This is a genomic window from Leisingera sp. ANG-Vp, assembly GCF_000813725.1.
GTDB lineage: Bacteria > Pseudomonadota > Alphaproteobacteria > Rhodobacterales > Rhodobacteraceae > Leisingera.
Window position 1 is genome coordinate 2,757 of record NZ_JWLD01000009.1, and the last position, 56,992, is coordinate 59,748.

53 protein-coding genes (1 of these 53 running past the window's edge) are annotated in these 56,992 nt (G+C 61.4%); 22 read left to right on the forward strand and 31 right to left on the reverse strand.

Annotation, left to right across the window (positions count from 1 at the left end; all coding sequences use genetic code 11):
* Positions 1-154 precede the first annotated feature (154 nt).
* From RA20_RS04405 to RA20_RS04420, 4 genes are all read left to right on the forward strand, one after another.
* The gene (locus RA20_RS04405; protein ID WP_039125048.1) at positions 155-2,380 is read left to right on the forward strand and encodes a TRAP transporter permease; all 2,226 of its coding nucleotides are present in this window, start codon (positions 155-157) and stop codon (positions 2,378-2,380) included.
* A complete protein-coding gene (locus RA20_RS04410) occupies positions 2,377-3,660 on the forward strand; it encodes an NAD(P)/FAD-dependent oxidoreductase (RefSeq protein WP_039125050.1) in 1,284 nt (427 codons plus the stop codon). The genes RA20_RS04405 and RA20_RS04410 overlap by 4 nt, the downstream gene beginning before the upstream one ends.
* Positions 3,657-4,385 (forward strand): aspartate/glutamate racemase family protein, encoded by a 729-nt coding sequence (locus RA20_RS04415; protein WP_039125052.1) that lies wholly within the window; start codon positions 3,657-3,659, stop codon positions 4,383-4,385. The genes RA20_RS04410 and RA20_RS04415 overlap by 4 nt, the downstream gene beginning before the upstream one ends.
* 253 nt (positions 4,386-4,638) lie before the next feature.
* Positions 4,639-5,892 (forward strand): aminotransferase class V-fold PLP-dependent enzyme, encoded by a 1,254-nt coding sequence (locus RA20_RS04420; RefSeq protein ID WP_039125054.1) that lies wholly within the window; start codon positions 4,639-4,641, stop codon positions 5,890-5,892.
* Positions 5,893-6,211: 319 nt separating this feature from the next.
* Here the strand turns inward: RA20_RS04420 and RA20_RS04425 are convergent, their stop codons facing one another.
* The 5 genes from RA20_RS04425 to RA20_RS04440 all read right to left on the reverse strand — a co-directional run bounded on the left by RA20_RS04425 (position 6,212) and on the right by RA20_RS04440 (position 11,434).
* The gene (locus tag RA20_RS04425) at positions 6,212-7,783 is read right to left on the reverse strand and encodes a BCCT family transporter (RefSeq protein ID WP_052248820.1); all 1,572 of its coding nucleotides are present in this window, start codon (positions 7,781-7,783) and stop codon (positions 6,212-6,214) included.
* A 156-nt stretch (positions 7,784-7,939) separates the two neighbouring features.
* Positions 7,940-8,962, reverse strand: a complete 1,023-nt coding sequence (locus tag RA20_RS04430; RefSeq protein WP_039125056.1) for a GlxA family transcriptional regulator — start codon at positions 8,960-8,962, stop codon at positions 7,940-7,942.
* 95 nt (positions 8,963-9,057) lie between these two features.
* Positions 9,058-9,216, reverse strand: a complete 159-nt coding sequence (locus RA20_RS25670; protein WP_193748767.1) for a hypothetical protein — start codon at positions 9,214-9,216, stop codon at positions 9,058-9,060.
* A 1-nt stretch (position 9,217) separates the two neighbouring features.
* Positions 9,218-10,438, reverse strand: a complete 1,221-nt coding sequence (locus tag RA20_RS04435; protein ID WP_039125058.1) for a M24 family metallopeptidase — start codon at positions 10,436-10,438, stop codon at positions 9,218-9,220.
* A gap of 99 nt (positions 10,439-10,537) precedes the next feature.
* Positions 10,538-11,434: a LysR substrate-binding domain-containing protein gene (locus tag RA20_RS04440; protein WP_039125060.1), complete on the reverse strand. Its 897-nt coding sequence runs from the start codon at positions 11,432-11,434 to the stop codon at positions 10,538-10,540.
* 99 nt (positions 11,435-11,533) lie between these two features.
* On the opposite strand from RA20_RS04440, the gene RA20_RS04445 reads away from it, so the two are divergent.
* The 6 genes from RA20_RS04445 (at position 11,534) to RA20_RS04470 (ending at position 17,155) form a co-directional block, all read left to right on the forward strand.
* Positions 11,534-12,349, forward strand: coding sequence for a creatininase (locus RA20_RS04445; protein WP_039125062.1), 816 nt, complete (start codon positions 11,534-11,536; stop codon positions 12,347-12,349).
* A gap of 19 nt (positions 12,350-12,368) precedes the next feature.
* The gene (locus RA20_RS04450) at positions 12,369-13,487 is read left to right on the forward strand and encodes a polyamine ABC transporter substrate-binding protein (RefSeq protein WP_039125064.1); all 1,119 of its coding nucleotides are present in this window, start codon (positions 12,369-12,371) and stop codon (positions 13,485-13,487) included.
* An 83-nt stretch (positions 13,488-13,570) separates the two neighbouring features.
* Positions 13,571-14,416: an ABC transporter permease gene (locus RA20_RS04455; RefSeq protein ID WP_039125066.1), complete on the forward strand. Its 846-nt coding sequence runs from the start codon at positions 13,571-13,573 to the stop codon at positions 14,414-14,416.
* Positions 14,413-15,213, forward strand: coding sequence for an ABC transporter permease (locus RA20_RS04460; protein WP_039125068.1), 801 nt, complete (start codon positions 14,413-14,415; stop codon positions 15,211-15,213). Before RA20_RS04455 ends, RA20_RS04460 begins: the two co-directional genes overlap by 4 nt.
* Positions 15,214-15,229: 16 nt before the next feature.
* Complete coding sequence (locus RA20_RS04465; protein ID WP_039125070.1) at positions 15,230-16,324, forward strand: ABC transporter ATP-binding protein; 1,095 nt, start codon at positions 15,230-15,232, stop codon at positions 16,322-16,324.
* 345 nt (positions 16,325-16,669) lie between these two features.
* Positions 16,670-17,155 carry an acyl-CoA thioesterase gene (locus tag RA20_RS04470; RefSeq protein WP_052248821.1) on the forward strand — a complete coding sequence of 162 codons (486 nt, stop codon included), beginning with the start codon at positions 16,670-16,672 and terminating at the stop codon, positions 17,153-17,155.
* Between the two features lie 273 nt (positions 17,156-17,428).
* On the opposite strand, the gene RA20_RS04475 is transcribed toward RA20_RS04470, so the two are convergent.
* The gene (locus tag RA20_RS04475; protein ID WP_039125071.1) at positions 17,429-18,247 is read right to left on the reverse strand and encodes a helix-turn-helix domain-containing protein; all 819 of its coding nucleotides are present in this window, start codon (positions 18,245-18,247) and stop codon (positions 17,429-17,431) included.
* Between the two features lie 124 nt (positions 18,248-18,371).
* Here RA20_RS04475 and RA20_RS04480 point away from each other — a divergent pair, with 124 nt between their 5' ends.
* From RA20_RS04480 to RA20_RS04500, 5 genes are all read left to right on the forward strand, one after another.
* Positions 18,372-19,907 (forward strand): ABC transporter substrate-binding protein, encoded by a 1,536-nt coding sequence (locus RA20_RS04480; protein ID WP_052248822.1) that lies wholly within the window; start codon positions 18,372-18,374, stop codon positions 19,905-19,907.
* Between the two features lie 64 nt (positions 19,908-19,971).
* A complete protein-coding gene (locus RA20_RS04485; RefSeq protein WP_039125073.1) occupies positions 19,972-20,919 on the forward strand; it encodes an ABC transporter permease in 948 nt (315 codons plus the stop codon).
* Entirely contained in the window at positions 20,916-21,791 is an 876-nt protein-coding gene (locus RA20_RS04490; RefSeq protein ID WP_052248823.1) for an ABC transporter permease, read from the forward strand. Before RA20_RS04485 ends, RA20_RS04490 begins: the two co-directional genes overlap by 4 nt.
* A 3-nt stretch (positions 21,792-21,794) precedes the next feature.
* The gene (locus RA20_RS04495; protein WP_039125074.1) at positions 21,795-23,507 is read left to right on the forward strand and encodes a dipeptide ABC transporter ATP-binding protein; all 1,713 of its coding nucleotides are present in this window, start codon (positions 21,795-21,797) and stop codon (positions 23,505-23,507) included.
* The gene (locus RA20_RS04500; protein ID WP_082017910.1) at positions 23,494-24,945 is read left to right on the forward strand and encodes an amidase; all 1,452 of its coding nucleotides are present in this window, start codon (positions 23,494-23,496) and stop codon (positions 24,943-24,945) included. Before RA20_RS04495 ends, RA20_RS04500 begins: the two co-directional genes overlap by 14 nt.
* 228 nt (positions 24,946-25,173) lie before the next feature.
* Here RA20_RS04500 and RA20_RS04505 read toward each other — a convergent pair whose 3' ends face one another.
* The 22 genes from RA20_RS04505 to RA20_RS04610 all read right to left on the reverse strand — a co-directional run bounded on the left by RA20_RS04505 (position 25,174) and on the right by RA20_RS04610 (position 47,342).
* Complete coding sequence (locus RA20_RS04505; RefSeq protein WP_039125078.1) at positions 25,174-26,547, reverse strand: aspartate aminotransferase family protein; 1,374 nt, start codon at positions 26,545-26,547, stop codon at positions 25,174-25,176.
* Between the two features lie 28 nt (positions 26,548-26,575).
* A complete protein-coding gene (locus tag RA20_RS04510; protein WP_039125080.1) occupies positions 26,576-28,051 on the reverse strand; it encodes an NAD-dependent succinate-semialdehyde dehydrogenase in 1,476 nt (491 codons plus the stop codon).
* Between the two features lie 114 nt (positions 28,052-28,165).
* The gene (locus RA20_RS04515; protein WP_039125081.1) at positions 28,166-28,645 is read right to left on the reverse strand and encodes an Lrp/AsnC family transcriptional regulator; all 480 of its coding nucleotides are present in this window, start codon (positions 28,643-28,645) and stop codon (positions 28,166-28,168) included.
* Positions 28,646-28,653: 8 nt separating this feature from the next.
* A complete protein-coding gene (gene doeB, locus RA20_RS04520; protein ID WP_039125083.1) occupies positions 28,654-29,646 on the reverse strand; it encodes a N(2)-acetyl-L-2,4-diaminobutanoate deacetylase DoeB in 993 nt (330 codons plus the stop codon).
* 3 nt (positions 29,647-29,649) lie between these two features.
* Complete coding sequence (gene doeA / locus RA20_RS04525) at positions 29,650-30,837, reverse strand: ectoine hydrolase DoeA (protein ID WP_039125085.1); 1,188 nt, start codon at positions 30,835-30,837, stop codon at positions 29,650-29,652.
* Between the two features lie 18 nt (positions 30,838-30,855).
* The gene (eutC, locus tag RA20_RS04530; RefSeq protein ID WP_039125087.1) at positions 30,856-31,848 is read right to left on the reverse strand and encodes an ectoine utilization protein EutC; all 993 of its coding nucleotides are present in this window, start codon (positions 31,846-31,848) and stop codon (positions 30,856-30,858) included.
* Positions 31,841-32,848: a hydroxyectoine utilization dehydratase EutB gene (gene eutB / locus RA20_RS04535; RefSeq protein WP_039125089.1), complete on the reverse strand. Its 1,008-nt coding sequence runs from the start codon at positions 32,846-32,848 to the stop codon at positions 31,841-31,843. The genes eutC and eutB overlap by 8 nt, the downstream gene beginning before the upstream one ends.
* An 18-nt stretch (positions 32,849-32,866) precedes the next feature.
* Positions 32,867-33,631 (reverse strand): ectoine utilization protein EutA, encoded by a 765-nt coding sequence (gene eutA / locus RA20_RS04540; protein ID WP_039125090.1) that lies wholly within the window; start codon positions 33,629-33,631, stop codon positions 32,867-32,869.
* Between the two features lie 10 nt (positions 33,632-33,641).
* Positions 33,642-34,079, reverse strand: coding sequence for a universal stress protein (locus RA20_RS04545; RefSeq protein ID WP_039125092.1), 438 nt, complete (start codon positions 34,077-34,079; stop codon positions 33,642-33,644).
* Positions 34,080-34,089: 10 nt separating this feature from the next.
* Positions 34,090-35,376, reverse strand: a complete 1,287-nt coding sequence (locus RA20_RS04550) for a TRAP transporter large permease (protein WP_039125094.1) — start codon at positions 35,374-35,376, stop codon at positions 34,090-34,092.
* 10 nt (positions 35,377-35,386) lie between these two features.
* A complete protein-coding gene (locus RA20_RS04555) occupies positions 35,387-35,953 on the reverse strand; it encodes a TRAP transporter small permease (protein WP_039125096.1) in 567 nt (188 codons plus the stop codon).
* 69 nt (positions 35,954-36,022) lie between these two features.
* A complete protein-coding gene (locus tag RA20_RS04560) occupies positions 36,023-37,039 on the reverse strand; it encodes a TRAP transporter substrate-binding protein (protein ID WP_039125098.1) in 1,017 nt (338 codons plus the stop codon).
* Positions 37,040-37,136: 97 nt separating this feature from the next.
* On the reverse strand, positions 37,137-38,531 hold the full coding sequence (gene ehuR, locus RA20_RS04565; protein WP_039125100.1) for a MocR-like ectoine utilization transcription factor EhuR: 1,395 nt from the start codon (positions 38,529-38,531) through the stop codon (positions 37,137-37,139).
* 184 nt (positions 38,532-38,715) lie between these two features.
* The gene (locus tag RA20_RS04570) at positions 38,716-39,486 is read right to left on the reverse strand and encodes a LamB/YcsF family protein (protein WP_039125103.1); all 771 of its coding nucleotides are present in this window, start codon (positions 39,484-39,486) and stop codon (positions 38,716-38,718) included.
* Positions 39,486-40,511 (reverse strand): 5-oxoprolinase subunit C family protein, encoded by a 1,026-nt coding sequence (locus RA20_RS04575; RefSeq protein WP_039125105.1) that lies wholly within the window; start codon positions 40,509-40,511, stop codon positions 39,486-39,488. The genes RA20_RS04570 and RA20_RS04575 overlap by 1 nt, the downstream gene beginning before the upstream one ends.
* Positions 40,508-41,245, reverse strand: a complete 738-nt coding sequence (locus RA20_RS04580) for a 5-oxoprolinase subunit B family protein (RefSeq protein WP_039125107.1) — start codon at positions 41,243-41,245, stop codon at positions 40,508-40,510. The genes RA20_RS04575 and RA20_RS04580 overlap by 4 nt, the downstream gene beginning before the upstream one ends.
* A 23-nt stretch (positions 41,246-41,268) precedes the next feature.
* Entirely contained in the window at positions 41,269-42,552 is a 1,284-nt protein-coding gene (locus RA20_RS04585) for a TRAP transporter large permease (RefSeq protein WP_039125109.1), read from the reverse strand.
* 3 nt (positions 42,553-42,555) lie between these two features.
* Positions 42,556-43,119 carry a TRAP transporter small permease subunit gene (locus tag RA20_RS04590; protein WP_052248824.1) on the reverse strand — a complete coding sequence of 188 codons (564 nt, stop codon included), beginning with the start codon at positions 43,117-43,119 and terminating at the stop codon, positions 42,556-42,558.
* Positions 43,120-43,183: 64 nt separating this feature from the next.
* Positions 43,184-44,221: a TRAP transporter substrate-binding protein gene (locus RA20_RS04595; RefSeq protein WP_039125112.1), complete on the reverse strand. Its 1,038-nt coding sequence runs from the start codon at positions 44,219-44,221 to the stop codon at positions 43,184-43,186.
* 18 nt (positions 44,222-44,239) lie between these two features.
* The gene (locus RA20_RS04600; RefSeq protein WP_052248825.1) at positions 44,240-45,052 is read right to left on the reverse strand and encodes a putative hydro-lyase; all 813 of its coding nucleotides are present in this window, start codon (positions 45,050-45,052) and stop codon (positions 44,240-44,242) included.
* A gap of 75 nt (positions 45,053-45,127) precedes the next feature.
* Positions 45,128-46,027, reverse strand: coding sequence for a LysR family transcriptional regulator (locus RA20_RS04605; RefSeq protein WP_052248826.1), 900 nt, complete (start codon positions 46,025-46,027; stop codon positions 45,128-45,130).
* 370 nt (positions 46,028-46,397) lie between these two features.
* Positions 46,398-47,342 carry a hydrogen peroxide-inducible genes activator gene (locus RA20_RS04610; protein ID WP_052248827.1) on the reverse strand — a complete coding sequence of 315 codons (945 nt, stop codon included), beginning with the start codon at positions 47,340-47,342 and terminating at the stop codon, positions 46,398-46,400.
* Between the two features lie 97 nt (positions 47,343-47,439).
* On the opposite strand from RA20_RS04610, the gene RA20_RS04615 reads away from it, so the two are divergent.
* Positions 47,440-48,900 carry a catalase gene (locus RA20_RS04615; protein WP_039125114.1) on the forward strand — a complete coding sequence of 487 codons (1,461 nt, stop codon included), beginning with the start codon at positions 47,440-47,442 and terminating at the stop codon, positions 48,898-48,900.
* A gap of 211 nt (positions 48,901-49,111) precedes the next feature.
* Here RA20_RS04615 and RA20_RS04620 read toward each other — a convergent pair whose 3' ends face one another.
* Positions 49,112-49,636, reverse strand: coding sequence for a peroxiredoxin family protein (locus RA20_RS04620; RefSeq protein ID WP_039125116.1), 525 nt, complete (start codon positions 49,634-49,636; stop codon positions 49,112-49,114).
* A gap of 57 nt (positions 49,637-49,693) precedes the next feature.
* A complete protein-coding gene (locus tag RA20_RS04625) occupies positions 49,694-50,443 on the reverse strand; it encodes a hypothetical protein (RefSeq protein WP_039125117.1) in 750 nt (249 codons plus the stop codon).
* On the opposite strand from RA20_RS04625, the gene RA20_RS04630 reads away from it, so the two are divergent.
* From RA20_RS04630 to RA20_RS04655, 6 genes are all read left to right on the forward strand, one after another.
* Positions 50,442-51,089 carry a MarR family winged helix-turn-helix transcriptional regulator gene (locus RA20_RS04630; RefSeq protein WP_241482209.1) on the forward strand — a complete coding sequence of 216 codons (648 nt, stop codon included), beginning with the start codon at positions 50,442-50,444 and terminating at the stop codon, positions 51,087-51,089. The two genes, RA20_RS04625 and RA20_RS04630, sit on opposite strands and share 2 nt — an antisense overlap.
* Positions 51,090-51,782 carry an MOSC domain-containing protein gene (locus RA20_RS04635; RefSeq protein WP_039125121.1) on the forward strand — a complete coding sequence of 231 codons (693 nt, stop codon included), beginning with the start codon at positions 51,090-51,092 and terminating at the stop codon, positions 51,780-51,782.
* Positions 51,783-52,055: 273 nt separating this feature from the next.
* On the forward strand, positions 52,056-53,279 hold the full coding sequence (locus RA20_RS04640) for a YcaO-like family protein (protein WP_241482210.1): 1,224 nt from the start codon (positions 52,056-52,058) through the stop codon (positions 53,277-53,279).
* Positions 53,276-54,622: a TfuA-like protein gene (locus tag RA20_RS04645; protein WP_039125123.1), complete on the forward strand. Its 1,347-nt coding sequence runs from the start codon at positions 53,276-53,278 to the stop codon at positions 54,620-54,622. The genes RA20_RS04640 and RA20_RS04645 overlap by 4 nt, the downstream gene beginning before the upstream one ends.
* A gap of 39 nt (positions 54,623-54,661) precedes the next feature.
* Entirely contained in the window at positions 54,662-55,960 is a 1,299-nt protein-coding gene (locus tag RA20_RS04650) for a hypothetical protein (protein ID WP_052248828.1), read from the forward strand.
* Between the two features lie 147 nt (positions 55,961-56,107).
* A complete protein-coding gene (locus tag RA20_RS04655; RefSeq protein ID WP_152618436.1) occupies positions 56,108-56,650 on the forward strand; it encodes a hypothetical protein in 543 nt (180 codons plus the stop codon).
* A gap of 24 nt (positions 56,651-56,674) precedes the next feature.
* Here RA20_RS04655 and RA20_RS04660 read toward each other — a convergent pair whose 3' ends face one another.
* Positions 56,675-56,992, reverse strand: the final stretch of a protein-coding gene (locus RA20_RS04660; protein WP_039125125.1) for an adenylate/guanylate cyclase domain-containing protein. It continues 1,452 nt past the right edge of the window; the window shows 318 of its 1,770 coding nt (coding positions 1,453-1,770); its start codon lies off the right edge, out of view — the gene reads right to left on this strand; its stop codon occupies positions 56,675-56,677.

A 56,992-nucleotide genomic window follows, 5' to 3' on the forward strand; every position in this document is an offset into this window, starting at 1 on the left:
CCCAGGGTCGGGCGCGGCCCTCAGTGCCACAAATGTACCTGGCCCCTGCTTCAAACTACTGACGGATGGCATAAGCTGCCACTGCGGGCCGAACCTTGCAGCCGTTTTGCTTTCCTCGGCGCCGCCTCTTACGGCCCCCGAATTGGAGACCCCGATGTCCTTGGACACCCATCTCGACAACAAAGCGCTTGAGGAGCTGGAGAAACAGTACGACTCCGCTCTGAACACGCGCGACAACGGACCCAAGCTGACCGGCGTCATCTATTGGGCCTCCATCGCTTTTGCCCTTTACCACCTGTGGACGGCCGGCTTCGGCACGCCGGTGGACCATGTGCATATGGGCATTCACCTGGCAGGGCTGTTCCTGTTCATCTTTGTGGGCTTCCCGCTGATCAAATCGGCGCGCAGCCTGGAATGGCGCGGGCCGAACCCGCTGCGCCCCGGCAATGTGCCCCTTTATGACTGGGCGCTCACAGGCCTCAGCATGGCGGCGGCGCTGTTCCTCTGGGTCAGCTGGCGCGGCTTTGACATGTTCGGCTTTGACATTGCCGAGCAGGCGCTGCGGCAGGGCAATCCTTCAGGCCTCGACGTGTTCTTCGGCTCGGTGCTGATCCTGACAGTGCTGGAGATCGCCCGCCGCACCATCGGCTTTGTGCTGCCGCTGATCATCCTGGTGTTCATGATCTATGCGCTGTTTGGCCCCTACATGCCCGCGCAGATCCTGAAGCATCCAGGCGTCAACTGGCAGCAGTTCGTCAACAACATGTATTTCCCGTCCGAAGGCATTTTCGGCGTGACGCTGTGGGTGGTCTCCACCGTGGTGTTCCACTTTGTGCTGTTCGGCGTGGTGGCGCAGCGGATGGGGCTGGGGCAGTTCTTTGTCGACAACGCCATGCTGCTGGCCGGCCGCTATACTGGCGGCCCGGCAAAGGTGTCGGTTGTGTCCTCAGCCTTCTTCGGCACCATTTCCGGCTCTTCGATTGCCAACACGGTCTCCACCGGCTCGCTGACCATCCCCAACATGAAGAAACTCGGGTATCCCGGCCATTTCGCGGGCGGGGTTGAGGCTGCGGCGTCGGCTGGCGGACAGATCACACCACCGATCATGGGGGCTGCGTCCTTCCTGATGGCCGAGTATCTGGAGGTGCCCTACACCACCATCGTGATTGCGGCGATTGTGCCGGCGATGATGCATTACATCGGGGTGATCTCGATTGTGCATTTCACCGCCAAAAAGCTGGGGCTGACCGCTTATCCCAAGGATCAGCTTCCCAAGTTCCTGCAGGTCTGGAAAGACGGCTGGTATACGATCATTCCGCTGATTGCGCTGCTGCTGGTCTTGTTCTCGGGCTACTCGCCGAACATGGCGGCCTTTATCGGCCTGAGCCTTTGTATTGTCGTCGGCTTCTGCGCCTTCAACAAGCCGGCAACCATGCTGATCCCGCTGGCCTTGCTCGGCTTTATCTTCTGGAAGGCCTCACCCTATTCCGGTGAGGGGTATACACCGGTGATGGCAGGCATGCTGGCCGCACTCACCCTGATCGGCTGCCTGCACCGCAACGAACGGCAGAACTTCCGGGATCTGTTCGACAGCTTCCACGTCGGCGTGCAGTATGCGCTGGCTGTGGGTGCCGCCTCGGCTGCGGTGGGTATCGTGGTGGGTGTGATCAACACCACCGGCGTCGGCTTCCGCCTGGGCTTCATGGTCACCGGCGGCGCGGCGGATATGGCAGCTGCCCTGGCACCGCTCTTGGACTGGACCACCATCGAGGCCTTCAGCCAGCCGTCAATCCAGCAGTTCCTGTCGCTGGTGCTGATTGCCATGGCCTGCATCCTGATGGGCGCCGGCCTGCCAACCACGGCGCTTTACATCATGCTGGTCGCGGTTGCGACGCCGGCGCTGAGCCAGCTGGGCGTGCCGCCGCTCGCTACCCATATGTTCGTGCTCTACTACGGTGTGATTTCCGAAATCACCCCGCCGGTTTGCGCATCGGCTTATGCGGCGGCGGGGATTGCGGGCTCCAACCCGTTCCGCACCGGGCTCAATGCCTTCACCCTTGGTCTGGGCAAGCTGATGGTGCCGATGGTGTTTGTCTATGCGCCGGTGATGCTGATCGTGCTGCCGGAGTATTTCACCTGGGTCGGTTTCATCCAGGTGACCGGGACCTGCGCACTGGGTGTGTTTGCCATCGCCACCGCTGTGTCGGCCTACTTCCTGGCGCCGCTCAGCGGGATCTGGCGGCTGCTGATGGCCATTGGCGGGCTGCTGCTGGTGGCACCGTCCGGCGGCTCGGACCTCGCCGCTCTGGTGATCATGGCGCCGGCCCTGGTCCAGCAGCTGGGCCGGCAGCGCAAACTGCAGGCTGAGGCCGCTCAATGAGCGGCCCAGCCTCCCCCGGTCTGCACACCACCCCGGATGTGACGGTTCTGGGCGCCGGGATTGTCGGCATCTGCTCGGCCTTGTCTTTGGCCGAGCGGGGGCTGAAAGTCCGGCTCATTGACCGGGACGCGCCGGGACAGGCGACCTCTTACGGCAATGCCGGCATCATCTCGCCGTGGTCGGTGGTGCCGCAATCGATGCCGGGCCTGTGGAAGAAAGTGCCGGGCTGGCTGCTGGATCCGCTTGGTCCGGTGACCGTGAAGCCCGGCTATCTGCCCAAGGTTGCGCCCTGGGGGCTGCGGTTCCTGTCCGAGGGGCGCGCGGGGCGGATCCAGCAAATCTCCGACGCAATGGATACGCTCAACCGCAACTGCGTGGAGCTGTACCGTCTGCATCTGGCAGGCACTGGCCACGAGGATCTGGTCCGGGACAGCTATTACGTCCATGCCTTTCGCAATGCAGCGGCTGCGGATCTGAATTCAACGGATTACCGGATGCGCCGGGAGCGCGGTGCGGATCTGGAGCGGATCGGAGCCACTGAACTGCGCGAATTGGAACCGGCGCTGACACCGGAGTTTCAGGCCGCAATCCTGATCAAGGGCCAGGCGCGGGCATTATCTCCAGGCCGCATCTGCACAGTCCTGTCGGAGAAGTTCCTTTCCATGGGCGGCGAGATCCTGGCCCAGACCGTGCGGGCCATCCTGCCTGCCGAGCGCGGCGGCTGGACCTATACCACCGCCGAAGGCCAGGAGTGGACGCCGAAGCTGGTCCTGGCCATGGGTGTCTGGTCCGGAGAGCTGCTGAAACCGCTTGGCATCAGGATCCCGATGGAATCTGAGCGCGGCTACCATGTGTCGTTCCGCAACCCCGGTGTCGCGCTGAACAACTCGATCATGGATATGGACATGAAATTCGTGGCCTCCTCGATGGAGGAAGGGCTGCGGGTCGCTGGTACTGCCGAGTTTGCGGGGCTTGATCAGCCGCTCAATCAAAAACGGCTTGATGGCCTGGTGGAGCTGGCCAAGGCGTTGTTGCCCGGCCTGCAGGCTGACGACATGGACACCTGGTCCGGCCAGCGCCCCAGCCTGCCCGACAGCCTGCCCTGCATTGGCGAGGTCGAGGGCTTCCCGGACCTGATCGCCGCTTTCGGCCACAGCCATTACGGGCTGATGATGGCGCCGAAAACCGGGCGGCTGGTGGCGGATATCGTCAGCCAGACCCCGATGAACGAAGACCTCGCGCCGTTCCGCGCGCGGCGGTATGAAAGGATCAAGACATGACCATCCACCCCGGCGGGCAGAACATCTGCGGCGTCTCTATCGGCGTCCTTGCGTTGGAAAGCTATTTCCCCAAACCGCCCGGCCATATCAAGAACCCCTCCAGCCTGGGGTTCACCACGCTTTATGAGATGCTGGACGGGATCACGGTGCCAAAACTGCTGGCCAACCCGACCGGTGAAATGAAGGATCGGCTGATCGATGCCGCCAAGCGGCTGGAGGCCAAGGGCGTGCGGGCGATCACCGGCTCCTGCGGGTTCCTGGCGATCTTCCAGAAGGAAATCGCGGCGGCGGTGAATGTGCCGGTGTTTGTCTCCTCGCTGATCCAGGTGCCGCTGGCGCATCAGATGACCGGGCGCACCGTGGGGGTGATCACCGCGTCCTCCGGCAGTCTGACCGAGGCGCATCTGAAGGGCGTCGGCGCCGAGCACACGCCGATTGCGGTGCAGGGGCTGGATGATGCCGAGGAGTTTTCCACCGTGATCCTGCGCAATGAGCGCACCGCGATGGATTTGGCCAAGGTCGAGGCCGAACTGCTGGCCGCCGCCAAAGGCATGATCGCCCGCAACCCGGAGATCGGCCCGATTGTGCTGGAATGCACCGACCTGCCGCCCTATGCGCATGCGCTGCAGGCGGAGCTGAACCGGCCGGTGTTTGATATCATCACTTTGACTGAGATGGTGCATCGGGCTGCATTGCGCACTCCCTTCTCAGGTTTCATTACCTGAGATCGGGCAAGCTCCCTGCCCGTCGCGCTAGCGGCAGGCATGCGTCCGCCCGCCCCACGGCGGGCGCGTTCCGCTCCCGCCCAGGGGTACGCTCACCGTGAAAAGCTACCCTGCTCCACAGGGGAAACTGGCTTTAACCGACCCTTCTCCCACAGAGATTTCCGGCTCTCAGCCCCCAAATCTTTTGCATGTGGAGCGAAGCCCTGGCCCTTAATCTGGCGCGGAAACGCACATTCCGCCTGATAGGACCATCATGAGCCAGATCACCGACACCCTCCTCGAGCAAATCCGCGGCCGCTTTGCCCAGGTTGACAGCTGCCCGCAGCAGGGCAGCCGCATCTTCTTTGAAAACGCCGGCGGCGCGCTGACGCTGAAATCGGTGGTTGAGACTTCAGCGCAATACGCTGCCATCGCCGACAACCAGGGCCGCGACAACCCGGGCAGCCACGAACTGGTGCGGGTGATCAACAAGGCCAAGGACGACATGCGCGTGTTCATGAATGCGCCGGGCGGCCAGTTCTTTGCCGGCGAAAGCGGCACCGAGCTGTTGTTCCGCCTGATCATGAACGCTTGCCTCGGCAGGGGCGAAGGCGGCACCGTGCTGGGCTCGACGCTGGAGCATCCGGCCACCCGTTCGGCCTGCGCCCGCTGGGCCGGGGTAGCGCGGCAAAAACATGTTCTGATCGAGCATGACAACGCCAGCGGCACCCTCACCGCCGATGCCTATGCCAAGGCGGTCACGCCGGACACCGTGGTGGCGACCATCGTCCATACCTCGCCTGTGACCGGCATGGGTGTCGACCTGGCGGCTTGCGCTGCCGCCATCCGCGAGGTGGCGCCGGACTGCCTGATTATCGTCGACGGCATCCAGCACGCCGCCCACGGGCGCATTGACCTGGAGGCCTATGACGTCGACGGCTATGTGATCTCGCCCTACAAGATGTTCTCGCGCCACGGCTATGGCTTGGCCTGGATCTCTGACCGGATGACCCATGTGCCGCATAACGCGCTGATCGACGGGCCGGAGGACAACTGGGAAATGGGCACCCGCGACACCGGAAGCTATGCCACGCTTTCGGATGTGGCCGAATACCTGGAGTGGCTCGGCGGCGAAGTCAGCGATGCCACCGGCCGGCGCGCGAAATTCGTGGCCGCGGGCGAGGCAATCCACGCGCATGAGAAGGCCCTAACCGACGCGATGATCCATGGCACCGGCAACCTGCCCGGGCTGGCTGAGATGGAAGGCGTCACCATCCTGGGCGGTGCAGACAACCCCGCGCGCGAGGGGCTGGTGTCCCTGACTGTTGAGGGCGTGCCGTCGGTGGATGTGGTGAAGCGGCTGAACGAACAGGGCATCCGCACGCATCTGCGCAAGGCAGATCATTACTCAGGCAACATTCTGACGCCTCTGGACATGGACAGCTGCGTGCGGGTCTCCATGTGCCATTACAACAGCATAGGCGAAGTGGCGAAGTTCCTCGGCGTGATGAAAGAGATCACCGGCTGACACCCCTCGTCTTGGCCGCCGCACTCTGCTGAGAGCTGTGCCCAAGCCAATGAGCGCTGAGCGCTGCCTGTGCCTTGGAAGCTTGCAAAGAGGCGCAGGCGCTTGAAATCGCCACTGGTTTCAAGCCCTGTGTGAACCACAACCGGTCCGGTAGAGCCATCTGTGTCAGGTCTTCAGCGAATTTGACCGCATCTGGGCAGGGCCTGGCGACGTCAATGAACCAGAGGCAATCATTTCTTCCCAGCCAGCCGCATGAAATCGAAGCTGCCCGCCGCACTTTCTGTTTTGGAATGCGGCGGGCGGGGTTAAGCTGTCTGCTCTACTTGGCTGGCAGTTCCTCTTTCAAGGCCTTGTACAGGCTGATCATCATCAGAAGAATGACGATTGAGAACGGCAAAGCGGCAGCGATCGATGCAGTCTGCAACGCAACCAATCCCCCGGCGACCAGCAGCACGCTGGCGACAACGCCTTCGGTGACGCCCCAGAAGATCCGCACCAGCCGTGGCGGATGCTGGCTGCCCATGGCCAGCATGGTGCAGATCACCAGGGTGCCGGAGTCCGATGAGGTGATGAAGTAGGAGGCAATCAGAAAGGTGACGATGGCGGCAAAGGCGGTGCCCCAAAGGCCCACATCCATGCCCTCAAGCGTCGCATAAAGCGCCAGGGTCGGGCTTTCGTTGACCGCTTCGATGATGCCGCCCGCGCCCTGCAGTTCGATGCTGACGGCATTGCCGCCGAACATTGCCAGCAGGAACATGGTGACCAGCGGCGGCACGATCAGCAGCGCCACTACAAACTCGCGCAGAGTTCGGCCCTTGGAGACGCGGGCGATGAACAGCCCCACAAAAGGCGACCAGGCGATCCACCAGCCCCAGTAAAAGACGGTCCACCAGCCCTGCCACTGCCGGCCCTGCTCTTCATCGACCCACAGGCCCATAGGCACGAAGTTCTGCACGTAGTTGCCGACCAGATTGACGAATTGACCCAGCAGGTAGACGGTCGGGCCGGCAAACAAAAAGAAGGCCAGAATGGCAAAGGTCAGCCACATGTTCAGCTCGCTGATGATGCGGATGCCCTTCGACACGCCCGAGACCGCGGACAGGGTGGCAATACCAGTTACGATGGCGATCAGGATGATCTGGTTGGTTGTCGAATTGGCAATGCCGGTCAGCAGGCTCAGGCCGGTGTTCATCTGCTGGACGCCCAGCCCCAGGGTGGTGGCAACGCCGAAGATGGTGCCAAAGATCGCCAAGAGGTCGGCTGCATGGCCCCAGAAGCCGTAGATGCGGTCTCCGATCAGCGGGTACAGAGTGGAGCGCATCGAAAGCGGCAGACCTTTACGGTAAGCGAAATAGGCCAGCGACAAAGCCACGATCACATAGACCGCCCAGCCGTGCACCCCCCAGTGGAAGGCGGTGATCAGCATGGCGGTGCTGGCAGCCAGGGCTGAGTTCGCCTCGGTTCCGGCCATCTCGATAAACGGGTTGCCCTGCAGGTGGTACATCGGCTCGGCGATGCTCCAGAACAGCACGCCATTGCCCATGCCGGCGCTGAACAGCATGGCAAACCACGAGAAGTTGCCGAACTCCGGCCGGTCGCTGTCCTTGCCCAGCCGGATATGGCCATAGCGGCTGAAGGCCAGCCAGATGCTGAACAGCAGAAAGATGCTGATCATCAGGATGTAGTACCAGCTGAGCGTGCTGGTGATCCACGACTTGACCCCGTCGAACACGCCCGAAGCAAATTCGACATTGGCGACGGTGAACACAACAAAGGCGATCACCATGAGCTTCGAGGCGATGCTCATCCGTGCATGGACGCCTTTCAGCAGGCCGGTACTGGCGACGGCGTTGTAAGGGTAGCGGCCGTCAAAGCCCTGTTCGAGTGACATTGTTTCTCCCTGTTTTTGTGTTTCGGCCGGGCCCGGAGGGACGGCCATGGCCCCGCCTCCCCTGCCGCCAACAGGCACTGTGTGTTCAGCCTGGGACCTTAGCGGAGCATTGGATAAGCGGAGAATGAGAACTGCAAATGCTTGGATTTACGATGCTTATGGCGGGCTGCTGCAAAGCGACCAGGATTTGCGGAAGCTATGCGGCGAACGGTCGAACTTGCGCTTGAACTGCCGCGAGAAATACGAGGTGTTTTCAAAACCGGAAGCCATGGCAATCTCGTGCACGCTCAGGTCGGTTTCGTTGAGCAGGGAGAACGCCCGATCCAGCCGCAGGCCGAAATAGAACTGCCAGGGCGACTGCCCGACATATTTTTGAAACAGCCGCTCCAGCTGACGGCGGGAGACAGACAGTTCTTCGGCGATCCCGTCCATGTCCAGCGGTTCTTCGAGGTTGGCCTGCATCAGCCGCACAGCGCGGACCAGGCTGGGATTGCGGCTGCCGAGCATCGGGGAGACCGGTGAAATCTGCTGCGACATGCCCGCGCCCGGGCGCTTGTGCAGGCACATGTCCGCCACGCAGGAGGCCAGATGGGTGCCGCAGTGCGCCTCGATGATGTCCAGCATCATATCAGTGGCCGCGTGCCCGCCACCGCAGGTGTAAAGGCCGCGGTCAGCCTCGTAGAAATTGCCGGTCGGGGTGAGGTGCGGAAACAATTCGGCAAACCCCGGGGCGTTTTCCCAATGCAGGGTGAAACGCCGCCCGGCCAAAGCGCCTGCCGCCGCCAAGGCGAAAGCGCCGGTGCAGATGCTGCCAAGGCTGACGCCGTGCGCCTTTTGCCGGCTGATCCAGCTGACGGCGCGGCTATCGTAGGATTGCGCGGGCTCTGTTCCTGCGCAGACAAACAGCGAAGCATTGCGGTCCAGATCGCACAGGCCGGCATCCACATGTATCGGAATGCCGTTAGAGCAGCTGACCGGCAACCCGTCGGGGCTGTGCGCATACCATTCGAACAGCGGCTTCTGGGTCAGCTGATTGGCGATCCGCAACGGCTCGATTGCGGCGCTGAAGGCTAGCATAGTGGTTTTCGGCAGCAGCAGAAAATGGAACGTCTTCGGCGGTGCATCGCTGTCAAAGCGCACCGTGGCAGCGCCTTTGGGGAGGAAGCGGGAGTCTTGCATGGTCTTCTCCTGAACGGCTGCTGGCGGGCAGCGCTCCGGGGTTATTGCTGTTCTAGCAGGTCCTGGCGCTGCGCCCCGAAGGGCGCAGCAAGATGTTATTGCGGAACGGGAAAGGCCAGGCGCAGGTAGACCCACTGAGCCCCTTCGGAACTGGTGCGCTGCGGGTCAGGCGCCAGCGCCAGCAGGCAGATGGACCCGGCCAGGACGGCCAGACAGGCCAGCCCCTGCAGCAGTATGCCGGCCTTCCCCGCCATCTTACGCCTTGGCCCCGACGATGTTGTGCTCGGGGCCATAGGGGAAGCCGGTGATATTTTCGGCGCCGTCTTCACCAACGATCAGAATGTCATGCTCGCGGTAGCCGCCCGCGCCGGGCGTGCCTTCGGGCAGCATCACCATCGGCTCCATCGACACCACCATTCCGGGCTTCAGCTCGGTATCGATATCCTCGCGCAGCTCGACCCCGGCCTCGCGACCGTAGTAGTGGCTCAGGACGCCAAAGCTGTGGCCGTAGCCGAAGGAGCGGTACTTCAGCAGGTCCCACTCGCGGTACATCTCATTGAGCTCCAATGCGATGTCCTTGCATTTCGCTCCGGGCTTGATCAGCTCCAGCCCGCGTTCATGCACGGCAACGTTCTTTTGCCAGATGTCGAGGCTGGCGTCGTCCACGTGATCGCAGAACAGCGTCCGCTCCAGCGCAGTGTAGTAGCCGAAGATCATCGGGAAGGTGTTCAGGCTGAGGATATCGCCGGATTGAACGATGCGGTTAGTGACCGGGTTGTGCGCGCCGTCGGTGTTGATGCCGGACTGGAACCAGGTCCAGGTGTCCATCAGCTCGACAAAGGGGAATGAGGCAGCGATTTCGCGGATCATTGCATTGGTGCCGGCAATGGCCACCTCATGCTCGGCCACCCCTGCCTGCACTGCACCCGCAACGGCAGCGCCGCCAACGTCGCAGATGCGCGCGCCTTCGCGGATCAGTTTCAGCTCCTCGGTTGATTTGATGGTGCGCATCCACATCGACGGACCCGAGACATCAACTAACTCGACACCGGGCAGGGCATCCTGCAGCGCCTGGCGGTAGTCCAGCGACACATGGTCGAACTCAATCCCGACCCGCTTGGCGCCCTTTGTCAGGTCCTGCACAGCGCGGTAGAAGTTGTCCCGGCGCCAGTCGGTATAGGTGATGTTATTGCCAAAGCTGCGGCGCCAAGGCTGGCCGCCGTCAATGCCCGCCGAAATCGTGGTGGCGTTCTTCTGATCGATGACCATGCCGTATTTGCGGCCGAAATAGCAGTACAGCCAGCCGGAGTAGTAGTTGATGCAGTGATAGGAGGTGAACAGCGCCGCATCGACGTTCTGCTTCGCCATCCAGGCGCGCAGCTCATCCTGGCGGCGCTTCATTTCCTGGTCGGAGAACGGCGAATAATCCTTGTCGCCGTTGTGCCATTCCATGACGTGGAGCATATCTTCAGACATGTTTGATCCTTTCTTCGGGGCCTGCCTTTGTCGGTAGCACCGGAGAAGGATGTCAAAAAATTAATAGATATGATCCATCCATAAGGATTGGAAATACCCCTACCCGGACGCGGGTTTAATCGTCTTGCGGAAACCGCCCACGCCTTCGGCAATCTGCTCGATTAGTTTCAGCGCTGCGTCGCCCTGGCGCACATGCTTGTAGAACAGCCCGACGTGTATCCGCGCCAGCTCAGGGAAACCGATATCCGGTGTCAGGATGCGCATGCCCGGCAGCAAGGTCTTGGTTGTCAGGGCTGAAATGCCCCAGCCGCTGGCTACCGCGTTCTGCAGCGCTGAGATGCCCGGGCTTTCAAAAGCAATCCGCCATTTGCGCCCCTCACCGTTCAGTGACTCGATCACCCGGTCGCGGTAGACGCAGCCCTCCGGGTGCAGCACCAGCGGCAGCGGCTCATCCGGATTGAAATGGAAGTCTTTGGCACAGACCCATTTGGGGCGCTCAGACCAATAGTGCGAGACATATGGCGCGGGCATTGAATCGGTGATGGCGATGGTCATGTCCAGCTCATCAGCATGCAGCCTGCTGAGCAGATCCCGGCTCCAGTGGCACCGGATGTCCAGTGTGACTGCCGGGTTGGCTTTGACAAAGTCCGAGATGATGGTCTGGAAGAACTCGGTGGCATAGTCGATTGGCAGGCCGACCCGCAGCACGCCCTGAATACTGGAGCGCGACAGGCGCGCAACCGCGCTGTCGTTCAGCCGCAGGATCTCGCGCGCGTATCCGATCAGCGCGTGGCCATCCTCGGTCAGCGTCAGCTCCTTGCCCTGATGCACAATCAGCTTGCAGCCGCTGAGTTCTTCCAAGCGGCGGATCTGCAGGGAAATCGCGGGCTGCGTCCGGCCAAGCGCCTGTCCGGTCTCGGTATAATTGCCAAGGTCAACCGCTGTCACAAAGGTGCGCAGCAGGTCGGTCTGCAGGTTGGTGAACTTTCTAGACATTTACAATTCTTATTCTTGCATTGTTACTATCAATTTCTCACATGGAAGATCCGGAGTCAAAGTAAAGCAAGCCTTAACTTTCCCGGATTGAGCTTTCCCATGAAGAACAACTCTGTATTTGCCGTTGAGCGGACCTGGCCGCAGTACAAGTCGCTTGTTGAAGACGGTCAAACCCCCATTCTGATCCCCGTCGGCTCCATGGAGCAGCACGGGCATCACATGGCGATGAATGTCGATGTGCTGCTGCCTAACGAGTTTGCCCGCCGGATCGCGGAGCAGATCGGCGGTCTTGTCGCGCCGCCTTTTATGTACGGCTACAAGTCGCATCAGAAGTCCGGCGGCGGCAATTTCTTTTCCGGCACCACCAGCCTGGACGGCGGCACTCTGGTCAGCGCCTTGAAAGACCTGATCAAGGAGTTCGTGCGCCACGGCAACCGCAACTTCTGCCTGGTGAACGGCCACTTTGAGAATTCCTGGTTCATTTCCGAAGGCATTGATCTGGCCCTCAGAGAGCTGAAGTGGGACGGCATCACCGGTGTGAAAGCGGTTGTCCTGTCGTACTGGGATTTCGTTGACGAAGACACGCTCGCCGCTCTCTACCCAAATGGTTTCCCGGGTTGGGAAATGGAGCACGCGGGGGTGATGGAAACCTCGCTGATGCTCAAGCTGCACCCGGAACTGGTGAAGCTGGAGGATGCAATCGATCACGCGCCGCCCGCCTTTCCGCCCTATGACGTCTACCCGCCGCACCAGGACTGGACCCCGGCCACCGGCACGCTGTCGTCGCCGGTAGAGGCCACGGCCGAAAAGGGCGAACTGCTGCTGAGTGTCTGCACCAAGAGGATCGTCACGGCGCTCAAGAAGGAATTCGCAGACCGCTCTGCAGTAAGCGCGGCGGCAACAGCTGCGCAATAGAACCAGCAAGGAGACTGACATGCTTAGGAAATCCACCCACCCCAGCCGGCGCGCGCTGCTAAAAATGTCGGCAGGCGCCGCCCTGGCCACCCCGTTCCTGTCGATCCGGGCCGCGGCGCAAACCGTGAACCTGTCGATGCTGGCCTGGTACGGCCACGCCGAACCGGATGTGGTCGGAGAGTTTGAAGAACTGCACAATGTGAAGTTCACCCCCAAGTACTACACCGGGGGCGACAATATGCTGGGGCTGATCGCCCAGTCGCCGCCGGGCACCTATGACGTGATCCTCTCCGACGCTGAGTATGTGCAGCAGCTGAATGCCGCAGGCTACATCGAGGAACTGGACCCGAACGACTATGCGTTTGACGATTTCTTCCCGGAATTCCAGCAGTTCCCGGGCCACTGGCAGGACGGCAAGCTTTTCTCGGTGATCACCCGGTTCGGTTTCCTTGGCATTTCCTACAATGCCGGCGTGCTGAGCGAGGCGGATGCCGCCAGCTACAATATCTTCAGCGACAGCCGCCTGACCGGCAAGCTGGGGCATTTCGACTGGCACTTGCCGAACCTTGGCCAGGTGAGCCTGCTGAACGGCAACGCAGATCCCTTCAATCTGAGCGATGCCGCCTGGCAGCAGGTGCAGGACAGCACCATGGCGCTGCGCGGCCAGGTGGGCGGGTTCTTTGACTATGGCGGCACTTTCTCTTCCTTGAAGAACGGCCAGATGACGGCCTTTGCCGGCATCGGCGACTGGATCACCGGCGTGCTGGAGAAGAACGGCGCAAATGTGCGCACCGCTATTCCTGAGGAAGGCGGTCTGCAATGGACCGAGAGCTTCTCGATCGGCAAGGGCTCGCGCAACCAGGAGATGGCGCGCAAGTGGATCCAGTACATCACCTCGCCTGAAGGGCAGGCGAAATCAGCGGATATGGCGGCCTACCCGGCAATGATCCCCAACAAGAAGGGCTGGGTGGCGCTGAATGAAGCCAACCCGGGCGAAGCCAAGCGGCAGAACATGGTGCTGGGCCAGAATAACGCCATCGACCTGATCCGCGACGGCCGCATCAAGTACCGCCAGCTGCCCGGACAGCAGAGCCTGGAGGATTGGAACGACTTCTGGTCCGACTACAAGGGCGCCTAATCTCTCCCCCGCTCCGGAAGCCTCTCTTCCCCGGCTTCCGGCGCCTTACTGAAGGCCAGCTGCCGCCCGGCGCTGGAAAACCGATGAATACACGGCCATCTCTGTTTTCTCTGACCTTTTCACTGCCGCTTCTGATCTGGCAGCTGGCCTTCTTTTTGTTCCCGCTGGCCTTTCTCGTGGCGCTCAGCTTCTGGACGGTGCGGAACTTTCAGATGCAGCCGGACTTCGACACCGTGAACTGGATCAAGATCTATTCCCGCGGTGTTTTCTGGGATGCCTATTTCCGGACCCTGCTGATGGCCTCGGCCAGTGCGGTGCTGATCAGCCTGTTGGCGTTTCCGGCCTCTTATGCGATCTCGTTCAAGCTGCGGGACAGTGTCAAACGCTGGATGATCTTCATCCTGATCATCCCTTTCTTCACCAGTTACCTGGTCCGGGTCTATTCGCTGCAGGTCTTCCTGTCCGATGCTGGCATTCTGAATGCTTTCCTGGGCTATCTGGGCCTTGGCCCCTACCCGATGCTCAACAACACATTCGGCACGCTTGCGGGCTATGCCACATTGTGCCTGCCGCTGGTGATCCTGCTGCAGGTGTTCAGCCTCAACTTCGTGAACCGTGACCTGGTCGAGGCTGCCCATAACATGCGCTGCGGACGGCTGCAGACAGTTCTGGAAGTCATTATCCCCTCGGCCAAGGCAGGGCTGGTGATTGCCGCGCTCTTTGCCTTCATCCTCAGCTTTGGCGACTTCGTCAGCCCGCTCTATCTGGGCGGAGGCAACCCGCCGACCCTGTCAATCATGATCACAGATATCACCAAATCCGGACAGCAATGGCCGCGTGCGGCAGTGGTGGCACTGACAATGATCGCCACTTTGCTGACCGTTGCCTTCGCCGCCATCAAATTTGCTTACAGGGAGGCAGGAAAATGACCGGCAACCGCAATCCCCTCATCGACGGCCTGCTCAAACTGCATATCGCGCTGTGCCTCATCTTCATCTTCGCCCCCATTGCAGGCAGCTTCGTGTTCTCACTGAACTCCGACCGCTTCCCCTCGCTGCCGCTGGGCTCCTTCTCAACCGAATGGTACCGGCTGATTTGGGAGGACCCGCTGGTCTGGGCCGGTTTCTTCAACACCCTGCTGGTCGGCGCCTGTGTTGCAGCAATCGCCACACTGCTGGGATTTGGCGGCGCCTATACCGACTTCCGCTACAAGTTCTTTGGCAAGACTGCCTATCTGGCCCTGGCCCTGCTGCCGCCGACCATCCCGGTGGTGATCATGGGGCTGGCGATGCTTGCCTTCCTCTCCCGCGTCAGCCTGTCGGGCAATGTGGTCTCGGTGATCATCGCCCACGGCGTGATGTGCAGCCCCTTTGCCATGGCCATTATCCGCCTGCGGCTGTCGCAGATGGATCCCGATCTGGAAGCGGCAGCCTGGAACCTGGGCGGCAATGAATGGGTGACGATGCGCCATGTGATCATCCCCTTCACCAAGCCCGCGATCTATGCCGCGCTGTTCATCACCATGGCGGTCTCTTTCGACGAGTTTGCAGTGGCCTGGTTTGTTTCCGGCCTGAACGAAACGCTGCCGGTCAAGGTGCTGGGCTTCCTCCAGGGCCAGGTCAGCCCGCGGATCAATGCCATCGGCTCGCTCGCCTTTGTCAGTTCGATCTCCTTCATCGTGATTGCCCAGCTCCTGATGCGCAATCCGGACACCAAGACCCCTTAACAGACAGGACAGAGCCATGCTGGACACCCCAATCGTGCATTTCGACAATGTTGTGAAAAGGTTCGGCAGCTTCACCGCTGTTGAAAAGGCCGACTTCCAGATCGCCCGCGGCGAGTTCCTGGCGATCATGGGCTCTTCGGGATGCGGCAAGACCACCACCTTAAGGATGCTGGCCGGGCTGGAGGATCCGACCGAAGGCAGTATTCTGCTCGATGGCGAGCAGATCAACGGCAAGCCGACCTGGGAGCGGGACACGCCGATGGTCTGGCAGAGCCTGGCGCTGTTCCCTTTCCTCACAGTGCAGGAAAACGTCGAATTCAGCCTGAAAATGCGCAAGGTGCCCAAAGCCGAGCGGCGAGAGCGTGCCCGCAAATGGCTGGACCGGCTGGATATTCTGGAGTTTGCCGACCGCAACATCTCGCAGCTGTCCGGCGGCCAGCGCCAGCGGGTGGCCCTGGCCCGTTCCTTGGTGACCGAGCCCAAGATCCTGCTGCTGGACGAACCGCTTTCCGCACTTGATGCCCATCTGAAAGTACGCATGCAGTCAGTGCTGTCCAGCCTGCAAAAAGATCTGGGCATCACCTTTGTCTATGTGACCCACTCGATGTCCGAGGCATTTTCCATGGCCGACCGGGTGGTCATCATGAGCCGCGGCAAGATTGAACAGATCGGCACACCCGAGGAAATCTACCGCGAGCCCCACAACCGCTTTGTTGCGGACTTCCTGGGGTCCTCAAATGTGTTTTCCGGCCGCCTCGCGTCCGACGGCAGCAGCGTTTGGACCGTTAAGGCCGAACACGCCGCCTTCACGGTGAAAGCCCCGGCAGAGCTGCAAAGGGCACCAGGCGCCAATGTTGCCTTTGCCGTAAGCTCCGAGAACATGTCATTGGCCCCTGCCGGAGCGTCCTGTACCGGAAACTGTGTTGAAGCCGTGGTCGTCGGCGGAGAATTTGCCGGCGCCTCTGCCACTGTCTTTCTTGAAACAGACCAGGGCCAAGAGCTGAAAGTGCAAAAAGGGCATGACGAGCTAAAGTCCGTGGACATCAGGGCTGGGCAGAAACTCCTGGTGCACTGGCTGCCGGAGCATTGCCACGTTCTGCCGGGGGAGTAGCGTTTCTGCAGTGGCTGGCTCCTCGCTTTCAGCCATCTGAAAATGCCAGAATAGGAGAGAAACCGGCTTCGCCCGCGGCCAGAAGCTGATTTTGGCCCCCGGTCCGGCTTCTGCGGCTTTGCAGGCAGACTTTGACCTTGCGGCAGACACCTCTGTTTTCACCGCAACATCAAAAGATTTTCTGATACTCATGCCCGCAGCTTGTCAGAACTTGATAAGCTCGTGTCCGCAAGAAGAACATTCGCCGCGAGGGAAGGCGCAGCCGGTCAGGCGCGGCGGCCTACCTCGGCAGTCAATGACGCCTCCTGCGGCAACCTGGACAGTACAAACAATCGAGTCCTAAGCATGGCAACAGAAGAACAGAACATCCGGCAGGCACGCCCTCTTCCGCTTAACGCAAGCGACCTGCCGGAAGGCCTTTGGTCCCAGCCCCATGTGTTCCGGCACGGCCAATGCGATCCGGCTGGCATCGTCTATACTCCAAAGTTCTTTGACGTCTTCAATCAGGTGATCGAAGCCTGGTTCTGCGAGTGCCTGAATATCGACTACTACGACATCATCGGCCCGCGCCGCACAGGCCTTGGCTATGCGAATGCGGGAGCCACCTTTTTCACCCCCTGCATGATGGGAGATGAAATCGAAATCTTCGTCTCTGTCACGGCGATCGGCGGCAAGTCCTATCAATTGCAGCTGCACGCGATGAAAGACGGCCGCGAAGCCCTGCGCGGAAGTTTTACCACTGTTGCAACATGCCTGAACGAACACCGTGCGATCGGTATTCCCGAGGATATCAGGGAAGCATTGTCCGCTTATGCGGAACATTGCGGCTGACCTAGCCCAAGGCCGGACCTATACCATGTTTGGAACGAAGCCACTCTGGCCGCTTGCGTCAAAAAACGAAAATGGTAACGCGGTTCGGGCTGAGAGTCGTGGATGATCACCAGTTCATACTCGGCGGCGGCTTCGCCGCTTGCCGTAAACTCAGTACTTTCAGTACTGCGGCTCAAGGCCTACCGAGAAACAGCCGTTCAAGCTGGTTCGGACGTGGGCATTGTGATCACGCAAGCCTCGAATGGCTGCATGCCCATGGCACGGTCGCGGCGTTTAGAAGCTGGCTGTTAAGGTAGCCGTTTGCGTGCCGTCCGCTAGGAAAATGGAATTGCGAACAAACTCGGGCACTTCGGGGTGTCCGCTCTTGTAGGCGCCGCAACGCTGCAGAGTCTCCCGCAGGTCCGGTGATTTTCCCAGAAACTCCCACACCACACGGGTGCCGTACAGCATATGCCCGCCTTCAGGTTCGATCCCCTGGAGCAGCCCGGGAAGAAACGATGGCTCATCATAGTCCGACGCGATAAGCGCCGTGGTCCACATGCCGTTGCCTTGCCCCTGTTCGCGGCTTGTGATGAAAATCCGCTTGTGCGCCTCGAACACGAGGCCTGAGTGCTTCAGCGTCGAGGGCACAGCGAATTCATCGTCCTCATAGCGCTCCACTTCTTTTGAAAACCAGTCCTGCCCGCTGCCAAAAATGTGCCCGATACTCTTGAGCAAGTAATTCTTGGCGGGGTCCGGACTCATGTAGATGTGGTAGTAGCCGGCGTGGCGTTCCAGCAGGCCGGTATCACGGCGGTCGCGGCGGATGACCTTCTCCATATGCGTGGCCAGCGGATCCTCTGCCCGGTTCAGAACCGGCGGGCGCAGCCGCACCAGTTTGGCAAAGGCTGCATGGTCCTGCAGGATCTCGGCCTCATCCACGCCGAAAAAGTCGCAGATCCGGCGCAGCGTCGCCAGCGAAGGAGCGGTCTGGCCGGTGAGGTATTTGTTGAATTGCTGCCGGTTGATGCCGATTCGACGGCACACATCCGAAACTGAACGGCCATAGCTGCACAGCAGCCGGAGGTTAGCGGAGAGACGGGTTTCAGACATATCTTTATGCTAATTTATGCTCTTTAGCTTCGTCCAGCTTAATTTCTGGGGTCTGACAGTGCGTGATTTGCGGCGCGGCTGCCCTCTAGACTGATGGAAAAGATGCCAACAGACGGAGAGGAAAATGACCCAAACTGCCAAAGACCGGGCAAAGCGCGCATCCGCATGTGCCAGCACAGCCGCCGCATTCTGGGCTGCTGCAGCGGGGGCCGCCCAGGCCGAAACCCTCCGCATTGCGGTGGCTGCAGATCCAGGGTACCTGGACCCGGCCTATTGGGGGTCCAGTTCAGAGCAGCTGCTGATCGACAACCTCTATCCGCGGCTGGCCAAATATGCGGCGGGCAACAGCTGGCAGGCCGAACTGGATGCGGCCAAGTCGGTTGATCTTTCGGACCCGCAGCATATCGCGTTTGAACTGAAGCCCGGCATCATGTGGTCCGGCGGCTTTGGCGAGCTGACCGCAGAAGACGTGGAATACTCCTTTGAACGCCATCTGGATCCGGATCTGGAATCGGGCGTTTCTGCGGAGTTTTCCCTGCTGGAAGATGTTGAGGTTACTGGGAAATACACCGGTATCATCCATCTGAGCGCACCGTCGCCTGCGTTCTGGAGCGCGACGCTGTCCTACACTTCGGGTGCGATCATCTCCAAGGCGGCAGCCGAGGCTTCGGAGGGATATTTCGAGGCCACCCCGGTCGCAACTGCGGGCCCTTACAGGTTCAAGTCGCATGAGCCGGGCCAGCCCTTCATGCTGGAGAAAGACCCGGACTGGAGCGGCGCGGCGGCAGAGTTCGAGGAAGTGGCCATCATCGCCATTGCCGACGACAACGCTGCCCGGGTAGCCTTTGACGCGGGCGAGATAGACTACACCTATGCCGCCTCGGCGCTGGAGTATGACAATTGGTCCAAGAGTTCCGGCAACACCGAACTGCGGTCTTCGCTTGATCCGCTGTGGATGGGCATTTCGGAGACCTACGAGGGGTTGTCGGATATCCGCGTGCGCCAGGCCATCCAGAAGGCCGTGGATGTGCCCACAATTCTGGCAGCCATCTCGAACGGGCGGGCGGATCACGCCACCGGTATCGTGGCGCCGGGGCTGCTGGGCTACCGCGACGCCGCTCCGGCGCCGCGGGATGTCGACGCCGCCCGCGCGCTGATTGCCGAGGCGGGGGCCGAAGGAACCGTGCTGCGGCTGGATTTCGTCAACACCGCCAACCGTGCCACCATTGCCCAGATCATTCAGGCCAATCTGGCCGAGATCGGGCTGATCGTGGAGCTGAACGGTCAGGATGAGGGCACCTTCTGGAGCGTTGACGAAGCCCGCGCGGCGGATCTGCAGCTGCATGTGAAGTCCTGGACCGGCAATCCCGACGGCATCTACACCATGCAGTATTTCACCTCTAACCAGGTTGGTGTCTGGAACTGGGAAGGCCTCAGCAGCCCGGAGTATGACGCCCTGGTCGAGAAAGCGCGCCGCAGCACCGATGAGCAAGAGCGCGGCCGGCTCTACGCCAGGATGCAGGATCTGATGGTGGAGTCCGGCAACTTCCTGTTCCTGACCAATGAGCCGCTGACCATTCTGTGGAACGACAAGGTGGTTCCGGCAGTGCTCCCCGACGGCCGCCCGGTCTTTGCCGGCTTCAAGAAGGCCGCGGACTGATCTCCCTCCTGCCGGGCGGCGGCCCCGTGCCACGCCCGGATCTTTCTTCCGAGGAAATTCCAACATGCTTGGCTATATCTTCCGCCGCACCTGTCTTGGGGTGGCTGTGCTGATCCTGGCGGTCTCGTCGCTTTATGTGCTGGTGCAGCTGGCTCCGGGTGATCCGGCCAGCGCCATGCTGGGGCCGCGGGCCACTCCGGCGATCAAGGCAGAGTTTGCCGAGCGGCTGGGGCTGGACCGGCCGATGCCGGTGCAGATCGTGAAATACCTGGGCGCGGTTGCGCATGGCGATCTGGGCACCGACCTGCGCAGCCGCCTGCCGGTCAGGGAAGTTCTGCTGGCGCATCTGCCGCATACGGTGCAGCTGGTGGCAGCGGCGATGCTGCTGGCGGCGGGGCTTGGCATCCCGCTGGGCTGCCTGGCGGCGGTGAAGCGCAACGGGGTGTTCGACCGGCTGATCGGTGTGCTGTCGGTCAGCGTCATTGCGGTGCCCTCGGTGATCATCGCGATTTACGGCATGCTGCTTTTCTCGGCGCGCTTGGGCTGGCTGCCTGCAATCGGCGCCGGCGAGGGCGGCGTCTGGTCGGCACTGCACCATCTGATCATGCCCGCGGTGGCAGTCGGCATCGGCTGGGTCGGCTATCTGGCCCGGCTAGTGCGCGCCTCGATGATCGAGGTGCTGTCGGCGAACTATATCCGCAATGCCCGCTCTTTCGGGCTGACCGAGCCGCGCATCATCCGGACTTATGCGCTGCGGGTGGCTGTGGCGCCGACCATCACCGTTCTGGGCGTGGGCGTCGGCTATATGCTGGGCAGCGCGGTCTTTGCCGAGATCGTCTTTGCCCGGCCCGGCATCGGCAAGCTGATGTATGACGCGGTGATCCTGCGCAACTACCCGGTGACACTGGGCGCGGTGCTGGCCTCCAGCGCGCTGCTGATCGCGGCGACCACCGCCGCCGATATCCTTAACGCCATCATCGATCCCCGTTTCAAGGAAGGCCAGGAGCAATGACCGCTGTTGAAATCCAACCCGTCAGCAAGCCGGTGCGCTCCAGCGGTTTTGTCCGGCTGATGCAGGATCCGATGGGCATGTTCGGGCTGGTCCTGGCGGTGCTGCTGATCCTTTCGGCGGTGCTGGCCCCCTGGATCGCGCCTTATGGGCCAAACGCCATGGACATTCCGTCAAAGCTGCAGGGGCCAAGTGCGGCCCATTGGCTGGGCACCGATCAGCTGGGCCGCGATGTGCTGTCGCGCGCGCTTTACGGCGGGCGGATTGCACTGACCGTGGCGCTGGTCTCGACCGCGCTGTCGGTGATCCTGGGCTGCATCCTGGGCATGGCGGCGGCCATGGGCCCGCGCTGGCTGGATTATGTGCTGACGCTAGGGTTTGACACCGTGCGCGCCTATCCGGTGATCATTCTGGCGCTGGCCATCGGCCCGATCTTCGGCGGCGGCATGGTGGTTCTGGTCGGCCTGCTGGTGGCAACCTCGGTGCCCTACTACGGGCGGATCATGCGCGCCTCGGTGATGGCGCAGGCCAATGCCGAATACGTCGAGGCGCTGCGGGCAATGGGCGCCGGCCGCGTGCGCATCGTGGCGCGCCACATCCTGCCCAATGTGATCGGCCCGGTGCTGATCGTCGCTTCGATGGACATTCCAACCTTCATTGCCGCAGAGGCCGGCCTCAGCTTCCTGGGCGTGGGGGTCAAGCCGCCTGCCTCCAGCTGGGGCCTGATGCTGCAGGACGGCTTCGACTTCGTCGGCCACACCCCGTGGCTGGTGGTGGCGGGGGGCATTCCGCTGGTGCTGGCGACGCTTGGCTTCACCTTCCTGGGCGAAGCGCTGCGCGATGCCTTTGACCCGAAACTCGGCGGAAAGGGCTGACCGATGGCAGAGACACTTCTGGAAGTTTGCGAGCTTGCGGTGCGCTTTGGCCCCGTTCAGGCGGTGAAATGGGCCTCGTTCTCGCTGCAGAGCGGCCAGACCCTGGGCATTGTCGGCGAGAGCGGCTCGGGCAAATCCACCCTTTTGTGGGCGCTGACCCGGCTGCTGCCGGATGCGGCCACGCTGAATTCAGGCGAAGTCTGGTTTGACGGCGAGGATCTGCTGCGCTTGCAGCCCGCCCGGATGCGGGCGCTGCGCGGCACCCGGATCTCTTATGTCTCGCAGGACCCGATGACCTCCTTGGCGCCGGGGCTGACCATCGGCCGGCAGATGACCGATCTTCTGTACCGCGAGCCCTGGTCCAAGCGAGAGAAATGGCAGCGTGCCATTGATGCTTTGGACTGGGTCAGCCTGCCGGACCCGGCGGCGCGGATGAACATGTATCCGCATGAGCTGTCCGGCGGCCAGCGCCAGCGGGTGTCCATCGCCATGGCGCTGATGCTGGGGCCGGATCTGGTGCTGGCGGATGAGCCCACCACGGCGCTGGACCCGACACTGGAAGTGGAAATCCTGGAGCTGCTGCAGCGCCTGCAGCGGGAAACCGGCTGCGCTATCATCTTTGTGACCCACCATCTGGGGGTAGTTGCCTCGCTCTGCGACGAAGTGCTGGTGATGAAGTCCGGCGAGATACGCGAGGCGGGACCGGTGCAGAACGTCTTCACCGAGCCGCAGGACGATTACACCAAGGCCCTGCTGCGCTGCGACCCGGCACAGATCGAAACCCCGACCCGGCGGTTGCCCACGATGAGCGAGGCGCTGGAGCGTCCTGTGCAAATCGTTCAGGGCCCATTGGAACGGATCGGGCCGGAGGACGCGCCGGTTCTGCGAGTCGAGGATCTGTCCGTCACTTTCACCCGCTCGGGCCTGCTGCCGCCGGTCTTGGGCGGCTGGCGCGAGGAGATCCCGGCGGTCCGCAACGTGAGTTTTGACATCCGCAGCGGCGAAACGCTGGCGCTGATCGGCGAGAGCGGTTCGGGCAAGACCACGGTGGCGCGCTCCATCATGGGGCTGGTGCGCCCTGACAGCGGCAGGATCAACTTGAATGGCAGCGAACTGACTGGAGCGGATGCCGCAGGCTGGAGCCGCGCGCGCGAGCAGGTTGCGATGATGTTTCAGGATCCGGCCGGATCGCTGTCGCCCCGGGCAACTATCGCTGAACAGGTGGTTGAGCCGCTGATCGTGCATGGCCGCCGCGGCGAGGCAACCCGAGCCCGCGCGATTGAGCTGCTGACCCAGGCCGGGCTTGGCGAAGCCTATGCAGACCGCTTTCCGCATGAGCTGTCCGGCGGGCAGGCACGCCGCGCGGGCGTGGCCCGGGCGCTGGCGCTCTCACCTTCGCTGGTGGTCGCGGATGAGCCCACCGCCGGGCTGGACGTTTCGGTCCAGGGCGAGGTGGTGAACCTGCTGAACGCACTGCAGGAGCAGATGGGCCTGTCGATCCTGCTGATCACCCACAACATGAGCGTCGTCCGCCACGCCGCCGACCGCATGATCGTCATGCTGAAGGGCGAGCTGGTGGAGACCGGCCCTACCGCCCGGCTCTTTGCCGGAGCGGGCCACGGCTACACCCGAAGCCTGATTGCGGCGTCGTATCACGCCCTTCCTGATCAACAACAGACACCTAACCAAGAGAGAAAACTCCATGCCGTTGAATGAAACCCTTGCCATGTCCGGTCTCGACCTGTGCTACCTGCCCGCAACCGAGCAGATCGCCCTGTTCAAGTCCGGCGAGCTGTCGCCAGTGGATGTGGTAAAAGCGCAATTTGCCCGCGCTGAGGCTGTCGAGCCGGTGATCAACGCCTTTACTGAGACCTTCTACGAGCAAGCCATGGATGCTGCCCGCGCTGCGGAGGAAGTCTATGTGAACCGTCCCGGCGATGCCCGGCCGCTGGAAGGGATCACGGTTGCGATCAAGGATGAGATGTCCGTGGAAGGGCAGCGCAATACCCAAGGCTCGCTGATCTACAAGGACTATGTCGCTGACGAAACCCACCCGGTGGCACAGCGGCTGCGCGATGCAGGCGCGATTTTCCATGCACGCTCGGCCACGCCTGAATTCTGCAGCGCCTGGACAACCGAAACCCGTCTGCACGGGGTGACCCGTAATCCCTGGAACCCGGACTACACCCCCTCGGGCTCCTCCGGCGGGGCGGGGGCCGCATTGGCGGCGGGCACCACTACCTTGGCCACCGGCTCGGACATCGGCGGCTCGATCCGCGGCCCGGCGGCGATGTGCGGAGTGGTTGGTTTCAAACCGCCTTACGGGAGGGTTCCGGATGCGGCGCCCTTCAACTTGGATCCATACTGCCACGTCGGCGCCATGGCCCGGACGGTTGCCGACTGCGCGCTGATGCAGAACGTGATTTCCGGCCACCACCCGCAGGACATCGCCACGGTCCGGCAGAAAATGACCATCCCAATGGAATACGGCAGTCTGCAGGGCAAGCGCATTGGCTACAGCCTGGATATCAGCAATGAAGTGGTGACGAAGGACGTTGCCGATCAGACTTTCAAGGTGCTGGACGCGCTGTCGGATGCCGGCGCCATTGTGGAGGAGGTGAAGCTCGGCTGGGGCCATGAGGTGCGGGAGGGGTGCAAGAATTACCTCAACCACCTGATGGGGGCTGCACTGGCGCGTGAAGTCGAGGCGCACCCGGATCAGGTCTGCGACTACACCAAATACTTTGCCGAATGCGCCGCCAAGACCACGGCGGAGGATTTCTTGGCAGCCTTTGACACAGCGGCGGACATCTACAGCCGGTTCGGACCGATGATGGAGAACAGCTATTACGCCTTCGTCTGCCCGGCCTTCGCCAGCTACGAGATGCTTGCCGAGCAAAAACCCTGGGACCGCATCACCATCGGAGACCGGGATTTCGACAGCGAGTACGACCTCAATACACTGGCCGTCTTCAACATGCTGTCGCGCCTGCCGACCTTGGCGGTTCCGGCCGGAATCGGCGCCAACGGGCGGCCGGTCGGCGTGCAGATCGTGGCCCGCGCCTTTGACGACCCGCGGGCCTTCCACGTGGCCTCGGTGCTGCAGCAGAGAATGCCCTGGCTGGATCAGGCGTCGCGGCGCCCGAACTTGTGACAATCCAACCAGTCAGTGAAGAAAGAGGTGCTGCCGAAGGCAGCGCCGTACACCAAACACCTAATTGCAGAAGGCGGATAACACACAGCCGCCTTCTATAGTCCGGATCGGCGGGTGTTTTGCCGGGCCAGCGAATTTCTGCAGCGATGCACCGGTTGAATGAGGGGGAAGGATTCTGTGCGGGTGCATTCAGCACCCGCAGCAATGGCGCGCAGCCTGCGTGCGGCTTCAGCCCAGAACGGCCTGGACTGCCCGCAGAGTGGCGGCAACCACCTGATCGGCCTCAGCACGGCTCAGGCAGAACGGCGGGGCAAAGCCCAGGATGTCGCCCTGCGGCATGGCGCGGGCAATGACCTTGTCCTGCTCCAGCAGCTTTGCAGAGATCTGCGGGCCGATCTTGTCCGCGGCATCAAAGAAGCTGCGGCTGTCCTTGTCCTTCACGAATTCCACCGCACACAGCATCCCCTCGCCGCGCACCTCGCCGACATTGGCGTGGCTGGACAAGGCTTCAGCCATTGTGGCATTCAGGTAGGCGCCGGTTTCGCCTGCGTTTTTCACCAGGTTCAGCTCGTCGATCAGCTTCAAGTTGGCAACACCGGCGGCGGCACCGATCGGGTGCGCAGAATAGGTCCAGCCGTGGCCGATCGGGCCATTCTCGTCGGTGCCCTGTTCAAGCACTTTCCAGACCTTGTCCGACACGATGGAGCCGCTGAGCGGCGCGTAAGCCGAGGTGAGGCCCTTGGCGATGGTGATGATATCCGCTTCGATCCCGTAGTGATCGGAGCCGAACATTGTGCCAAGACGGCCGAAACCGGTGACAACCTCGTCGGCAACCAGCAGAATGTCGTGCTTTTTCAGAACTGCCTGAATTGCCTCCCAGTAGCCTGCAGGCGGCGGCACGATGCCGCCGGTGCCCAAAACCGGCTCGCCGATGAAGGCGGCGATGGTGTCCGCACCCTCGCGTTCGATCAGCGCTTCCAGTTCGGCGGCACAGTGGGCGGCGAACTGCTCCTCGGTCTGGCTGAGGTCTTCCCGGCGGTAGTAATAGGGCGCCTCGGTGTGGATCACCTGCTCCACCGGCAGGTCGAACTTCTTGTGGAACAGCTCCAGCCCGGTCAGCGAACCGGTCACCAAACCCGAGCCGTGATAGCCGCGCCAGCGGGAGATGATCTTCTTCTTTTCCGGGCGCCCCAGAATGTTGTTGTAGTACCAGATCAGCTTGACGTTGGTTTCATTGGCGTCAGAGCCGCCGAGGCCGAAATAGACCTTGGACATGTTCTTCGGCGCCCGGTCCAGGATCATCTTGGCCAGCGTGATCGAAGCTTCGGTGCCATGGCCGACATAAGAATGGTAATAGGCCAGCTCCCGCGCCTGGTCGGCGATGGCTTCGGCGATCTCCTGGCGGCCATAGCCCGCGTTCACACAGTAAAGCCCGGCAAAGGCGTCCAGCAGCCTGTTCCCGTCGCGGTCCTCGATAAAGACACCGGAGGCGGTCTTGATCACCCGATTCGGGCTCTCCCCGCGGGCATGCTGGGCCAGATGGGTTGAGGGGTGGAAAAAGTTTTCCCGGTCCCACTGGTCGAGCTGGTCGTTCTTCAGCATTTGCTTTCCTTTCTCATCCGCGTGCGGGTTAGGCCCAGTCGCGGCAAACGTATTTAACCTCAGTGAATTCTTCCATGCCCAGCCGGGCGCCCTCGCGGCCCAGGCCGGATTGTTTGGTGCCGCCAAAGGGGATTGGCGCGCCCGTTACTTTGGTGCGGTTCACCGCCACCATGCCGTATTGCAGCGCCCGGCTCAGGCGGTAGATGCGGCGCGGGTCGTGGCTGTGGACATAGGCTACCAGCCCGTATTCGCTGTCATTGGCGCAGGCGATCACCTCTTCCTCGGTATCGAAAGGGGCAATGGGGGCCACCGGGCCAAAGGTCTCCTCGGACAGGATCAGCGCATCGGCTGGCACATCGGTCAGCACAGTCGCCTGATAGAACAGCGGCCCCAGCGGATGCCTGCCGCCGCCGCAGGCCAGTTTTGCGCCTTTGGCGAGCGCGTCGGCTACATGCTCTTCCTGCTTCTGCACTGCCTTTTCGTTCATCAGCGGGCCGAGGTCGCAGTCATCCAGCCCGGGGCCGATGGTCAACGCCTTGGCAGCTTGGGTGAACCTGGCACAGAACTCTGCATAGACGGGGCGTTCGACAAAGATCCGGTTGGCCCCCAGGCAGTCCTGACCGGAGGTAGCAAACTTTGCCTTGATGGCTTCCGCCACTGCCTTGTCCAGGTCGCAGCCCTTGAAGACGATCACCGGCGCGTGGCCGCCCAGTTCCATGACCAGCCGTTTCACCGTATCCGCTGACTGCCGGTACAAGAGCTTGCCTATGCCGGTGGAGCCGGTGAAAGAGAGCGCCCGGACCCGGGTGTCGCGGGTCCAGGGTCCGACAATGGTGGACGCCTTGCCGGTCACCACATTGAACACCCCGGCCGGGACGCCTGCACGCTCGGCCAGCTCCGCCAGCGCCAGTGCGCTGAAGGGCGTTTCGCCAGAGGGGTGCGCCACGACGGTGCAGCCCGCCGCCAGCGCCGCAGCGGCTTTGCGGGTCAGCATGGCCGAGGGGAAATTCCAAGGCGTGATCAGCGCCGCCACGCCCACCGGCTCGCGCCACAATTCAACCTCGGCATCCGGCAGATGGCTGGTGACGCCCTCGATATTGGGGCGCTTGGATTCTTCGGCGTAGAATTCCGCAAAGGCTGCGCCGTAATCGATCTCGCCGCGCGCCTCCGACAGGGGTTTGCCCTGCTCCAGCACCATGATGCGGGCCAGATCTTCCTTATGTTCCTGCTGCAGCTCGAACCAGCGGCGCAGGATGGCCGCGCGCTGCTGCGGCAGCAGCGCTGCCCAGTCCGCAAAGGCTGCCTGGGCAGCATCCACAGCAGCAGAGGATTCTTCTGCCGAGAGGCTGGCCACATGGCCGAGAACCGAACCATCCGCCGGATCAGCCACAGGAAAGCATTCACCGTTCGAGGCGGCTTTCCATTTTCCGTTTATATAGGAAAAAGAACGCACTAACGTCTTGTCGGCGATATCGTCACGGGCCGAGAGAGCAGTCTCTGTCATGATGTCCTCCTCATGTCTTGAAGAGGAATCTGCCTGTTTCGCAAAGAGGAAGTGACTGAAGTTGGCAGCACAGGCAGAGGATTCCTCTGCTGCAGGGGCGCCTTGCGTCAAGAGTCAGCTGTTGCCCAGCAGAATGTCCAGCGGCGGCACGCCCGCGCCTTTCACCGGTTTGGTGACCACATAGGTGAAATAGCGGCTGAGACCGATGCGGGCGTCCAGCATTTCGTCGATCAAGCGCTGGTAAGCGTCGATATCACGGGTGACGATCTGCAGCAGGTAATCAAATCCGCCGCCCAGGGCCCAGCAGGCGGTGACCTCGTCATAGCGCTGCATGGCGGCTTCAAAGGCCTGGAAACTGGCGGCGGTGTGATCGGCAAGCTCAGCCGCGACAAAGACGGTCACATGCGGCCCGAGCTTTCTAAGGTTGATGCGGGCGCCGTAGCCCTCGATCAGCCCGGCCTGTTCCAGCTTGCGCAGCCGGTCCCAGCAGGGGGTTGGCGACAGGCCGATCCTGTCGGCCAGCGCGGCCTTGGTGATGCGGCCCTCGGTTGAGAGCACGCGCAGAATTTCGAGGTCGCGCTGGTCCAGTTGCATGGGGCAGGTCAGTCTCCGGTAACACCGATGACGGCAGCACAATCGCCGGCCTGGATCAACCCCGGAAAGTGGCGGCTGATCAGCAGGCCGTCCCGGCCGGCGCGGTATTCGGCCGGCGCCTCGCCGGTGCGGTCAACCGGCCAGACGCGGGCGACCAGATCGCCCTTGGCCACTGGTTCGCCCAGGTCCTTCATGATCTCGAAAAGCCCCGCGCCCTGGCTGAAAATGAAACAGTCATCATCAGGCATGCTGAGCGAAACCGTGGGATCAATCTGCTTCTGCCCCTGCAGGATGCCAAAGTGGATCAGCACGTTGCGCAGACCCTTCTTGGCAATTGCATTGCTGCGGGCAGATGAGGAACCGCCGCCGCCAAGTTCGGTGGTGACCAGAACCTTGCCCATCTCTTCGACTGCGGTGTCATACATGCCTGCGCTGTCGATCTCCAAGAGCTGCACCGAGTACGGCGCATTGAACGCTTTCATGGCCGAGAAACAGGCTTCCTCGGTCGTTTTGTCGTCCAGGATATGCGCCGCGGCAAAAGGCACGAAGTCCAGCGTCTTGCCGCCTGAATGGAAGTCAACCGCCACATCCGCCAGCGGCAGCAATGTGCGCTGGAAGTAGTCGGCGATCTTCTCGGTCACAGTACCGTCCGGGCGGCCCGGAAACGACCGGTTCATATTGCCCCTGTCTATGGGCGAGGTGCGCGTGCCGGCCCGGAAGGCGGGATAGTTGAAAGCCGGCACAATGATCAGCCTGCCGGTCACATCCTCTGCTTTGGTGTTTGCTGCCAGTTCCTGCAGCGCAATCGGGCCTTCGTATTCATCGCCATGGTTGGCACCGGTCAGAAGGGCCGTCGGCCCCTCGCCGTTCCTGATCACCGTCAGCGGGATCATCACAGATCCCCAGGCCGAGTCATCCCGGCTGTAGGGCAGCTTTAGAAAGCCGTGGTGCACCCCGTCCTGATCCAGAGGAATGGTGGGTGAAATGGGATTTTCCTTCATGGATCAGTCCTTTACCAGCATCTTGCGCGGCACATCTGAGAGGCATTCCGGCCCGTCTGCGCCGATGCGGATGCTTTCTGTGATTTCAAAACCCCAGTCCTCCATCCAGAGGCCGGTCATGAAGTGGAAGGTCATATTTTCCTGCAGAACCGTAGTGTCTCCGGGGCGCAGGGACATGGTGCGCTCGCCCCAGTCCGGAGGATAGCTGACGCCGATCGGATACCCTGTGCGGTTGTCCTTTTCGATGCCGTATTTCTTCAGCACTTTGAAGAAGGCCTTGGCAATGTCCTCGCAGGTGTTGCCGGCTCTGGCCATTTCCAGCCCGGCCTCCATGCCTTCCAGAACGGCTTTCTCTGCATCCAGGAAGGTTTGGGTGGGTTTGCCGAGGAAGACAGTGCGCGACAGCGGGCAGTGGTAGCGGTGCACGACCCCGGCGATCTCAAAAAATGTGCCTTCGCCGGATCTCATCGGCTGATCGTCCCAGGTCAGATGCGGCGCAGCAGCATCCGGGCCGGAAGGGAGCAGCGGCACGATGGCCGGATAGTCGCCGCCAAAACCCAAGGCCTCATCATGGCGCAGGCCGGCATCATAGATATCAGCCACCAGATCGCATTTGCGCATCCCCGGCTCCACCTTGTCAAAGATCCGCTGGTGCATGCGTTCCACCAGCTTGCCCGCCTGGCGCATATAGGCAAGCTCGGCTTCGGATTTCACCGCACGCTGCCAGTTTACCAGGGCGTTGGCGTCGCCAAAGCGGGCATTCGGTAGGTGCTTTTGCAGAGAGGCGTAGGCCGCGGCCGTGAAATAGTAGTTGTCCATCTCGACGCCGATATTGCCGCCGTCCAGACCGCGGTCCTTCAGCTGGGCCGAGAGGTAATCCATCGGGTGCCGCTCGGTCGACTGCACGTAGTGATCCGGATAGCCGATGATACTGGCGGGATCCATGTAGCAGGTCCGCAGGGCACCATTGGCGTCCTGGCTGCGGCCGTACCAGATGGGCTCACCGGTGAGGCCCAGCACCACGCATTGGTGCACATAGAAGGACCAGCCATCATAGCCGGTCAGCCAGTTCATGTTGGAGGGGTCGGTGACGATCAGAAGATCAAGGCCCCGGCGGGACATCTCGGCCCGGGTCTTGTCCAGGCGCTCTTGGTATTCAGCGCGGGAGAAATACAGCTTGGGGTCTGCCATATGCGTGTTCCTGGTTGATCAGCTGGTGAAAGTGGCGCCTGCACCCGCCGCGTTGGCACGGGAGCAGGCAAGGGTTGCGATGGCGGTGTCCTGAACACCGGTGCCGGTCAAATCGGCAATGATCAGTTCACTGGCGGAGCTGCGCCCGGCAGCCTGGCCGGAGGTGATGCCGCCTAGTTCGGCAAAGCTCTGGTCCTCCGCGATCAGCCCAGCACCCAAGGCGCTGCGCAGCTCGCCTTTGACGGCGCATTGGGACTGGCTGTCAGGGACATACAGATCCGCCTTGGTCAAGCAGGCAGGCTCCAATTCGCATTTGTGCTCCTGATCCGATCCCATGGCGATGACCAGTTGTCCCGGCTGCAGCCACTCTGCCATGATCACAGGCTCTGCCGCCGGGGTTGTTGCTACAACGATATCCGCCGAGGAAACCGCTTGTTCAATACTGGTGCTGACATGGATCTCAATCCCGAGTTCCTCACGCAGGCCTGCCGCGGCGGCCTCTGCCTTGGCCGCATCCCTTGCCCAGATCGCCGCGCTTTTGACATCGCGTACAAGGGTCATGGCTTTGAGCTGCATTTTCGCCTGGACGCCGGCGCCGATGATGCAGACATGCGAGGCGTCCGCCCGCGCAAGGTGGCGCGCAGCCACCGCCCCTGCCGCAGCCGTGCGCACATCGGTCAGATAACCGTTGTCCAGGAGCAGCGCTTCAAGAAGGCCGGTCCTGCTGGAGAACACCACCATCAGCCCCGTGGTGCTGGGCAGGCCAATTTTGGGATTGTCAAAAAAACCTGGGCTCATCTTCATGGCAAAGCTGTCAAGCCCAGGCACATAGGCGGTTTTCACGCAAACCTCGCCATTTTGGTCAGACACCGGCAGCGTCATGATCGGCGGCATCACCACCTTGCCGCCGGCCAGGGTCGTGAAGCCCTGTTCGACGCAGTCCACCGCATCACTGTCCAGCGGCACCAGGCCGCGCAGCTCCGCTTCGGTCAGGATTTTGATGTCAGGCATCTGCGCCTCCCTTTGTCTCCGCTTCAGCATCCACGTCTTCGCCATCAATGATCCGTTTGTGCAGGTCCATGCCGATGTTCTGCCCGCTCACCAGCACCACGCAGCGCCCCGGGTTTTCGATCTTGCCCGCCAGCAGCGCAGCAATGCCGACGCTGCCAGAGCCTTCGATCACCTGGCGCTCCTCAGAATAGGCGTGGCGAATGGCGGCGGCGATTTCGGCTTCGGAAACCAGTACCACATCATCCACCAGGGCCTTGGTCATTTCGAAGGTGTAGGCATTGTCCAACCCGATGCCGCCACCCAGGGAATCGGCCAGCGTGGGCAGCTCCTCGACCTGAACAGGTCTGCCGGCCTTCAGGCACTCATGCATTGCGGCACCACGCTCCATTGAAATGCCGATGACGCGGATGGCCGGGTTTACGGCTTTCATCACCATCGCAACGCCAGAAATCAGCCCGCCGCCCGACAGGGGCACAAGAACTGTCTCCAGATCCGGCGCCTGCTCCAGCATCTCAAGCGCCACGGTGCTTTGGCCCGCGATGATATCAGGGTGATCAAACGGCGGCAGCAGGGTCATGCCATCCGCCACCAGCCGGTCGACCTCCACCTGGGCATCGTCCTGCGAGCGGCCTTTGATCCGCACCTCCGCACCGTGGGACCTGATGCCGTCGACCTTGTTCTGCGGTACCAGTTCGGACATGCAAATGACGCAGCGCACACCGGCCTGTGCCGCCGCATAGGCCAGCCCGCGCCCGTGGTTGCCGGTGGAAACACCGACAACACCCGCCGCGCGCTGTTCCTCTGTCAGCGACAGCACCGCGTTGGTGGCGCCGCGCAGCTTGAAACTGCCGGTGATCTGGGTGCTCTCCAGTTTCAGCGAGACTCGCCCGCCGACAAGCGCGCTCAGGGAAGGCGAGTCAACCAATGCCGTGCGGCGGATGCGCCCGGCGATGCGTGCGCGGGCCTTGAAGCTGTCCTGAAGGGTTAGTTTTGCTGTCATATCACTCGTCTTGCCTGATTAGAGTTCAAAAAGCCTGCCGTAACCCTGCACCGGATCACTGATCCCGGCCAAGCGCAGACAACGCCAGACCATTGCCTGGTTCGAGGTGACAACAGGTTTGCCCAGCCGGTCCTCAATCTGCTGCGCACAAGCCGCGGCGCGCAGCGCGGTACAGGACAGGAACAGGGCATCTGCCGCCGGGTCACAGGCCGCTATTCCGGCTTCGATGATGCTGTCTTCGGAGATCCGCGCCATCTGGCGGTCGTCTGTCAGACCGAAGCAAGCTGCGTTGACCACGTTCGGACCGTGGGCAGCAAAATACTGCGTCAGCTCATCCGTCACCGCTGGGCTGTAGGGGGTCAGGACCGAAACCCGCTTGGCACCCAGAGCCTCAAAGGCATCAAAGGCGGCAGAGCTTGGCGTGACGCACGGCGTGTCCGGCTTGGCGGCGTTCAGGTAACGGGTGACCGCATCATTTCCCAGCACGATGGACGCCGCAGTGCAGCCGTAGGCGATGACGTCGACGTCCTCATCCGGCAGGATTTGCGCGGCAGCTTCTGTCAGGCGCGGGCCGGTCTCCAGCAATGTTTCCCTGGTCGTCGGGTTTTCGAAGGCGATGCGGTTCACATAGACGCCCGCCTGGTCCGGGTCGCAGATGCGGGCGAAGTCGCGCTCAGAGGTATGGTCCGTGGCAAGTGCCACCAGCGCGATCCTCTTTTTCACCGGGCGGGCGTCCAGCCGCGCAGGAATGCGCGAGGGCGTGGAATGAATATCAAGAGCCATTTTTGCTTTCCTAAACAACAAGTACCGGGGGCTCCGCCAGGCTGGTCACCTTGTGGGACACGCTGCCCAGCAGCACCCCTTCCAGAGAGCCCAGCCCGCGGCTGCCGATTACGATCAGATCATGCCCGTGTTCCGTGGCAAAACCTGTGATGGAGCGGGCCACCGGGCCGCCTTTGACAAAGGCGCGGGGGGCGGAAACGCCTCGGGCCGCCGCCAGCGCCTTGCCATGTTCGGCAACCTGTTTGGCGTGGCTGCGCATAATGTCGTCCAGATTGTCTGGCTGACCCGCTTGCACCACATGCATAGAGGCCTCCAGCAGCGAATGGTGCCGGTAGACGGTCAGCAGCGTCAGCTCCGCCCCGCACAGCCCGGCCAGTTCTGCTGCCTTGGCCAGCGCGGCCTCGGCGCCTTGCGAGCCGTCGAAGGGGACCAGAATGGATTTGAACATCTTTGCCCTCTTATTTCGCAAAAGCCAGGTCGCGCAGGAACAGCGCAATTTGCGGGAAAAAGATCAGCGCCACCGACACCCCCAGCAGCATCAGGATAAAGGGAGGCGTGCCGCGCACCACCTCTGCGTAAGGACGTTTGAAGACTGCGATGGCGGTGAAAATATCGCAGCCGAAAGGCGGGGTGGCAGAGCCGATGGCGACCTGCAGCGTGATGATGGTGCCGACCAGTACCGGGTCCAGCCCCACTGATTTCACCACCGGCGCAAAAACCGGCACCAGCACCAGGATCACCACAATGGGGTCGACAAACATGCAGCCGATGAAGAAGGCGATGGAGATCACAAACAGCACGCCAATGGTGCCCATTTCGGCAATGCCGATGGCTCCCAGGATCTGCTGCGGCACCTGCGCGAAGGAGATCACCCAGGAAAACGCCGCGCCCGCGCCGACCAGAATGAACACGATGGCGGTGATCAGCCCGGTGGACTTGGCGGTTTCATAGACATCGGCCAGAGCCATTGACCGGAACACGCCAACCTCGAGGACCAGCGCGTATAGCACGCAGGCGGCTGCCGCCTCGGTCGGGCTGAAGACACCGCCGTAGATGCCGCCAATGATGATTACCGGAAATCCCATCGGCCACAGCGCCTGGCGCATTGTTTGCAAACGCTGGCCCCAGCTCGCTTTTGGTTCGGTGGGCACATTGTTGCGCACCGCATAGATGTAGGCATAGGCGGAAAACAGCAGCAGGATCAGCAGGCCGGGCCCGATGCCCGCGATGAACAGCTCGGCAATCGAGGTGCTGGAGACCACCCCGTAGATGATCATTCCGATAGAGGGCGGGATCAGAAAGGCAATGTCGCTGGCGTTCACAATCAATGCCAGCACAAAACTGTCCTTGTAGCCCGCTTGCAGCATCCGCGGCCGCAGAGGCGAGCCGATGGCCACCACAGTGGCCTGGGTCGAGCCGGAGACGGCGCCGAACATGGTGCAGGCGGCGGCGGTGGAGATTGCCAGCCCGCCGCGGATGTGGCCCATGTAAGCCATCACCACATTGATCAGCCGCCCGGCCGACTGGCCGCGGGTCATGATGTCTGCTGCAAAAATAAACATCGGCACTGCAATCAGCGAGGCAGGCCGGATTCCGGCCATCATCTGCTGCACCATGGTCTCGGTCCGGGCCAGATCACCGAACAGCATCAGGAAACCGACCAGAGCGCCGGCAATCAGCGGGATCATCATCGGAAAGCCCAGAAGCAGCAGAGCAATCATGGTCAGGAAAATCGTAGCAGCCATGGCTTGGTCCTCAGATTTCGATTTCTTCCGCGTCCTCGTACCCCTCCTGCACATGGGTCGAGAGGTAGATGCCGGAAGACGTCAGGTTGCGCACCGCTGTCAGCAGGTATTGAGCACCGGTCATGAAGAAGCCCGCCGGCACCCAGACCAGAATGACCCAGACCGGGATCTGCAGGGCCGGCAGCACCCGCCCGCGCTCGGCCTGCGACCCGATGTATTTGACCGCGTAGAAGCACAGCAGGAACATGAACCCGGCTGTGACAACGGAAATCACCACCACCATGACCTTGCGCAGATGCGGCGGCAGCAGGTCATAGACCGCCGACATCCGGATGTGCCGGGCATTGCGTGCCGCATAGCTGATACCGGCAAAAGTGATCAGGATGATCAGGATCCGGTTCAGCTCCTCGGAAAAGAAGATGGAATTGCCCAGCACAAAACGGCCCACCACATTGGCGACGGTATTTGCTGCCATCAGCAGCACGCCCGCCGCCAGCAGAAAGGATTCTATGCGGCTGATGGCGCTGTCGATCACGCCCAGAATCCCGGGCAGAGCGGTGTGATGTGTCTGCTGCATTCCTTCCTCCCAAGGCCTGCGCACCGCTGAGCGGGCAATGCCCGCTCAGCAGCAACTGCGGTGAAAGCGTCAGTTGGCGGTTGCGGCCAGATCAGCCTTCAGCTGAGCCAGAATTGCCGCGCCGCTGTCACCGGTCATCTCGATGAACTTGGCTTCAACCTCGGCTGCCGCTGCCTTGAAGCAGCTGCGCTGGTCGTCTGAGAGAACCGTCACCTGCATCTCCGGCTTGGCCTCCATGATCTTGGCCAGCTCAGTCTCAGCCGCCTGCTGCTGATAGACCACAGTGTGATCATAGGCCGCCTGCGCCGCATTCTGCACAACCTGCTGATCCTCAGCGCTCAGCCCGTCATAGAAATCCTTGTTGGCCATTACCGCCGTGGTGAAATTGTTGTGTCCGGCGTAGGTGATGTAGTCGGTAACCTCATAGATCTTGGTCGAGTAAAGGAAGAAGGTCGGGTTCTCCTGGCCCTGGATCACGTTGGTCTGCAACCCGCCGTACACCTCGCCCCACGGCAGCGGTGTCGGGGTGGCGCCAAAGGCCTTGTAGCTTTCCACCAGAAGCGGATTGGTCATCACCCGGAATTTCACCTCGTCCAGATCAGCACAGGTGGTGACCGGGGTTTTGGTGGTCATCGCCACTTCGCCTTCCGGGAACATGTTCAGCAGTTCCAGCCCCTGCTCGGCATAAAGCGGCTTGAACATGCCGTTGATCGCCTTGCTCTCTTTGTAGAAGCGCGCCAGGTGCTCCTGATCGGTGGGCAGCAGGTAGGGGACAAAGAACACCTGCGCCTCGGGAATCAGCGAGCCGGTAAAGCCCGGCGACTGGTCCACGAACTGCAGAATGCCATCCTGGGTCTGCTCCATGATGTCAGCAGATTCGCCCAGCGTGCCATATGGGAACAGCTGGATCTCGTGATCCGAGTTCGCCTCGATCTCTTCCTTGAATTTCTGTGCATAGACGCCTTGCACATCGGTCATCGCCTCTTCGAAGGCATAACGCCAAGTGTCCGCCTGAGCCGCACCGGCAGCCAATGCAATCCCTGCGGCCGCAACGGCCCCAAAGGTGAATGTGATGGATTGAGCCATGATTTCCTCCCAAGTCTTATCAGTGCCTGAGCACTGCTGCGCCAGACTTGGGAAATATTGTACTGCATGTCAATTTTTTTATTGACGCGTGACAATTCTAATAAGTGAAGGGGGCAACTCCTTCTGGCGGGCGGCTGAGCATGCCGGCGATCAGTTCCAGCGCCTGCCGGAACCGGTCCGGGTCCTGAATACTGCCAAGCGAGACGCGCACTGCATTTTGCGTTGGCGTCTTAGGGGTGAGGAAAGGAGCATCCGGCGCCACCGCCACTTTCAATTCCCTGGCGTAGGAGACAAAGCTTGCAGTGCTCCAGCCTTCAGTCAGCGGCAGCCAAAGATGCAGGGCGGAAGGGTGTCCGCGCCACGGGTTCCCCTGCAGCACGTCTGCTGCGATGCCGTACCGTTCCGCAAGCGCCCGGCGCTGCCATTGCGCCAATTCCGCTGCGGTTCCGTCCAGCACCCAGCGGGTGGCCAGCTCGCACATCAGCGGCGTCGCCATCCAGCCGAACACAACCAGGCGTCCGGTCAGGGCCGGCAGCAAATGTTCGGGTGCCGCCATATAGCCCGCCCGAAGGCCTGAGATGGTGCATTTGGTAAATGTTGTGAGGTAAATCGACCTCTCTGGCGCCAGCGCGGACACAGGCACCGGACGGTCATCGGCAACCGGTCCGAAGGCATCGTTTTCGATGATGTGCAAATCGTGTTTGCGGGCAATGCCCACCAGATCGCGGCGGCGCTCCTCTGGCATCATTCCCGCGGTAGCGTTTGCCAAAGATGGAAGCAGAAACAATACCTTCACAGAATTCTCGTGACAGTACCGGTCCAATGCCTCCGGCAGAATACCCTCTGCATCGGCCTCCAGGCCGGCGAGGTTCAAACCAAGGTAAGAGCAGCCTGAAACCAGCAGGTGATGCGTGATCAGGTCCGACACCACCGTGTCGCCCGGCCGGGTCAGTGCAGACAAGGCTGCGGACATTCCATGGCTGACCCCATTGGTCATGATAATCCGCTCCATCGGAACCTCCAGCCCGCAGAGCTGCAGCCAACGGGCTCCGGCCGCGCGGTGGGCATCATGGCCGACATTCGGGCGGCAGGACAGGTAGTAGCTCGGGTCCAGTCCCTCAGGCAAATCTCTCAGCGTCTGCTGAAACCGCTCCGCATGCTGATGCGAGACCACCGGGCGCGAGATAGACAGATCGAAATTACCGCTCTTTTCAGAGCTCAGCTGGAACGGCTGGTCATTAGGTTTGTCAGGATCCAGCACATAGCTGCCGCGCCCCACCTGACCATCAATCAGCCGCTGCCGCCGCAGACTCTCGTAAGCTTTGCTGACGGTGTGCACACTAAGATTCAGCTCTTCCGCCATCTTCCGATGCGTCGGAAGCTGCGCGCCCTTGGGCAGCCTGCCGTCTGAAATGGCCTTGGCGATGGCCTGGGCAAGACTGGAATGCAAAGGGGATGTAAGAGCGGAGGGGTCGGGAAGCCAAATTGTCATGCGACAATTCTATAATTGAATGCGCTTAGTTTGCAATGAGAATACCCTGCAATTTACATGCATGGCATTGGCTGCGGCTCAAGTTGCTCCGAAGGCTGAGACACCATTCGCAGCCGTATGCCCCCCTGCCCGCTCCCCCGGTTCCAGGGACCGCAAAGCGTACTGGCGGGCAGCTCTCATTGGCCTATGCTCTCCCTATCATCGGAGCAGCGTCTATTCCTGCGGTCCGGAATGCCTCCCGGAGTCGTTTGGCAGTCACATCAGCAGAAGCCGTGTCACCATGCAGGCAAATGGTGTCGATGCACGTGGAAATCCTGGTTCCATCCGTGGCTATGATTGCCCCTGCTTTTAGCATTCTGACCACGCGCTGCGATATTTCACCGGCATCATGAATAACGGCGCCGGGTTCGCCGCGGCTGACCAGGGTTCCGTCCGGATTGTAGGCCCGGTCAGCAAAAATCTCACAGGCGCTCTTGCAGCCAAGCTCCCTGGCTGCGGCCTGCTGTTCAGTGGCGGCCATGGCAACGACGATGATGTCCGGTGCGACCGACAAGGCAGCATCATAGCAGGCTAGGGCCACGTGCCGCTCCTCGGCCGCCAGATTGGCTAAGGCGCCGTGCAGCTTGAGATGCCTGATTTCCGCCCCGCACGCCCGTGCCATCGCCTGGGCCGCGCCGAGCTGGTAACGCACGATGTTGCCGAGGCTTTCCGGCGGGATGCACATCTTGCGCCGGCCAAAGCCTTGCAGATCAGGAAAACCCGGATGCGCACCGATACCGATGCCTCTGTCATGGGCGGCGGCGATGGTGCGCGCCATTACATCGGGGTCGCCCGCGTGGAAGCCGCACGCAATATTGACCGACGTCACAGACCCCAGCAGGGCCAGATCGTTGCCCATTCGCCAGGAGCCGAAGCTCTCGCCCATATCTGCATTCAGGTCGACAGTTTTGGCCATTAGTGGTCCCTCTCAAGGTCGTCGCCGGCGGTGGCGCCGCTGATCAGCTGATAGGACAGCAGATCGAACATGCTGCGGGGGTCGCGCAGCAGCGGCCGCAGCGTTGCCCCCAGGGTTTTGCGGCGCTCCTGCTCGGCGGCTTCAATTTCCACCGCTTCCTCCAGCGGCACGAAGCGGAAGCGGAACAGGGTTCCGGGCCGCGCCTGCGCTGCCAGCGGCAGGTCCGCGGGCAGCACCGTGCCGATCCGCGGGTAGCCGCCGGTTGTCTGGCATTCGCTGAGCAGCACGAAGGGCGAGCCGTCGCCGGTAATCTGAATGTCGCCTGGCACGATGACTTCCGAGACCACTGTCAGCCCGCCGCCGGGTTTCAGCGCCGCAGCCTCCGAGGTCAGCCGCACGCCCATCCGATTGCCCCGCACGTCGCGCCGGAAGGAGGTGTTTTCAAAAGCCCGGATCTGCTCCGGAGTGAACAGGCCGGTCTGCGGGCCTGCCACAACCCGCAGGGTGCCGCCTTCGCACCGCGCAGCCGGGTCCAGCCGCTGGCCGGTGCCGCGCAGGCCGGGATCCGCGCCAATTGGCAGGCGGTCGCCCGCCTGCAGCGTACGGCCCAGCCCGGCGCCCAGATGCGCCGAGCGCGATCCCAGCATCGGAACGGTTGCGATGCCGCCGCCAAGATGCAGGTAGCCGTAGCTGCCGGCCTCGCAGCCGCCGATCTTCAGTCGGCCGCCGCACGGCAGCAGATGGCTGGCATTCCAGACCAGCGGGGCACCATCCAGGCTGGCCCGCATCGGCGCGCCGGTCAGGGCGATGCGGATGTCTTCGGAGGCCTCGAACTCCCCGCCGGCGCCCGCCATCTCCAGCGCCGCGGTTCCGGCATCCTGCCCCAGCAGGGCAGCGCCTTCGGCCAGCGCCAGCCGGTCGGCGGCGCCGCCGCGCGACAGCCCGCCGGCCAGATGGCCGGGACGGCCAAGGTCCTGCACACTCACGCCCGGCCCGGCGCTGCGGATGATCAGGGTTCTGGTCATCGGATCACCTCCGCACGGGCGCCGCCGTCCGGGTCCGCTTTCATCCGCTCCAGCGTCTCCGCGTCCACCGGGGTAAACAGCACCTCGTCGCCGGGGCGGAGCACAAAGGGCTGCTCCGTTTCCGGACGGAACAGGCGGAACTGCGTCTGGCCGATGTGCCGCCAGCCGGTGGGCGCGGGCACCGGGAACAGGACCAGCTGCCGGATCGCCACAGCCAGCGCACAGGCCGGAACCTGGCTGGTCAGCTTGCTTTGGCGCGGGATGTCCCAGGCAGGGGGCAGCTCGCCCAGGTACGGCTGGCCAGGGGCAAAGCCGATGGTCTGCACCCGTACTGGATTCTTGGTGAGCGAGGCCACGGCCTCTTCCACGGTCAGCCCGGCAGCATGTGCGGCCTCCCCGAGCTGCGGCGCCAAAGAGGTGCCGAAAACCGCGGGCACCCGCCACAGCCTGCGCCCCTGCGGCAGCGGTGCGGCGAACCAGTCCTGCCGACCTAGCAGGCCGCGCAGCGCTGTCAGCAATTCCGCGTGGCTGATGCCGCGGGGATCGAACCGCAGATAGGCAGAGACCAGCGAGGCCGAGGTTTCCTGCACCGCGCTCCAGCCGCTGCGCTCCACCGCGTCGCGGAAGGACAGGGCTGCCCGGTTTGCCGGCTCGCTCAGGCTGTCTGCGAAGGTCACAAGGAACCCGTCAGTGCCAAGCGCACTGATCCGGGGCCATTCAGAAGCGATGGCCATCGTTCACATCCTTTTTTGCGGAGTTAGTAGAACAGGGCGGGCAGCCAGAGCGCGAGGCCCGGGAAGGCCAGCAGCAGCCCCAGCATGACGAACATGGTCAGCACGAACGGCAGCGCGCCCTGCATCACATCCATCATCGGGCCGGATTTGCGCAGCCCCTGCACCACATAGAGGTTGATGCCGATCGGAGGGGTGATCAGGGCGGTTTCCAGCAGCACCATCAGCAGGATACCGAACCACACCGGATCAAAGCCGAGTGCCACCACGATGGGCGTCACCAGCGGCGCCATGGTCAGGAGCATCGACAGGGTCTCCATGAAGCAGCCGATCAGCACCAGAATGGCCACGATCATCAGCATCGTCTGCATCGGCCCCCAGCCAAGGCCGGTGACAAAGTCGGTCAGCGCCTGGGTGAGACCGATGATCGACAGGACGAAGTTCAGGAACACCGCCGCGATGATGATCAGCATGATCATGGCGGTGGTGCGCATGGTGCCCTCGATGGCTTCGCGCATCATGGTGATCGAGAATTTGCCATTGAAAGCCGCCAGCGCCATGGCCGCAACCACGCCCAGGGCGGCGGCTTCGGTCGGGGTGGCGATGCCTGCGTAGATCGAGCCGACGACAACCAGGAAAATCCCCAGCGGCGGCACAAGCGCGGGCAGCGCCCGCATCCGCTCGCCCCAGGAGTAGCTGAGTTTCTCGCCGCCCCAGCCCGGGCGCAGGATGCAGGTGGCCGCCACGGTTGCGATGAACAGCGCCGCCAGCAGGAAGCCGGGCAGGAAACCCGCCAGATACAGCTCGGGCACCGAGGTGTTGGTCAAAAGGCCGTAAAGGATCAGGTTGATCGAGGGCGGGATCAGGATGCCCAGCGTGCCGCCCGCCGCGATGGTGCCGAGGAACAGCGGCTCGTTATAGCCGCGTTTTTGGATCTGCGGGATTGCCACGGTGCCGATGGTCGCGGCTGTTGCCACCGAGGAGCCGGAGGTGGCGGCGAACAGCGCCGAGGAACCGATGTTGGAGTGCATCAGCCCGCCGGGCAGCCAGCCCAGCCATTTGACGATGCCGTCATACATCTTTTCGGTGATGCCCGCCCGCAGCAGGATCTCACCCAGCATGACGAACATCGGGATCGCCACCAGCAGGAAGTCTGTGCTGGTCTGCCAGGCCATGTCCGAGATGGCGCGGTGCAGCGGCATCGGGCTGTCGGTCCATTGCAGGATCAGGCCGAGCCAGCCAAGGGAGGCCGCGATGGGCACGGCAAGACCGATCAGGGCCAGCAGGATAAGGAGTGTCTTCAGCAGCATGGGTCAGACGCTTTCGTCTTCGATTTGTTCATCAATAGATTTCACTCCGATCAGGTCCTGCACGCCGGCCTGATCGCCCTTGGCCAGCCGTTGCAGCGCAACCAGCCCGATCAGGACCCCGGAGACGACAAACAGCAGCCAGCCCAGCAGCCAGGGGATCTGCGGGATCGAGAGCGGAACCCGCAGCGGGGTGATCGAGCGCGAGCCGTGCTGGACGGTGTCGCCCACCATGCCCCAGACCATCACCGCGACAATCCCGGCAAAGCCGATCAGCAGCACCAGCCCCAGAATGTTGATCAGCGGATGCAGCTTGCGCGGCAAAACACCCATCAGCGCATCGACCCGGATATGGGCGCGTTCAAACAGTGCAAAGCTGAAGGCAAAGGCGGTGGCGACCCCGAAGGCATAGCCGGAAATCTCATCCGCGCCGCCCAGAGACACGTTGAAAATCTTGCGCAGCAGCACTTCCAGCGTCACCAGGAACGCAGAGAGCACAATCAGGGTTCCGCCGGCCCAGGTCAGCCACAGGCTAAGTTTGCGGGTGCGGTTCAAAAGGGACACAAGCATGGTCCTGCCTTTCGGATGCAATAAGGGCGGCCGGATGGAACAGGCCGCCCCTTTGTGTTGGAGTTCAGTTGGCCTTGGCGGTCATGCCCAGGACCTTGCCGACGGTGTTGTTCCAATTCTCGGCGCAGTCTTCGCCGCAGCGCTCGGCCCAGCGGGCCAGCACCACGTCAGCGGCGATCTTGTCACGGATGGCGAGGTCCTCGGCGGAAGGCTCCACCAGCTTCATGCCGCCCTTTTCGCCAATCGCGCAGTCGCCGCCGGTGATGCAGGAGATCGCAATGCCGTCCTCGGTGGCGGTCTCGGCCCACATGCGTTCATTCAGCGCCGCGATTTCGGTCTGCATCAGGTCCTGCTGCTCAGGCGACATGGAGTTCCACTTATCCATATTCATCGCCCCGAAGGCGAGCCCCCAGCCGACCCGAAGCGTATAGGCATGGGTGGCAACCTGCTGCCAGTTGGCGGTGTAGGCCGACATGGTGCCGGTGATGCCGCAGTCCACCACGCCCTTTTCCAGCGCCGGGATCACTTCCGAGAAGGCTACGGTAACAGAGGTGCCCCCCGCCCCTTCGACAAAATCACCCAGGGTGGTGGCATAGACGCGGATCTTTTTGCCTTCCAGATCCTCGATCCCGTTCACCTCGGCATTGCACCACAGGGTCTGGCTGGGGAACGGGTACAGCATCAGGAGCTTGGCGTTGTAGTATTCGGCAAAGGCCTCCTCCAGCGTCGGGAAATAGGCATCCGCCACCTTGCGCTGGGTTTCGATGTCCTGGGTTACCGAGCTGAGGTCGGCGCCTTCAAAGACCGCGTTCTCAGCCGCCACATAACCGGGCAGGCCGAAGGCAAAGTCAAAGACGCCGTTCTTGACCAGCCGCATGATCTCAAAGCCTTTCAGGCCCAGGCCGGATTGCGACTGGATCTCGCCGACAATCTGCCCGCCCGAGGCCTCGGCCAGGCGCTCGTTGAAAAACGGGCCTTCGTGTTTTTGGTAGTTGGTGAGGCTGGACCAGGTGCCCACGGCCTTCAGCACAACCGGGCTATCGGCCAGTGCCGCGCCTGCGCTCAGCGCCAGTGCGGCGGTCAATGCGGTCAGTTTTTTCATCTCTCTCTCCCTGAAGATTTATGTCCGGTAATCGGGAACCTCGGCACTTTCGCTGACATCGGTGATCAGCATGCAGCCGGGTTTGTGTGTGATGCAGAGCGGCAGCGCTGCAGTTTCGATGGCAACCTGGGGGGTGACGCCGCAGGCCCAGAACACCGGGGTTTCGCCGGCACCGACCGGGGCCGCGTCGCCCCAGTCCGGGCTGCTCAGATCGTGAATGCCGATTTCAGCCGGGTCGCCCCAATGCACCGGAGCACCATGGGCCAGCGGGTATCGGCGCGAAACCTCGGCCGCCTGCTCTACCCGGCCGCGCGGCAAAGCCCGCATGCTGACAACCATCTTGCCGCTGAACGGACCCGAGGGGGTGGTGTCGATCGCAGTCCGGAACATCGGCACGGTCTTGTTGTTTTCGACATGCCACAAAGGCAGCCCGGCGCGCTGCAGGGCGTGCTCGAAGGTAAACGAGCAGCCGAGTGCAAAACCCACGAAATCATCCTGCCACAACTCCTGGATGTCTGGGGCCGTCTCCGCCAGCTTGCCATCGCGGTAGACATTGTAGGCCGGCACATCGGTGCGGATGTCGATGTCCCGGCCCAGCGTGGCCATCATCGGATTGCCAGTGTCAGAAACGCCTGTCAGAGGGCAAGGCTTGGGGTTGCGCTGGCAGTAGCGCATGAAATCCAGGGCATATTTTTCCGGCATGATTGCCAGGTTGGCCTGCAGAAAACCGCTCGCAAGCCCGGCTGTATGGCCCTGGTACCGCCCGGCCCGGATGGCTGCGCGAACCTCGGCTGCGCTGCCGTTTTTCAGATCCTGATATGTGGTGATCACAGGCTTCCCTCCGCTTGGCGAAAGGGTCACAAGAATTGCCTATAAGATCAAATCGAATGTTTTTTGCAGTTTTGATCAGGAATTTTTATCGGCAAAGAAGCGGACAGCAACCTCCCGGGCCAATTGCGCTGCGGTTTCGGTGACATGGCTTTTGGGTTCGCCCAGATAAGACGCGGTAAAGCTCAAGGGGCCGGGAACCCAGCCGGGATCAAACTCGACAATCCGGCCTGCCGCCACCAGGTCTTCACCCAGAACCCGGGGCAGCACGGCAACGCCCAGATCGGCCTCAACCAGCCGGAAACAGGCGGAAAGCGAGGAAGACGGGAACAGCGAAACATCCGGCCCGACCCGTTCGAACAGCATTTCCTTCAGCTCCCGGTGCGGGCGGGTGTGGCGCGCATAGGTCAGAACCGGGCGCTGCAAATAGGCTGCAGGATCCAGCTCTGCGCCGCCGTTGGCAGCCGCGTACCAAGCCAGCGGAAATCCGGGCAGATCAATGTTATTGACGGAAAAATCCGATACCGGCCCCAGCAGAACCGCCAAGTCGATCTCGCGGTCCATCAGCCCGGCCCGCAAGTTGACCGAGATATCCACGTTGAACTCGATCTCCAGCTTAGGAAAGCGATCATGCAGCGCCGTGACCAGTTCCGGCAGCCAGCACTGTGCAATAGTTTCCGAGACGCCCAGGCGCAGCCGGCCTTCGATGCCGCCCGGCTCGACAACGTCCTTTTCAACCAGCTCGGACAATTGCTCGAACTTCTCGGCATGCGCTACGAGAAGCTCACCGCGCTTGGTCAGCTTCATGCCGCCCGAGGTACGGTCAAACAGCTCGCAGGACAGCGAGTCCTCAAGGTTCTTAATCCGGGCAGTTACCGCGGGCTGGGTCAGGTTCAGGGCATTGGCTGCCCGCCGGACCCCGCCCAGCCGGACCACATTCAGAAAGGTTTTGAGTTGTTCAAAGTTGATTCTCGCCATTTCCGATTAGTCGCATGAAGTCATCATGAATGCACCGGAACCACGGCCTTTCGGGCAAAACTGCGTCAAACCCGGCTCAGCACCAAGCGTGCCAGGAACCGGGTTGCCCGTGCTGTTGCTCGGCGGCCTGCTGGCCGCCCTGGATGCTCCCGCGATCTTTTCGGTATGCTGCCCCCCTGCAAGGGGTAAAACCGTGGGTGTCTGCGCCCGCCAGATGCTTGCCCCCTTTTGCCCCTCATCATCTCAGCAGCAAAACAACCTCGCTTTGGCGAATTCCGCCGAAGGCTGAGGTCGGCAAAAGCAATGGTTTCGAATGCCTGAAATACCGCTGTGCCAACCAGTTTGAGACCCGCCTCCTAAGCGGTCCACCTCAACTACGTCCCGCAGACATTTTTGTCATGGCGGGCATCTCCATCTGCGACCTAACAAAGTTTCCAAACTGCTCCAGGTACTCTGCCCGGGGATCGCTATTGCGCCAAACCAGCCTGATGTTACGCCCAAAGTTTCCGTCTTCGATAGGGTGCAGCGTTGCCAACCCGCCGAAACGGTCAGGACCGCTAACGGACAACGCCGGGAAAAGAGCTGCCCCGTCGCCCAAGGCTACCATCTGGCGCAGCATTTCAAGACTACTGGCGACGCGGTGCCCGGGCCTGTCGATCCGGTCGCAAAGCGCCATTGTCTGATCACGCATGCAATGTTCTTCGGACAACAGGATCAGCTTGGATGCCAGAACCCCGGACCAGCGAACGGTCTTTCCTGGTTTCCTTTGCAGCTCCTTTGGACAGGCAAGAATGAAATGCTCGAAGAACAATGCAAGTGAATCAAGCATCTGCTGCCTTGGTTCGGTAGCGGCTAGAGCCGTGTCAAGTTCACGTTTCATGAGCATCTCTTCCAGTATGTGCGTTGGTTCTTCGAACAGCGAAATCTGCACATTCGGGTAGGCCGATTTAATAGGTTTCAAGATCAACGGCAGAAGATACGGTCCCAATGTCGGGATAACACCGATGCGAAGTTCCCCTTCCAGGCTGTTGTTCAGGCCGAGGGACAGCTCCAAGAGTTCTCTGGCCTCGGCCAGGAGGATCTCGGCCTTGCGAACAACGATCTGCCCGTTCGGCGTCAGGGACACATGTTTGCCTTGCCGTTCAAAAATCGAAAACCCCAAGCGGGCCTCCAATTTCAGTACCTGCTGGCTGATGGCAGGCTGGGACACCCCGCAGATCGAGGCAGCGCGCCCGAAATGCCCCTCTTCAGCAATGCTTTGAATGTATTCGAGATCCCGGAGCGAAAGACCAGCGACGGATGTGCGTTTTGTCATGGATCATCTCAGCTTATCGGACGGATAATTTATATAAGTTGGAGTAGTTTGGCGGTTTCCGGTTGGGTGCTCCCGTACGCAAGTTCAGGAGAATGACATGACCAGCAAACCCAAACTGACCACCGCGTTTGGTGCGCCTGTGCCCGACAATCAGAACATCCAGACTGCCGGTGCGCGCGGCCCGGTGCTGCTTCAGGATGTCTGGTTTCTGGAGAAGATGGCGCATTTTGACCGCGAAGTGATCCCGGAGCGCCGCATGCATGCCAAAGGCTCCGGCGCCTATGGTACTTTCACCGTTACCCATGACATCACCAAGTACACCCGGGCCAGGCTGTTTTCCGAAGTTGGCAAGAAGACGGACCTGTTCCTGCGGTTTTCGACTGTTGCCGGGGAGCGCGGGGCAGCAGACGCAGAACGGGACATCCGCGGCTTTGCCGTCAAATTCTACACCGAAGAAGGCAACTGGGATCTGGTTGGCAACAACACCCCGGTGTTCTTCCTGCGCGACCCGCTGAAGTTTCCCGACCTCAATCACGCCGTCAAACGCGATCCGCGCACCAATATGCGCAGTGCGGACAACAATTGGGACTTCTGGACCAGCCTGCCCGAAGCCTTGCATCAGGTCACAATTGTTATGTCTGACCGCGGTATCCCTGCCAGCTACCGGCATATGGACGGGTTCGGCAGCCACACCTTCAGCTTCATCAATGCGGAAAATGAGCGCTTCTGGGTCAAGTTCCACTTCAAGACACAGCAGGGCATCAAAAACCTGACGGATGAGGAGGCAGCCCAGATCATCGCAGGCGACCGCGAAAGCCATCAGCGTGATCTTTTTGAAGCGATCGAGAAGCGGAACTTTCCGAAATGGACGCTCTATGTCCAGATCATGCCTGAGAAGGAGGCAGGCGGATACCATCTCAATCCGTTCGATCTGACCAAGGTGTGGCCGCATGGCGACTACCCTTTGATCGAGGTCGGCGAGCTTGAGCTGAACCGCAACCCGGAGAACTATTTTGCCGAAGTGGAGCAGGCAGCCTTTGCGCCGTCCACTGTTGTTCCCGGGATCAGCTTTTCGCCGGATAAAATGCTGCAGGGGCGGCTGTTTTCCTACGGCGACACCCAGCGCTACCGGCTGGGGGTCAACCATTCCTCCATTCCGGTGAACGCACCCCGCTGCCCGTTCCATTCCTACCACCGCGACGGGGCAATGCGGGTCGACGGCAATGCGGGATCGCGGATCGGCTATGAACCGAACACGCTTGGAGAGTGGAGTGAACAGCCGGATTACTCGGAACCGCCCCTGTCGCTTGAGGGGGCTGCGGATCATTGGAACCACCGGGTGGACGAGGACTATTTCTCGCAGCCCGGAGACTTGTTCCGGCTGATACCGCCGGACCAGCAGAACGTGCTGTTTAAAAACACAGCCCGCGCCCTCGGCGGCGCCCGGGAAGACATTCAGCGCCGCCACATTGCGAATTGCCTGCAAGCTGATCCAGCCTACGGGGCCGGAGTTGCCAAGGCGCTTGGGCTGAACGTCAGCGATACGGCTCAGGTGTAAGGATGCAAGGCGGTATTCCGGCCCTCCACTCCTGAAAAAGTACCGCCTTACAAACCTGGGCTGGCCGGACGCAACCGCATCCGGCCAGCCATTTTGGATCTGCCGGGGCCATTTGGCAGACGGCCGCACAAAGGCGGTCATGTTTTTGCGCAACGGCTGGCCTGGCTCCGAAGAAACCTTCGCCTTTGCCTGCAGCCAGGCCGCAGGCATTTCACACGGTGCAGCCATCGCCGCCGCACCGGCCAGAGGAACCGGGCTGCCGGCCTGCGGCAGCAGCAGCAGCTTTGCCGGCAAGCAGGCTGCCAATCTCCGCACCCACCTGCAGCTTCGAGACCTGGCCAAAATGATGTGCCGCAATCCGGCCCGACTGATCCAGCAGAACCAAGCTGGGCGTCCCATGCATCCCGTATGCAGCCATAGTTTCCGGCAGCGGCCCTGCCCCCTGTTTGTCGACCGCCACAGGAAACGTAATGCGGTATTCATGCAAAAAGGCCTTCAGCGATACCGGGGTCATGGCCTCGTGGTGTTCAAAGACAGTGTGCAGCCCGATCACTGCCACCTGATCGCCGGGAAAATGCCGATGCACCTCCTGTGCCAGGGGAATGCCATGGACGACACAGCCGGGGCACAGCATCTGGAAAGCTTCAATCAGGACAACCTTTCCATGGAAATCCGTCAGCTTGGGGTTTCCGTCAGTGTTGAACCATTCGGATACCTGAAGTTCAGGCGCTTGCATCTTGGTCTCTCCTGTTCAGCTGCCGGCCGCCTGTTTGAAGCGGCCGGCTGATACCGGTTACTGAAGCTTGCCCGGCAGGCTCAGATCGCCTGAGGCAACGTCAAACACATCGGTGACGCACAGCAGCGGCGCGTGAATGCTGGCGTTCACCCGAAGGGCGGCCGTGACACCGTCATAAGCAACGCCCTCCAGATCAACGCCGCTGGCAAAGCCCGCATTCACCGTGATCTCAGGCCCATCAAACAGCGGCGTGAACCCCGGGCTGTCCAGGAAGATCGGGAAACCAGGCCATGTCGCGGGCAGCTGCGGAGATGTGCCTTCCGGGATGTCGCGCACCGCAAGGGCACCCGGGCCGCAGGCTTCTGTCGGGGTCAGCACAACCCAATGGCTATGCCATACGATGCCGTCGTTCGCCGGGTCGCCATCGCCGTTTTCATCAAAAAGCGGGGTGTCGTCAAAATCCGGATGGCTGGTCGCAGCCATTGCCAGAATACCTGTGCCGCCCTCAAATCCAACTGCCGAGGGGTCAAGAGATGTGGGCCACACATAGGACCAGACATCTGACCCGCCCACTGCACCGGTTGCCGCTGGGACCGAGGCCCCGGCGGTGCCGCTGGTAGTCATGTGGAAGGTAACAGTGTTGCCACTGCGGTGTGCATGCGCCGCAAGAATGTCGAAGTCAGCCACCTTACCCGCATCAGCCGGAGAGATGACGGCCCCCTCCTGATGAAGGGCGTGATTGCCGTCTGCTGCAGCAGACGAAGCTCCCAGCGCAACGGCGGCAAAGAAAATCCAGGGTCGTTTCATGTCGTATCTCCAGTGTTTTGATGTCGACTCGCCATTAGTATCGACTCGCTACTATATCAAAAAACACATTGCAACTTTAATTTCGACTCGCTACTTGTTGAGCATGAAACCCGACCATGGCATCCGCATCCTCATCAACCGCCTTGCCAGAATTGATTCCGCTGCCGGCTGGGCCGGCGGCCTGAACCCAACACAAAGGGCAGCGCTGGAATATCTGTCTGAGGCCAATCAGTTTTCCCGCTCGCCGTCGCATGTCGCCGACTATCTGGGAACCACGCGCGGGACGATGTCGCAGACACTGAAGGCGCTGGTGCGCAAGGGCTATGCGGCTGAACACCGGCAAAAATCCGACCAGCGGTCAATTTCCTATGAGCTGACCGAGGCTGGCGCGGCCGCTGTGACTGAACCCAACCCGATTGCAGATGCCATTGGCAGCCTGCCCGCCAGCGTTCAGGCCGCGCTCAAAGAAGGGTTGCTTCAAAGCTTGAGACTGGCTCTGGCGGCTAACGGCGGCCAGTCTTTCGGAAAGTGCAAGACCTGCGCTTACCATGACGCCGCTTCCGAAAGTGGCTTCTGCACTTTGCTGGGGCTCGGTCTGGAACCCGGCGAAAGTGACAAAATCTGCGTTGAGCACAAAGAGGCCTGAATGACCCTTCCTGACCTATCGGCAGAAATCGGTGGAATTTTCCTAGGCAAAGTTCAGGACCGCTGGGAGGGAAAACCACCCTCTGCCATTCAAAAAGACCATGCCCGCGGCCGCCAGGCCATAACGCTGACGGGTTTCTCCAGCGATTCACAAGCGGATCTGACTGTGCACGGCGGCGAAGAAAAAGCCATCCATCACTATGCGCTGGATCACTATGCCGCTTGGCAAATCGAAGGACATATGGCCACCGGCACAGTCCCTGCTGCCTTTGGGGAAAACATCACAACAACCGGTTTGACCGAGGCAAACCTCTGCATCGGCGATATCCTGAAACTGGGCACAGCAACCGTTCAAATCAGCCAGGGCCGCCAGCCCTGCTGGAAGCTGGGACGCCACACCGGCAATGAAAAAATGCCCTACCAGTTCCAGAAAACAGGACGCACCGGATGGTATTACCGGGTGCTGGAAACCGGCACCGCTGCTGCGGGTGACAGGATCACGCTCATAGAAAGACTCAACCCGGGCTGGACTGTCCTGCGCGTAACCCGTGCCCGGCTGACACGCAGGGTTTCCAGTGAAGATGCCGAAGCTCTGGCAGCGCTGGCTGATCTCGCCACCGGCTGGCGGCAGGCATTCGCACGCATGGCCGGAGGCGATACAAAGGAAGACACAAGGGCAAGGCTTAGCGGTTAGCGCTGATACCGGTGCATTGCCTGCCGATGCAGCATTTCCGTAAACCGGGCCGCGCCAAGGCGGGACATTGCCGCCGCTCACCAAAAGCGCAGGTCAGGTGATCCCCCGGGCAAGGTTTGCGCGGTCAGTGGTTTCGAAATTGCTCGTCCAATAAATGCCGGCGGTACGGCAGCCCTTCCCAAAGCCTACGCATCGAAAAATTTGACCGCGCGGATTGATCAATCATCTTAACTGTATGTTTGACAGGCGCTCAGCAATGAAGCTGCAGCTCGATTGAGCGAGGTCCGCAACATGCCTGAACTGGCGCGGAAGACCTATTTGCGCGACACCCACCGCCTGCGCGATCCGGCGCAGACGCTGGAACAGGTCAAGCCGCATTTGGCCGGCATGGGCATAACCCGCATTGCCAATCTTACCGGGCTTGACCGAATCGGCCTTCCCACCGTTATGGTCACCCGGCCGAACTCCCGTTCAGTAGCGGTTGCCTTGGGCAAGGGATTGTCGCTGGAAGCCGCGCAGGCTTCGGGGGTTATGGAGGCAATCGAGACCTGGCATGCAGAGCGGATCTCGCTGCCGCTTCGCCTGGCAACATTTGCGGACCTGGAGCGGGAAGCACCAGTTGCAGACGTCATGCGCTTGCCCCGGGTTGCCGGACGCAGCTTTGATCCATTCCGCCCCATGCTCTGGATAGAAGGCAACGATCTTGCCAGCAAAGTTTCCCGGTGGCTGCCATACGAGATGGTGGATACCGACTACACCGCCCCGCCCAGCAGCGGACAGGGGGCGTTTCCACGCTCCACCAACGGGCTTGCCTCGGGCAATGACGTTCTGGAGGCCGCTTGTCATGCGGTTTGCGAGTTGATTGAACGGGACGCCACAACGCTGTGGCACTCTGCGTCTTCCGGACGGCGCATTGATCCAGCTACGGTTCAAGACCCGCGCTGCAGGCAGGCGCTTGACTGTTTGACTGCGGCCGGGATCGATTATGCGGTCTGGGATACTGCCACGGACATTGGCGTTGCCTGCTTTCACTGCGTCATCTGCGAAGCAGGCAGCCAGCCCGGCCACATCGGGATTGGTGATGGCTGCCACCCTGATCGTTCCATCGCCTTGCTGCGGGCTGTGACCGAGGCCGCGCAGACCCGCCTGACTTACATTTCGGGTGCCCGCGATGATCTGGACCCTGACGAGTTCACCACAGAGGCGGTTGCCTCTCGGGCGCAATATGCACATGGGCTGATCCGAGGGGGTGTGCCGGCGGGAAGCTTTCAGGACTGCCCGGACTTCAGCTCGCCATCATTTGATGAGGACCTCGATTGGCTGCTGAACCGTCTGAAGTCCGCCGGCATGGATCAGGCGCTGATCGTTGACCTGTCCCGCGATGGCATTGGCATTGCTGTCGTGAGGGCTGTGATACCAGGCCTTGAGGCGCCGCATGACGATCCCGGTTTTGTCCCGGGCCCGCGCGCGCGGCAAGTTAGGGAGACGGCGGGATGACTGCAGTTGTCTTTGCAGGTCCCACCATTGCGGCGGACGAAGTCAAGGCAGTGATTGAAGCAAAGGTCCTGCCTCCAGCCGGTCAGGGGGACATCTACAGGGCAGCCCGGAAAAAACCGTCTGCCATCGGTTTGATTGATGGCTATTTCGAAGGCGTCCCATCGGTCTGGCACAAGGAAATTCTCTGGGCGATGGAGCGGGGCATTGCGGTCTTTGGCAGTGCCAGCATGGGGGCTTTGCGGGCGGCTGAGCTGTCCGTTTTCGGCATGATCGGAGTTGGCCGTATCTTTGAAAGCTACGAATCCGGTCGTCTGAGCGATGATGATGAAGTTGCAGTTCTTCACAGCCCGGAAGAGTTGGGATTCAAGCCGCTAAGCGAACCTATGGTTTCGATCCGTGCGACTGCCGAGCATGCTGTTTGCGAGGGGCTGCTGGCACCTAATGAGGCTGCGCAACTGCTAAACGCGGCAAAGGCGTTTTATTACAAGGATAGGAACTGGGACAGAATTCTGGCGGAGTTCAAAGGATCCCATTGGCATGGCGCATTTTCGGACTGGCTGCCATCGGGGCACATTGATGCCAAGCGCCAGGATGCTTGTGAGATGCTGGTACAGATGTCGGCTTTTCTGACTGGCGATGCACGCGATGAGGAGCCGCAGAGGCACCGGGTCGAGCGCACGCTTGCCTGGCAATGTCTGGCAAGCCGCGTCGACGCAGAAAGAACTGGCACAAACGAAGATGCACGCGGCCTGCTTGACGAATTGCGCCTCAATCCGGCGCGCTATGCCGGATTCCGCACAAAGGCCGCTCTTCGCGTGCTGGCGCTGCAAGAAGCAGAAGGCACAGCGAAGCGTATCGAACGCACTGCGTTGCTGGATCAAATGGCCCGCCACCGAGCAGCGCGGGGGCTAGCTCAAAGCCGTGACTTGCAACATTGGCTGAGAGAAAACGGATTAGACGGAGCTGGATACGAAGAGTTGCTCCGGGACACTCTTAGCATGGAGGAAGTCGTAAGCGCCCTTGGGGATCAGCTGGAACCGCAAATACTGGCCGAACTCCGGTATGCAGGCGCTTATGCGGGGCTGCAGGAGCGCGCGGTGGAAAAAGAAAAGAGACTGCAAAAGCTGGACGCGGCCTCAGGCAATTTGCCGGGTGCGGACAAACTTCAGGTTCTCATCTGGTATTTTGAAACCTTGCTGGGCCGTGATGTGCCTTCGAACCTTGAGTCCCATGCCAAAACCCTTGGTCTTGCGGGCGTTGAAGAATTCTATGCGCTGATCACCCGCGAATTCATGTATCATCAAAGCTGCATAAACCAGCCAGCGGCGGGAAAAATGGAATAGGCAGGAGATACAGGGGGCTCAGCGGTTCTGGAGGGACGCATGCACAACCCTGATGACTTTGACGAAGAGGCACCGGGCACCCGGTTCCTTCTGTTCCCGCAGGCGCCGTTCCGCAAGCCGGATGCCGTCCCCGAACTGGTTGAAATCTCCGCACCGCGGGGCACCATCGGCCCTGGCCCTTCGGGGCCGCGCATGTATACCGTCAATCCTGTCAGCAAGCGTATCCCCTACGGCGCCATCATTGACCGCTCAGAGGGCCCAAGCATGTATCTGCCGCCCTGGGACGGTTATATCCAGCCGCCGCCCGAACCGGATCAGTTCGGCAACTTCAACCATATCCTGCCGTCTGATCCTGCATTTGAGGCGGCGCATCTGTTTGGTGCGGCGCATTTCACCATGGATGTCTGGGAAGGGTATTTCGACCACCCGATACCCTGGCACTTTGCGCGGGATTTCGAGCGGCTTGAACTGTCGCTTTTGCCCAGTCTGGACAATGCCCATATCGGCTGGGGTTTTCTGGAAACCGGAGGCACCAGCGAACATGGAGGCGAATACCGCGCTTACAGCCTGAATTTTGATGTTGTTGCCCATGAGATCGGCCACGCCATCATCTACAGCGTGGTAGGGATGCCGCCCTCGGAGGATGTGCCCGGCGAGTATTACGGTTTCCATGAGTCTGCCGCGGATATGGTCGCGCTGCTTGCATCCCTGCATTTCGGATCTGTTATAGAAGAGCTTCTGGAGAACACCCGGGGCAACCTGTACACGTTCAATCAGCTCAGCCGGTTTGCAGAGCTTTCCGGAAACGCACAGATCCGGATGGCGGCCAATACCCGGACCCTGCCGGAATTCGCGCATGGCTGGACCAGCGAGCACGCTTTGTCCGAACCGCTGACCGGCGCCATGTTCGACATCTTTGTCGACATTTTCCATGAAAGGCTGCTGGTTCACGGACTGATCACCCGGGAGATGGAGGAGCTCTCGGACCGGCTGGAAGAAACACCTTTCTACAGCGACGTCATGCAGGCGCTTTTTGATACCCGCTATGCGCTTGACCCTGAAGGTTTTCGCGTGTCCCTGCTGGAGGCTCGCGATTTTCTCGGCTCTTATCTGGCCGATGCCTGGAGCCTTCTGGAAGCGGAGAATCTCACGTATTCAGCTGTCGAACAGGCTCTGCTGGCTGTTGACGCGGAGATTACCGGCGGCGCCTTCCAAATGATCATCAAAGAGAATTTCAGAATGCGCGGCATCGGCCTGGTGCGGGCCGGTCCCCGCTTGCAATCCGCCGATGATACAAGCCACGCGGTTTCGGTCCGCACACGAGTGCCCGAATGGTAGAGATTCAATAACCTTTAAATTTTAACCTTTTTGTGGCATTTTATCTGCAGGGGGACTTTCTCAAACAATCGGGCTCGCACGTGTTTCGGCTCATGCATTGGGAGAAAATCTTCTGGTGTTGTTTCCATAGCCACGGGAGTGAGTAAGGTGGCCGAGACGTTACTCAGTTTTTCAGAAGTGTTACTATTTGGACGTTTGGTGAAGGACCTGAAGATCAAGGACAGGAGCCGGGGAGAGCGTTGCGGCGACAACGGGTTTCTTGCAAAACAACTGCAGGAAGGAACGGATCCAAGGCTCGCCCGCATCTACGGGTTTTCCTATGAAGGCACCTATCATCAGCTGCCTGAGCCAGTCATCCTGCTGGTGCACGGCAAAGGGGAAGACGCCTTTGCTGACAGCGGCGAATTCGCCCGCTCACCATTGAGCCCTTCGAAATCAGGTGTTGCTGCGGCTGATTTCCAGATGGCCGACAAGGTCAAGTTCTGGGAATACGACAAGGCTGACTACACAATACGCATGGACCTGATGACCGGCATGCTGGAGCAGGTGTTGCTGGACGTGTATTTCGGCTCAGCAGGCCCAGCCGTCAGCGGAGCCAAGGTGAGTGGCGCCAAAGTGAGCGGTGCAAAGGTGAGCGGTGCAAAAGTCAGCGGCGCCAAGGTGAGCGGCGCAAAGGTCTCAGGCGACTGAAACGCGCTTGAGCGCCGCACCGCATCAGAAACCGGCTTTCCTCAGCCCTTCAACAAAGTGCTGCGTATCTTCTTCCAGGCGATCAGGCTGCACTTTGGCCCAGCGTTCCAGCGAGAAATTCGGGTGAGCCTCCTGGTGTTTCCGGGTCATTTCCTGTGCCTGATCCATTCGGCCTAGCTGGGCATAGCTGGCCGCAAGCATCCGCTGGCCTTCAGTTGGGTTGTTCATCTTCGTCAGCGTATCGATTACCGCCTGATATTCCTTGAGATTGTAGTAGGCGCCGCCAAGGTGCCACAGGTACTGGTCCGGGAAATAAGGGTTCAGGCGCATTGCTTGCTTCAG

Excerpts from the sequence above, each read along its gene's own strand:
- RA20_RS04620 (WP_039125116.1), bottom strand. The coding sequence starts at position 49,636 with ATGCAAGCGCCTGAACTTCAGGTATCCGAATGGTTCAACACTGACGGA.
- RA20_RS04635 (WP_039125121.1), top strand. The coding sequence starts at position 51,090 with ATGACCCTTCCTGACCTATCGGCAGAAATCGGTGGAATTTTCCTAGGC.
- doeB (WP_039125083.1), bottom strand. The coding sequence starts at position 29,646 with ATGAAGGAAAATCCCATTTCACCCACCATTCCTCTGGATCAGGACGGG.
- RA20_RS04590 (WP_052248824.1), bottom strand. The coding sequence starts at position 43,119 with ATGCTTGTGTCCCTTTTGAACCGCACCCGCAAACTTAGCCTGTGGCTG.
- RA20_RS04605 (WP_052248826.1), bottom strand. The coding sequence starts at position 46,027 with ATGGCGAGAATCAACTTTGAACAACTCAAAACCTTTCTGAATGTGGTC.
- RA20_RS04595 (WP_039125112.1), bottom strand. The coding sequence starts at position 44,221 with ATGAAAAAACTGACCGCATTGACCGCCGCACTGGCGCTGAGCGCAGGC.
- RA20_RS04420 (WP_039125054.1), top strand. The coding sequence starts at position 4,639 with ATGAGCCAGATCACCGACACCCTCCTCGAGCAAATCCGCGGCCGCTTT.
- RA20_RS04460 (WP_039125068.1), top strand. The coding sequence starts at position 14,413 with ATGACCGGCAACCGCAATCCCCTCATCGACGGCCTGCTCAAACTGCAT.
- RA20_RS04480 (WP_052248822.1), top strand. The coding sequence starts at position 18,372 with ATGACCCAAACTGCCAAAGACCGGGCAAAGCGCGCATCCGCATGTGCC.
- eutC (WP_039125087.1), bottom strand. The coding sequence starts at position 31,848 with ATGCCTGACATCAAAATCCTGACCGAAGCGGAGCTGCGCGGCCTGGTG.
- RA20_RS04435 (WP_039125058.1), bottom strand. The coding sequence starts at position 10,438 with ATGTCTGAAGATATGCTCCACGTCATGGAATGGCACAACGGCGACAAG.
- doeA (WP_039125085.1), bottom strand. The coding sequence starts at position 30,837 with ATGGCAGACCCCAAGCTGTATTTCTCCCGCGCTGAATACCAAGAGCGC.
- RA20_RS04455 (WP_039125066.1), top strand. The coding sequence starts at position 13,571 with ATGAATACACGGCCATCTCTGTTTTCTCTGACCTTTTCACTGCCGCTT.
- RA20_RS04560 (WP_039125098.1), bottom strand. The coding sequence starts at position 37,039 with ATGGCTCAATCCATCACATTCACCTTTGGGGCCGTTGCGGCCGCAGGG.
- RA20_RS04485 (WP_039125073.1), top strand. The coding sequence starts at position 19,972 with ATGCTTGGCTATATCTTCCGCCGCACCTGTCTTGGGGTGGCTGTGCTG.
- RA20_RS04575 (WP_039125105.1), bottom strand. The coding sequence starts at position 40,511 with ATGACCAGAACCCTGATCATCCGCAGCGCCGGGCCGGGCGTGAGTGTG.
- eutA (WP_039125090.1), bottom strand. The coding sequence starts at position 33,631 with ATGGCTCTTGATATTCATTCCACGCCCTCGCGCATTCCTGCGCGGCTG.
- RA20_RS04490 (WP_052248823.1), top strand. The coding sequence starts at position 20,916 with ATGACCGCTGTTGAAATCCAACCCGTCAGCAAGCCGGTGCGCTCCAGC.
- RA20_RS04615 (WP_039125114.1), top strand. The coding sequence starts at position 47,440 with ATGACCAGCAAACCCAAACTGACCACCGCGTTTGGTGCGCCTGTGCCC.
- RA20_RS04630 (WP_241482209.1), top strand. The coding sequence starts at position 50,442 with ATGTCGTATCTCCAGTGTTTTGATGTCGACTCGCCATTAGTATCGACT.
- RA20_RS04610 (WP_052248827.1), bottom strand. The coding sequence starts at position 47,342 with ATGACAAAACGCACATCCGTCGCTGGTCTTTCGCTCCGGGATCTCGAA.
- RA20_RS25670 (WP_193748767.1), bottom strand. The coding sequence starts at position 9,216 with ATGGCGGGGAAGGCCGGCATACTGCTGCAGGGGCTGGCCTGTCTGGCC.
- RA20_RS04545 (WP_039125092.1), bottom strand. The coding sequence starts at position 34,079 with ATGTTCAAATCCATTCTGGTCCCCTTCGACGGCTCGCAAGGCGCCGAG.
- ehuR (WP_039125100.1), bottom strand. The coding sequence starts at position 38,531 with ATGACAATTTGGCTTCCCGACCCCTCCGCTCTTACATCCCCTTTGCAT.
- RA20_RS04645 (WP_039125123.1), top strand. The coding sequence starts at position 53,276 with ATGACTGCAGTTGTCTTTGCAGGTCCCACCATTGCGGCGGACGAAGTC.
- RA20_RS04445 (WP_039125062.1), top strand. The coding sequence starts at position 11,534 with ATGAAGAACAACTCTGTATTTGCCGTTGAGCGGACCTGGCCGCAGTAC.
- RA20_RS04405 (WP_039125048.1), top strand. The coding sequence starts at position 155 with ATGTCCTTGGACACCCATCTCGACAACAAAGCGCTTGAGGAGCTGGAG.
- RA20_RS04625 (WP_039125117.1), bottom strand. The coding sequence starts at position 50,443 with ATGAAACGACCCTGGATTTTCTTTGCCGCCGTTGCGCTGGGAGCTTCG.
- RA20_RS04650 (WP_052248828.1), top strand. The coding sequence starts at position 54,662 with ATGCACAACCCTGATGACTTTGACGAAGAGGCACCGGGCACCCGGTTC.
- RA20_RS04470 (WP_052248821.1), top strand. The coding sequence starts at position 16,670 with ATGGCAACAGAAGAACAGAACATCCGGCAGGCACGCCCTCTTCCGCTT.
- RA20_RS04495 (WP_039125074.1), top strand. The coding sequence starts at position 21,795 with ATGGCAGAGACACTTCTGGAAGTTTGCGAGCTTGCGGTGCGCTTTGGC.
- RA20_RS04570 (WP_039125103.1), bottom strand. The coding sequence starts at position 39,486 with ATGGCCAAAACTGTCGACCTGAATGCAGATATGGGCGAGAGCTTCGGC.
- RA20_RS04465 (WP_039125070.1), top strand. The coding sequence starts at position 15,230 with ATGCTGGACACCCCAATCGTGCATTTCGACAATGTTGTGAAAAGGTTC.
- eutB (WP_039125089.1), bottom strand. The coding sequence starts at position 32,848 with ATGACAGCAAAACTAACCCTTCAGGACAGCTTCAAGGCCCGCGCACGC.
- RA20_RS04510 (WP_039125080.1), bottom strand. The coding sequence starts at position 28,051 with ATGACAGAGACTGCTCTCTCGGCCCGTGACGATATCGCCGACAAGACG.
- RA20_RS04550 (WP_039125094.1), bottom strand. The coding sequence starts at position 35,376 with ATGGCTGCTACGATTTTCCTGACCATGATTGCTCTGCTGCTTCTGGGC.
- RA20_RS04515 (WP_039125081.1), bottom strand. The coding sequence starts at position 28,645 with ATGCAACTGGACCAGCGCGACCTCGAAATTCTGCGCGTGCTCTCAACC.
- RA20_RS04425 (WP_052248820.1), bottom strand. The coding sequence starts at position 7,783 with ATGTCACTCGAACAGGGCTTTGACGGCCGCTACCCTTACAACGCCGTC.
- RA20_RS04440 (WP_039125060.1), bottom strand. The coding sequence starts at position 11,434 with ATGTCTAGAAAGTTCACCAACCTGCAGACCGACCTGCTGCGCACCTTT.
- RA20_RS04580 (WP_039125107.1), bottom strand. The coding sequence starts at position 41,245 with ATGGCCATCGCTTCTGAATGGCCCCGGATCAGTGCGCTTGGCACTGAC.
- RA20_RS04415 (WP_039125052.1), top strand. The coding sequence starts at position 3,657 with ATGACCATCCACCCCGGCGGGCAGAACATCTGCGGCGTCTCTATCGGC.
- RA20_RS04450 (WP_039125064.1), top strand. The coding sequence starts at position 12,369 with ATGCTTAGGAAATCCACCCACCCCAGCCGGCGCGCGCTGCTAAAAATG.
- RA20_RS04555 (WP_039125096.1), bottom strand. The coding sequence starts at position 35,953 with ATGCAGCAGACACATCACACCGCTCTGCCCGGGATTCTGGGCGTGATC.
- RA20_RS04585 (WP_039125109.1), bottom strand. The coding sequence starts at position 42,552 with ATGCTGCTGAAGACACTCCTTATCCTGCTGGCCCTGATCGGTCTTGCC.
- RA20_RS04500 (WP_082017910.1), top strand. The coding sequence starts at position 23,494 with ATGCCGTTGAATGAAACCCTTGCCATGTCCGGTCTCGACCTGTGCTAC.
- RA20_RS04410 (WP_039125050.1), top strand. The coding sequence starts at position 2,377 with ATGAGCGGCCCAGCCTCCCCCGGTCTGCACACCACCCCGGATGTGACG.
- RA20_RS04505 (WP_039125078.1), bottom strand. The coding sequence starts at position 26,547 with ATGCTGAAGAACGACCAGCTCGACCAGTGGGACCGGGAAAACTTTTTC.
- RA20_RS04475 (WP_039125071.1), bottom strand. The coding sequence starts at position 18,247 with ATGTCTGAAACCCGTCTCTCCGCTAACCTCCGGCTGCTGTGCAGCTAT.
- RA20_RS04430 (WP_039125056.1), bottom strand. The coding sequence starts at position 8,962 with ATGCAAGACTCCCGCTTCCTCCCCAAAGGCGCTGCCACGGTGCGCTTT.